We start from the raw sequence: 41434 nt of genomic DNA on the forward strand, positions 1-41434 counted from the left end.
TCGTCAATCCTTCTTGTGCAATAACTTGATAAATTTCTTGCGAAAACGCAATTGAACTCATCACCAAAAAGAATCCAAAAATTATTTTTTTCATGATGTAAAATTAAAAAGCTTCAAGAAATCTTGAAGCTTTTTGTTGATTTATTTTAAACTAAAATTAGTTAAAATTCGGCTTTCTTTTTTCTATAAAAGCTGTTGTTCCTTCTTTGAAATCATCTTCATCAAATAAATTTCCAAAACTCTGAATTTCAATTTCAAAACCATTGTCTTTATCCGATGCATTTATTGCTTTGATCGCGTGACGAATAGCAACAGAAGAATTCTTTACAATTTTACCTGCAATTTCTTTCGCACGATTTATTAATTCTGCTTGTTCCACTACTTCGTTTACCAATCCCATCTCATACGCACGATCTGCCGTAAACATATCTGCCGTCATAATTGCCTGCATAGCACGACCTTTTCCAATTAATTTTGGTAAACGTTGCGTTCCACCATAACCAGGAATTAAACCTAAAGTAACCTCTGGCAATCCTAACTTTGCATTTGTAGATGCGATACGAAAATGTGAAGCCATCGCCAATTCTAATCCTCCACCTAAAGCGAAACCGTTAACAGCCGCAATAACAGGTTTTGTTAAGTTTTCTACTTTATCAAATACATTTTCTTGCCCTTTCGCAGCCAATTGTTCTCCTTGATGACCATCGAAATTTGCAAACTCTTTGATATCTGCACCTGCTACAAAAGATTTTTCTCCAGAACCTGTCAAAATAATCGCTCGAATTTCATCGTTTGAGTTTGCATTAGTCAAAAAATTAGAAAGATCTTCTAATAAATCTTTGTTCAAGGCATTTAATGCTTGTGGACGATTTAAAGTTACCAATGCGATTTTATTTTCTACTTCAACAATAAGATTGTCATAATTATTTTCCATTTTATTTGTGTTTTTATTATTCTCTCAAAAATATCAATTGTTGAAAGAACTAAAAAATTTATCAAAAAATAATTTGTTGGTTTCAAAATCATTTCTAAATTTGCCTCAATGAATACATTATTTACAAATAACTGGTGGTGGTTAATCGAACAACAAAACGTTGGTTCGTAAGACCTCTATGCAATTATATGTAGAAAAGGCTTGTCGTAACCGACAAGCCTTTTTTTGTGCTCTAAACCTTAATATTTAGCAAATGAATTTAAATTTTAACTTACAGAAAGAAACTGTTTTAGCTGATTTAACGACTCCTGTTCAACTCTATTTGAAGTTGCGAGACATTTATCCAAATGCGTTATTATTAGAAAGTTCAGACTACCATTCGAAGACGGATGCAAATTCATTTATTTGCCTAAATCCGATCGCGACTTTCAAGGTAACGAAAGGAATCGTAAATGAAACTTACAAAAATGGTAAGACGAAAGAGTATGAATTAAAAGGTCAGAATTTAACTGAAAAGTTCAAGGAATTTACCGCTCAATTCAATATCCAAAATGGAGAAGATTTACCTGTCAATGGTTTGTTTGGATACATTGCTTGGGATGCTATTCCGCATTTCGAAACGGTAAAATTTTCTGCTCAAGGAAATGAAGCGACAATTCCAGAATTTTCTTATTCATTTTATCAAAATATAGTGGTTTTTAATCATTTTCACAACGAAATTCAATTCATCGAATTTCAAAATGAGGAAACTATTTCAAAATTTGCAGAAATTAAAAGTGTCATCAACAACAAGTCAATCATTGAATATCCATTTAATGTGGAAAGTGAAATTGAATCAAATTTAACGGATGAAGAATTCAAAAAAATGGTTACAAAATGCAAACAGTCTTGTTTTCGTGGTGATGTGTTTCAGATTGTTCCATCAAGACAATTCAAACAAAAATTTTCGGGCGATGAATTTAATGTTTACCGCATTTTACGCTCTGTAAACCCTTCGCCATATTTATTTTATTTCGATTATGGCAACTTTAAAATATTTGGTTCTTCACCAGAAGCACAAATAATCATCGATAATAATCACGCCGAGATTCATCCAATCGCAGGAACAGTTCGTAGAACTGGAAACCCAAATTTGGATAAAGAATTAACCGAAAAATTAATTGCAGACCCGAAAGAAAACGAAGAACACGTAATGTTAGTTGATTTAGCTCGAAATGATTTGAGTAGAAATTCTACAAATGTTGAAGTGGCTGAATACAAAGAAATTCAATATTTTTCTCATGTGATTCACATGGTTTCAAAAGTAACTGCTCAATTGGATACAAGTGTCAATACCATGAAAATATTCGCAGATTCTTTTCCTGCTGGAACACTTTCTGGAGCACCAAAATTCAAGGCAATGGAATTGTTAGATACCTATGAAAATCAAAATCGTGGTGTTTATGGAGGAGCTATTGGTTATTTAGGATTCAATGGTGATATCAACATGGCAATTGCCATACGCACGTTTGTTAGCAAACAAAATACCTTATATTTTCAGGCTGGTGCTGGAGTTGTTTCCAAATCGGTTGAAGAAAATGAATTACAAGAAGTCAATCATAAATTAGGCGCACTTCGTCGCTCTATCGAAATCGCTCAAAATCTATAAACTATGAAAATTTTAGTCATCGATAATTACGATTCGTTCACTTATAATTTAGTGCATTCATTGAAAAAATATGCAACCGATATCACAGTTGTTCGCAACGATGGAATATCTTTAGAAGAAGTGAATTTGTATGATAAAATATTACTTTCTCCAGGTCCAGGAATTCCTGACGAAGCTAATTTACTGAAACCTATTATTAAAAAATATGCATCAACCAAATCTATTTTCGGAGTTTGCCTTGGTCAACAAGCAATTGGAGAAGTTTTTGGAGGGAAATTATTAAACACGCAAGAAGTATTTCATGGTGTTAAATCAACCATAAAAGTCATTAAAGATGATATCATATTCAAGAATTTACCAGAGAGTTTAGAAGTTGGACGCTACCATTCTTGGGTTGTTTCGAATGAAAATTTTCCAGACGATTTAGAAATTACCGCAATCGGGCCAAACGAAGAAATAATGGCCTTACGTCACAAAACGTATGATGTGCGAGGAGTTCAGTTTCATCCAGAATCTATTTTAACGCCAGAAGGAGATCAAATGATTAAAAATTGGTTAGAAAATTAAACATGAGAAAGTTATTAAATTTATTATTCGAAAATTATACACTTTCAGAAAAAGAAGCCTATCAAATTATGGTTGATATTTCTGAAGAAAAATATTCGCAAGTAGAATTAGCATCGTTCTTAACTATTTTCAACATGCGAAATATAACATTGGACGAACTGAAAGGTTATCGACGAGCTTTACTGGATTTGTGTGTAAAAATTGATTTACCAAAACAAGCCATTGATGTTGTAGGAACAGGTGGAGACGGAAAAGATACGTTCAATATTTCGACATTGAGTTGTTTTGTTTTAGCAGGAGCTGGCGAAAAAATTATCAAACAAGGAAATTATGGAGCGTCTTCTGTGAGTGGTTCTTCGAATATGTTGGATAGTTTTGGATACGAATTTTCGACCAATCAAGATAAGTTAAAACACGAATTTGAAGAAGTTGGAATTACATTTTTGCATGCACCTCTTTTTCATCCAGCTTTAGCGAAAGTAGCCCCAATCAGAAAAGGATTAGCTGTAAAAACATTCTTCAATTTGATGGGACCTTTGGTAAACCCTATCCAACCAGATTTTCAAAATTTAGGAACATATGACATCAGAACAGCTCGACTTTATCATTATGTGATGCAAAATTCGGGTGTTCATTATTCCATTTCAACAGCTTTAGCTGGTTATGATGAAATTTCATTGACTTCGCCAACAAAAGTGTATAACAACGCAGGAGAATTTATTTTAGAAAGTAAAGATTTTGGACTAAATTCTCTTCAGCCAAATGATATAAAAGGTGGAAAATCAATCGAAGAAAATTCGAAAATATTTTTAAGTGTTTTAGAAGGTAATTCAACTCAAGCACAAAAAGAAGTGGTTTTAGCAAATGCTGCTTTAGCGCTTAAAACAATTTATCCAACCAAAGATTTAATCGAATGTGTAGCAATTGCGAACGAAAGTTTAGACAGTAAAAAAGCATTGAATGTATTCCAAAAATTAATAAGACCATGAAAACGATATTAGATGAAATTGTCGCGCAAAAACGCAAAGAAATTTTAGAAAAAAAGAAAACTCAATCAATCAATAGTTTTAAAAATTCAGAACATTTTAATTCTCCTATTTTATCTGCAAAAGCTTCGATTTTGGATCAATCAACATCAGGAATTATTGCCGAATTTAAACGTAAATCACCTTCAAAAGGGTTTATTAACAAAGATGTATTGGTAAAGGATGTCGTCGTTGGTTACGAAAAGTTTGGCGCTTCAGTAGTTTCTGTTTTGACGGATGAACAATTTTTTGGTGGAAGTTTTGAAGATTTACAACAAGCTAAAGAAATCTTGAATATACCAATTTTAAGAAAGGATTTTATTGTTGATGAGTTTCAAGTGTACGAAACAAAAGCAATTGGCGCCGATTTGATGTTGTTGATTGCAGAATGTTTAACAAAAGATGAAGTCTACAATTTAGCGAAAACAGCAAAGGAAATTGGATTGGAGGTATTATTGGAATTACATTCTGAAGATCAAATGGAAAAAATAAATGAGTTTATTGATTTGATTGGAATCAACAATCGTAATCTAAAAAACTTTGAAGTAGATATCCAAAAATCGAAACAGATTTTAAAACAATTACCACAAAATTTAATTAAAGTTGCGGAAAGTGGAATTTCGGATCCTGAAACGGTAAAAGAATTGCGACAAGCAGGTTTTCAAGCTTTTTTGATTGGAGAAAATTTTATGAAGGCAGATAATCCTTCTCAAGCATTTGAACAATTTGTAAAAGCATCAAAATGAAACGATTTCAAGTAAAAGTTTGTGGAAATAATAATCTTGAGAATTTTAAAGAAATTGCTGCAATCGAACCAGATTATGTTGGTTTTATTTTCTATCCCAAATCAAAACGATTTGTAAAAGATAAAGCGATTTTTGACATTTTTCCGAATGCCGAAAAAGTTGGCGTTTTTGTGAATGATTCGATTGAAAATATACTCGAAAAAGTTGAACAATATCAATTAGATGTTGTGCAATTACATGGCGATGAAACAGCTTATTTTTGTGAAAAATTAATTAATCAAAAACACCAACGATTGATAACAGATGAAAACTTTTTAGATTTTAAAATTTGGAAAGCTGTAGGAATTCAATCAAAAGATGATTTTCAACAATTAACCACTTATCAACAAGTTGTTGATAGCTTTGTATTCGACACAAAATCTTCTGATTACGGTGGAACAGGACGTAAATTCAATTGGCAACTGTTAACAAACTATCAGTTATCAACACCCTTTTTATTAAGTGGTGGAATAGAACTTGAAGATGCATTACTTTTGAAAAATTTTCAACATCCAAGATGTATTGGATTTGATATTAACAGTGGTTTCGAGTCAGCACCAGGAATTAAAAAAGCTAACGAAGTAAAACAGTTCATCGATACAATTGATGGACGAATTGAACAAAATTAAAAAAAATAAAATGAAATACGAAGTTGACGAAAGAGGGTTTTATGGTAAATTTGGAGGAGCTTTTATTCCAGAATTATTGCATCATAATTGTGAAGAATTATCACAAGCTTTAGAAGATTATGCAGATACAAAAGAATTTAAAGATGAGTTTAATTTGTTATTAAAAGATTACGTTGGACGTCCAAGTCCATTGTATTACGCGCCAAATCTTTCGAAAAAATACAAGGCAAACATCTTACTGAAACGTGAGGATTTAAATCACACAGGAGCACATAAAATCAACAATGCGATTGGTCAAGCGCTTTTAGCAAAACGAATGGGTAAAACCAAAATTATTGCCGAAACAGGAGCGGGACAGCATGGTGTTGCAACGGCAACGGTTTGTGCGTTGATGGGATTAGAATGTATCGTTTTTATGGGTGAAGTAGACATTGCTCGTCAAGCACCTAATGTTGCACGTATGAAAATGTTGGGTGCACAAGTAATTCCCGCAACTTCTGGAAGTAAAACTTTGAAAGATGCGACAAACGAAGCGATTCGTTATTGGATTAATCATCCTGAAACATTTTATATCATTGGTTCTGTTGTTGGACCTCATCCTTATCCGGCTATGGTTACAAAATTTCAATCGATCATTTCGGAAGAAATCAAAGCGCAAATGAAAGAAAAATATGGAAAAGAAAACCCTGATTATGTGATTGCTTGTGTAGGAGGAGGAAGTAATGCTGCTGGAGCTTTTTATCATTTTTTAGATAACGAAGAGGTAAAATTAATTGCTGTTGAAGCTGCTGGATTAGGTGTAGAATCCGGAGAAACTGCTGCGACAACAATCAAAGGAACAGAAGGTATTATACACGGTAGCCGTACGTTATTGATGCAAGATGAGGACGGTCAAATTGTAGAGCCCTATTCTATTTCTGCTGGATTAGATTATCCTGGAGTTGGACCATTACATGCACATTTGTTCAAAACTGGTCGTGCAAAATTCTTAAATGCAACTGATGATGAAGCCTTAAAAGCAGCTTTTATGCTGACAAAAGAGGAAGGAATCATCCCTGCTTTAGAATCTTCGCATGCTTTAGCGGCTTTAGAGAAAATTAATTTTAAACCGCAAGACATTGTGGTTCTGAACCTTTCGGGTCGAGGGGACAAGGATTTAGAAACCTATATGAAAGTTTCCGAAAAATATTCTTAAAAATATTTGGTTAATTTTCAAAAATCACCTTACATTTGCACCCACGATAATGAAATCTATCGGGGTGTAGCGTAGCCCGGTCATCGCGCCTGCTTTGGGAGCAGGAGGTCGCAGGTTCGAATCCTGCCACCCCGACAAAAACCTTTGTAGAACTACAAAGGTTTTTTTTATTTTAATACGCTTCCTCAATTGCTTTTACCATATTGTACACCAACTCATTATAAGGTGTTGAAATTCCATATTGTTTTCCTAACGCAATTATTTCACCAGAAAATTCATCAACTTCAGAATATCGTTTTGCTTCACGATCTTGCAACATTGATGTTTTCCCTTGCTCATCGACTATTTTTAGAGTCGCTTTCATTCGATCTACTTCCTTATCCCCAATCTGTACACCATGTGCTTTTCCTACTGCAATAACTTCTTCCGACAGTAAATCCATTAATTTATCAAGATGTTGATTTGTTTTGAATGCCCCGTACGGGAACTCTAATAAGAACGTCAATTGATTCGCAACAACATTAACCAAATACTTCGCCCATTGCGCATCTTGAATTTCATCCGTTATCGTATTTGGAATATTTGCACCATTCATATACTCACTCAACGAATGTAAACGTTCTTGAAACTTATTCTCAATATGTCCAAAAATAATCTTACCAATACTTCCGTATGTTACTCGATTTTCAACTTTCACAGCATCCATATACGCTACAGCATTAATCACTTTATCCCAACCAAAGGTATCAGCTAAAATTCGTTCAGAAGAAATTCCATTCAACAAACTAATAATCAATGTGTTTTCTCCAACAAAAGGTATTAAATCAACAATCGCCTCTTTTAGTTGATTACTTTTTACAGCAACAAAAATAAAATCAGGATAAATTTCATTTTCTATCCCTGTGATATAATCAAAATCATATCTTTTTTCATTCACAAACACCCCTTCAGCTTCATATTTTTCTTTACGATCTTGATTAACGATTATTTTTACATTCTCTGAATTATAATCATAAAAACTTGCTGCATATTTTGAACCTAACGCACCAAGTCCTAAAAAATAAATTGATATCATCTTTTTGTTATTTGAGGATAAATGTAAAATATATTTAACTAACCTGATTCAACGATTATTTGAATATTAATCTAAACAAGACAATTCTTTAAAATGTTCTTTTTAAAAATACTTTTTACATATATTTAACAAATTAATACATCACACGTGAGTCAAATAAAAAATACCGAAGAAAAAGAATTGCAAAGAGGTCTTACAAACCGACATATTCAATTAATCGCTTTAGGAGGCGCAATTGGAACTGGTTTGTTTTTAGGGATTGGACCAGCTGCAGTTCTTGCTGGACCATCTGTTATTTTAGGATATGCAATCGCTGGAATTATAGCCTTTTTTATCATGCGACAATTAGGAGAAATGGTAGTTAACGAGCCTGTTTCTGGAAGTTTTAGCCATTTTGCTTATAAATATTGGGGTTCATTTGCTGGATTTGCTTCTGGTTGGAATTATTGGATTCTTTACGTTTTAGTAAGTATGTCGGAATTGACAGCAATCGGAATTTATGTGCAATTCTGGTGGCCCGAAATTCCTTTATGGGCTTCAAGTTTATTCTTTTTTATCGTTATCAATGCGTTGAATTTAGGCTCAGTAAAAATGTTTGGTGAAGCCGAATTTTGGTTTTCAATCATTAAAGTTGTTGCCATTATCGCAATGATTATTTTCGGAGCATACTTATTAATTAGTGGAACTGGAGGCGAACAAGCGACTGTTCAAAATCTTTGGAACAACGGAGGTTTCTTTCCAAAAGGATGGCTCTCTGGGAATAGCGAAGGTGGTTTCAGCGGATTATTAGCCGCTATGGCTCTAATTATGTTCTCTTTTGGAGGCTTGGAATTAATTGGAATCACAGCTGCAGAAGCTAAAAATCCAGAAAAAACAATTCCAAAAGCAACGAATCAAGTGATTTATCGAATCTTAATTTTCTATGTAGGGGCATTAATTATCTTATTTTCTTTGGCTCCTTGGGAAACAATTACAGATAAAAGTAGTCCATTTGTAATGGTTTTTCAAAACTTAAATCACTTAAAACTCGATCTTTTTGGTCATACAATTGATTTTTCAAGATTAATCGCTAATGCGCTAAATGTTATCGTTCTAACTGCTGCTTTATCAGTTTATAACAGCTCTGTTTATAGTAATAGTAGAATGTTATACGGTTTGGCTGAACAGGGAAATGCGCCAAAATTTTTGAAGAAATTAAATAAAAATCACGTTCCAGTGATGGCCATTGCAGTATCTTCTATTTTTGCAGCAATTTGTATTGTCATCAACAAAGTAATTCCAGAAGATGCTTTTCATATTCTAATGTCATTAGTTGTTTCAACATTAGTTATCAACTGGATTATGATTTCGATAACACACCTTAAATATCGAAAACAGAAAGATAAAGAAAACGTAAAAACATTATTCCCTTCGCTTCTGTACCCGATAAGCAATTACCTTTGTTTAATTTTCTTATTTGGTATTTTAATCATCATGTGGTTTACTGGACTTAAAATTTCGGTAGAATTAATTCCAATATGGTTAATCTTTCTATACATTTCTTATCGAATTGTAAAATCAAATAAAAAGAAATAAAATTTATAAACACAAAAAAAATCCGCTCAATGAGCGGATTTTTTAATCAACTTTGGCTGCAAAGCAAACCTATTTTAAATATACTTTTTAATCACCTCAACCAATTGTTCTTTTGGTCGCGCACCACTTTCTTTCCAAAGCAATTCGCTATTCTTGAAAATAGCAAAAGTCGGAACACCTTGCACTTGATAACGTGCCGCTAAATCTTGATATTTATCAACATCTACTTTTAGAATTTTGACATCATCTCCCAATTCCTCTTTTACTTGCTGCAACACAGGTCCCATCATTTGACAAGGTCCACACCAAGTCGCAAAAAAGTCTAAAAGAACGGGTTTATCTGAATTAATAATTTCTTCGAAAGTCATCGTTTTTGATTCTTGTTCGTTATTTGATTTCTCTTTATTTCGATTGAATAAATTTCTAAACATTGTGATATTTTTTTCTATAAATATTCTAAAAAAAGCACTCCCGAAAGAGTGCCTCATAATTAGCTTTACTAATTATTAACCTAACCTATGAAAAATTTATTCTACTGTTAGTACTACTAACGCTTTAGTATAATCAAATCAAATACCAATTTTAATATATTGATAATCTGTTTATTACATTTAACAAAATTTAAGAAATAAGCTTACGTAAATAGCTCTTTTTGAAAATTAATTGTTACAATTCGCAAACAAATTTTGGATTAACTGACTTTATTTCAGTTAGCACTGACATTATTTCTTCTTTTGTTGAATTCGCTTCTAACTTTTTCAATTGATCAGAATTTAAACCAACCATTTGTAAAAAAGTCACTTTACCGTGAGGTGTGTTTATCTCATTTAAATCATCATCTTTTATAAAAGCTAAACCAACAATATCCGTGTCCGTATCTGTTCGAATAGGACCTCCTAATGGTAAATATTGATATTCATCAAACCAAACTTTAGTTTCATTGACAAATCGACCCAAGTTATTCATCAGCTGAACTACCCAGAAAGGATCTTCTCCGTTGTCATCTTTTACAGGTTTTACACGAAACGAAAATTCAAATCCCCATTTACTAAATTCTGCTCCTACACTTTCTTCCGAATAATATAAATGCGACATTCCATAGCTCACCAAATGATAATAACCGTTCACATCAAATACAGCCACTCCATCAATTGGATCATCTCCACCTTGAAACGACATTACTTGTGGCGAATAAAATCTTGGCTCTAAAGTTCCATAGACTTCTTTTAAACGATTTTCGATTGCAATCGCACCAACAGCTTGATCTGATTTATATTGTTTTTTATATTCTTCTACATTCATCATACAAAAATAGTTTATCCAAATTAATTCGAGAAGTTAAGACATAAAAAAAGAGAGTTTCTTGTTAGAAACTCTCTTTGTAGTAGCGAGGACCGGACTCGAACCGATGACCTTCGGGTTATGAGCCCGACGAGCTACCTACTGCTCCACCTCGCGATTTAGTAGCGAGAACAGGACTCGAACCTGTGACCTTCGGGTTATGAGCCCGACGAGCTACCTACTGCTCCATCTCGCGTTATTGGACTGCAAATATACGTTCATTATTTAAAATACCAAATATTATTCCAATTTATTTTATTTTATTCAGAAAAATCTAAAGAAAACAAGATTTAAATATTTATCTAACAACACTTTAATTACTTAAAAATAATTAAAAATATTTTAATTATTTTTTTTATCTACTTTGATTGGTGGATGCTTTTCAATAAAATCAATCGCTAAATCAGACGAATCTGTCAAAAATAATAAGTCTTTATAAGGTCTTCCTGTTGATAATTGATGCAATACAGAATAAATCGAAGTATCTTCTACATACCTTTTTTTGCTCAAAAATATCATTGGACTGTAATACCCTGATGTTCCGTAATGGTTTTGCGCTGCTTCCTGAAAAATTTCTTGAGTAGTTCCTGCACTTCCTGGCGCATAAACCAATCCAAACAAACTAATGGTTAACAACATATCTTCTCGAATACTATTCGAAAAATACTTTGCAATATTGGTTGCAAACAAATTACTTGGCTCGTGTCCGTAAAACCAAGTTGGAATAGCTAAACTTTCAGCACCATTTGGGTAAAGATCCAAAACTTTCTTAGCATTTGTCATATAATTCTTGGCTAAATACTCTGTTTTATTTTCATCTACAAAATCTAAATCTGCTAAAATATGAATTGCATTCATTAGATCTTCGTCTGAATAATTTGCCATATAAGCTCCTAAATTTGCAGCTTCCATAATCCCTGGACCTCCCCCAGAAACTACAAAATATCCTTTCGATGTTGCTAATTTTGCGGCTTTCGCTGTCTCATTATAGAACTCTGAATTGCGCGCTGTAGAATGTCCGCCCATAAACCCAACGACTTTTCGTTTTGTCATTCCCTCATCATCATACTCTAAAATTCTTCGCAAACCATCATCAATTGATAAGTCATGTAAACGTTGAGCTAAAGCTTCAGAAACAGAAGGATTATATTTATGTTTTTTGAAATGTTTATAGATTTTTAGATCAATACTTTGGTCATTATTTGGATCGTAACCTTCCATCAACTCTTGCCATGTGTATAATTTTCCTCGATAAGGATTATAAGGAACAGCTTCAAACTTTGGATATATAAAAGCTCCGCGCTCTATTAAATGAATTGCATGATGTTGTCTAAACTTACATCCCAAGAAAGAAGTATTACACAAATTATATTCTTCCCAATTGATATCGTGACGAATAAAATTAATATCCTGAATAACTTTATTTGTTAAATCTTTGGTTTGAGCAACTAATTCTTCCCACTCATTAATATTATGAACTAAGTCTTTTATTGGTTTAATTTTCATTGGTTTCTTTTAAAATGATTAAAAAAATTGAGAAAATGAATTTACACGAATTATTCCAAACCAACGAATTCGATCCAATAAATATAAAAATTTCATTTTTCTCATCTATCTTTGCACCTTGTTTCATTTCAAAATATAGGGAAATCGTGTGTAACTCACGAGCTGTCGCGCAACTGTAAATCAACAAATTTGATAAGCCAGAATGCCAATTTTGAAATTTTAATTTATAATAAACTTTCGCGAAAAAAGTTCAAAAATTATGTTCTATGAAATTATTAAAACACCACAAAAACATTGTCACAAAATTAATTTTAAGAAAAAGTAACGTGTAATATTATGATAATGGAAGTGGAAAAAACCCCAAGAGAAGAGTTGATCGAACAACGTATCATCAATTCTGAAACTCGTATTTTCAAAGCTGTTTTTCCAGGAGATACAAACCATCACAACACCATGTTTGGCGGATCAGTCATGTATCTGATGGATGAAATTGCTTTTATGACAGCAACTCGTTTTTGTCGTAAACCTATTGTTACAGTAAGTAGTGATAAAATTGATTTTAAACATTCTATTCCTGCCGGAACTATTGTCGAAATGGTTGGTAAAGTTGTTCGTGTTGGTCGTACAAGTTTGGATGTACAAATTGATATATTCATCGAAAGTATGTACAGAGATGGCCGCGAAAAAGCGATTACTGGAACATTTACGTTAGTTGCTATTAACGAAAACAAAAGACCAGTTCCTGTTATTGACTAACAACGAACTATAAAAAGCTAAAATCCTTTATCTAAGAGATAAAGGATTTTTTTTCGTTTTTAATTATATAATTGATAATATTCTTAAGGTTTCTTAGTTTTACACTAAACACAAAAAAATGAAATTACCTTTTGCCGAACCATTTCGTATAAAAATGGTCGAAGAAATTTATCAATCTACTCCAGAAGAGCGCGAAAAGTGGATCGAAGAAAAAGACTACAACCTATTTAATCTTGAAAGCCATAAAGTATTTATCGATCTATTAACCGATTCAGGAACTGGAGCTATGTCGGATAAACAGTGGTCTGAGATGATGACTGGAGACGAAAGTTACGCAGGTTCTCAATCATTCTTGAAACTAAAAGAAACAATCAATACAATTACAGGTTTCAAATTTCTTTTACCTACTCATCAAGGTCGTGCAGCGGAAAATGTATTATTTTCGGCACTTGTTAAAGAAGGTCATGTGGTTCCTGGAAATTCACATTTTGACACAACAAAAGGACACATTGAATTTAGAAAAGCACATGCCATTGATTGTACAATTGACGAAGCATTTGATAGCGAATTGATTCATCCATTCAAAGGAAATATCGATTTACAAAAGCTTGAAAATGTCTACAAAGAATATGGCAAAGAAAAAATTCCATTTACTTTAATCACGGTAACGTGTAATTCTTCTGGTGGTCAACCTGTATCTATGGAGAACATTCGTCAAGTACGTGAACTATCTAATCAGTATGAAATTCCTGTCTTTTTTGACGGTGCTCGTTTTGCTGAAAATGCATACTTCATCAAAGAAAGAGAAGAAGAATTTAAGCAGAAAACAATTAAAGAAATTGTTTTGGAAATGTTTTCTTTTGGGGATGGAATGACGATGTCTGCAAAAAAAGATGGTTTGGTAAATATCGGTGGATTTATTGCACTGAATAACGAAGAGCTATATAAAATTTGTGGAAATTTTGGAATTATATACGAAGGATATTTAAGTTATGGAGGATTAGCTGGACGCGATTTAGCTGCCTTAGCACAAGGTTTACAAGAATCAACAGAATATTCGTACTTACAATCTCGTATCAAACAGATCGAATATTTAGGAAATAAATTAATCGAATATGGAATTCCGATTCAACAACCAATTGGAGGACATGCTATTTTTGTAGATGCTGTAAAATTCTTGCCAAACGTCCCGCGCGAAGAATTCCCTGCACAAACTTTAGGAATTGAATTGTATAAGGAAGCTGGAATTCGAGGTGTAGAAATTGGAACTATTTTGGCTGATCGTGATCCTGAAACAAGAGAAAATCGTTATCCAAAGTTAGAATTGTTGCGTTTAGCCATTCCAAGACGTACTTATTTCCAAAGTCACATGGATTATATCGCAGTAGCATTGAAGAATATTTTCGATCGCCGAAATGAGATTAATTCAGGTTATGAAATTTCGTGGGAATCAGAAATCTTACGACATTTTACCGTTAAATTAAAAAAGAAATAAACAAAAAATCCTTCAGAAATTCTGAAGGATTTTTTTGATATTACCATCTCCAATCGCCTGAAATACGAAGTGGAGTTTTTAAATTTCCTTTGATTAAAGCTTCTTTTATTTCAAGTTCAGACCAATGATTAGAAGGTATTTGATCAAGATTACTTAATTGGTATAACAAATAGGTTTCTAAAATGACATTATTTTTTAAGCCAACTTCTTCTACATAATCAAACGTATCACAATTGGCGTGGTAACAATCTAAAGCACCTTTTGTAAATTGACTATCTGACAAACCTATAATTGGCACACCTTGTAACATAAAAGGCTGATGATCCGAATGTAAACCGATACTTACATATGTACTCGATTTAAAATCTGGAATTACTTTTTGGACATCTTTCGCATATGCTGATAAAATTGGCAAACTGCTTTCCATTGTCGAATAATAGGATTTTGGATTAGTTGTCATGTCCATATTTGACATCACTTTTATTTGATGAATTGAACCATCTTTCATTGCTTGATTCACATAATGTTTAGAACCAATCAATCCAACTTCTTCTCCCATAAATAGAACAAACTCTATTGTTCGCTCATTTTTCAATTGAAGTTTTTTGAACGTTCTTGCTACATCAATCACAGAAAAACTTCCCACTCCATTATCTATAGCTCCCGTAGCTAAATCCCAACTATCTAAATGACCTCCTAAAACAATTTTTTCGTCTGGATATTTAGTTCCAATTTTCGTGGCAATAATGTTGCGACCTTTCATTTGTCCAACATCATTTTTCATTTCTATTTTTGCAACTTCCTTTCCTTTCTTTAAATTTTCTTTGATTTTCAATCCGGCTTCTAAACTGATATTAAGTGCAGGAATCTTGATAATTTCTCCCGTAACCGAAGCAGTACCTGTTAATAAAATTTCTCCTGGAGCACGATTAAACAAAATAATTCCTTTTGCTCCATATTTTTCTGCTAAAGCAGTTTTTTCGGAGCGATGCAGATTCTCAACTTCTTTTGGTGTCCCTTCTAATAAACCAAGTGCAGCGAAAACAATTTTACCTTTTACTTGATCACCAATTTGTTTGTAATCGTCTTGTAAACCATTTCCCAAATCAATCAATTCACCAGAAAGTTTGACTTTTGCAGGCGAATGTGCTAACGCAACCGCTTCGATTGATTGATGATTAACTTTAAGATCTAAACTCTTACGATTCCACCCATTAAAAGTAAATGCCTGAAAAACAATATCATAACCATAAGAACGCAATAAATTTGCAGCATATTCTTCTGCTTTCTTTCCATTTTCTGTTCCTGTTGCACGATGCCCAATCGTTTCGGTTGCTTTTTTTAATTGTTGATAAGCCTCCGAATTTTGTTTTACTTCGTTATTTATCAACGTTAAAATTTGTTCATTCGTTTGAGCTGATAAACTCATGGTTGCAGTAATTAAGCCAAGTGAGAATAATAATTTCGATTTCATGTGTGAGTATTTCCATAAACTTAAAAATGTTTTGGAAAATAATTGATAAAAATTAACTAAAATTTTTATTTTATTTTGAAAGATAGATCATTACTTCCACAATAATTTCAATTCAACTTTATACTGTCCAGCATAAGGTTTTGCATTTGTAGGCTTTTCTGAAATAGAAAATTGATAAACACCACGTGCAGGTAACTCGAAAATCGTTTCTTTTCCGAAAGGTCCTCCTTTTATAGAATCTGCAGGTCCTTTGATATGATTAATACGAATATTAGCCATTGAATCTTGTGCTGATACTTTAATCCAAACTTTTTTGGCTGAATCCGAATTAAACGTAAATGTATTCGTTTGTCCCGCTACTTTAGTAGGTTCTGCATTTGCTTTTGCATAACTAATAACCAAATCTTCGGTTGTATTATTGAGACTTAACGGAACAATTTTATCCGTATTTGAAATAGTTTTTCGGCTCGGTTTTTCAACTATTTTATTAGAGGTTTTTAGAGTTTTTTCTTCCTCTTTCATCACATCCTCTACAATTGGTTTATCTTGTTTAGCTAAATCCTTGTATGCCGAATCAATCCCTATTTTGCTTGGATAAATTGTCGGCGTAGATTTGTCATCACAACTATAAAAACACAATAAAGCAATAAAAGCAATAAAATTCCATTTCATAACAGCAAAATTCTGTTGTAAAAGTAACTATTTTAACTGCAATTTCAAGGTATAATTTCCTTCAAAAGGATCTCCTTGCATTAAACTTTCTCCAATTCTAATTTGGTACAAACCTTTTTCTGTCAAATCATAATTGATTTCTTTTCCAAAAGGTCCATCACTTTCGTTATTAGGTGAAATAATTTGGTTGATTCGAATATTTGCTTGATTATTTTGTGGAATAATTTGAATAAATACTGATTGAGAAGAATCATTACGAAAACTAAATATTTGATTTTCATTTGCATGTTTTTCTATCTCAAAATCGCCTTTTCCATTCATAAGTTTTAATTCTGAATGATCTGAAATTTCTGGAATTCTTAATGCAATTTCTTTTACAAAAGAACTATTTTTCCCTTCTTTCTGGACAGGTTGTCCCACTTTAATAGGTTCATTTTTAGTCATGCAATAAAAAACAATAGCAGCAATAGCTAATGATAGGAGGATAATAGGAGTATATTTTTTCATTATTGTAAATTTGTATTTTAACGAATTACAAATTCTGAACCAAACTTATGTTGTTTTACGAAAATAATGGAGACGGAAAAGCAATTGTCTTTTTACATGGTTTTTTAGAAAATCATAAAATATGGAATCGATTAAAAAATGATTTGATAGAACATTTCCAAATCATTACAATTGATTTACCCGGTCATGGAAATTCTGAAAACATTGGTGAAGTGAACACTATGGAAGAAATGGCAGAAGAAGTGATTGCTGTTTTAGATGAGCTAAAAATTGAACAAGCAACTTTTGTTGGGCATTCGATGGGTGGTTATGTAACTTGTGCTTTGGCTGAACTTTTTCCTGAACGAACAGAGAATATCGTTTTGATTAATTCTTCTACATTAGCGGATGATGAAGCTAAGAAAAATCAACGATTGAAAGCATGTAATACAGCGAAAAGAAATTTTAACACATTGGTTAATTTTAGTATGCCCTCTTTATTTGCCGCTCATCATCGAGATAAATTTAGAGAGGATTTAAAATTTGTAAAAGAAATAGCTTTAACAACCTCTATCGAAGGTGTTTGTGCGGCTTTGAAAGGAATGCGAGAGCGACCAGATCGTTCTTCAATTTTATACGATTTTAAAGGTGAAATTTATATTATGGTCGGTTTAAATGATGAAACAGTTAATCCTGAACTATTTCTAACACGAATACCTGATTTACCAACTATTCATCTTTCTAAATTAGATGGTGGACACATGGCTTTTATCGAAAATTATGAAGAAGTTTTATCACTCTTAAAATCAATTTAGCGTTTTCGCATAAAAAACTCTTTCATCAATTGGCTACATTCATCTTCCATAACTCCAGCTACGATTTCAGTTTTTGGATGTAGCTCTCCAATCTTTGCTTTAAAACCTCTTTTATCATCAGAAGCACCATACACAACTTTCGAGATTTGACTCCAATACAAAGCGCCACCACACATCACACAAGGTTCTAAAGTAACGTATAAAGTACAATCTTGTAAATATTTTCCACCCAAATAATTCGCTGCAGAAGTTATCGCTTGCATTTCGGCATGAGCCGTAACATCGGTTAACGTTTCGGTTAAATTATGTGCTTTTGCTATAATTTTATTGTTGCAAACAATGACAGCTCCAACTGGAATTTCGTCTCTTTCGAAAGCTGTTACAGCTTCGTTAAAGGCTATTCGCATAAAATATTCGTCGGTAAAAAGATTTTCCATTTGATTAAATTTAAACGCAAAATTAATCATTTCCAACTTGGATATTCGATACATTTGCACAAATTGAAGACTCCAATTATGAATCAATCAAAATATATCATCGCAGCCATTATAACTTACTTTATTTGGGGCTTTTTTAGTTTTGGTTTAAAACCTATTGCGGATTATCCTCCTTTGGATATTCTATTTTTTAGATTATACGTTTCGGTTTTCTTTTTAGTGCTAATAAACGTTGGTTTTAGACGAAGTAAAATGAAAGCTGACTGGAATTTGTTCAAATCTTTTGACAAAAAGAAACAAAAAAAATTAGGAAGCTTAATTGTTGGTGGTTCTGTAATTTTAATGACTAATTGGTTGATGTTTATCATCGTGATGAATCATATTAGCGTACAAGCAGCCTCGCTTTCTTACTTGGTTTGTCCAATTATAACCACCGTATTAGCTTTTATCATTCTGAAAGAACATTTGACCAAAATAAAATGGATTGCTGTTGGAATTAGTCTTTTAGCGTGCTTAATCCTTTCTATAGGTCATTTATTAGACTTAGTTTATAGCTTAATTGTAGCTTGTACTTTTGCATTATATATTATTATTCAACGAAGTTTGAATGTTTTCGATAGTTTCAATCTCTTAATGACCCAATTATTAATCGTTGCAATTTTGATGTTGCCGTTGGTTTTCATTTTTTCAGGACCTATTCCGACCGAAACAATTTTTTACCAATGCATTCTGATGATTGTTGTGTTATTCACAATTATTCCTATGTTCTTGAATAATTTTGCTTTGAAAGGAATCGATTCCTCTACGGTCGGCATTTTAATTTACTTGAATCCAATTATGAATTTCGCTTTGGCAATTTTTTATTATAATGAAGTTGTAGCTCCAATGCAAATGATTGGTTATAGTCTAATTCTTTTAGCAATTATCGTTTTCAATTCGAAAACAATTTTTAAATTAAAAAACATAAAAAAATCCGAAGCTTAGCTTTCGGATTTTTTATTACTATAAAGAAGTAACTATTTGATGTAAACAGAATTTGGTCCAACACCTGTTGTAATCGCTGGATGCTTAAGACCTCCTTGCGCATTCTGAATTAACAAACGACCACTTGATTTGAAATCTTTTGCATCTAAAATATAGAACGTATCGCCTTCTACATTAAATCCATACACATTATCTGCACCTGTAATATAGTCTGCTTTCGTTGGTAAATTTGTTGCATTTAAAGCCATTGAATAAACAGAATTATTCAAAATATAATACAATTTATTATTTTTCGCGACCAAGAAATCTGGATGTTCTCCTTCAGGGAAATTCATTTCTAATTTGTCTTCACTTGCAAGATTGTATCGAACTAATTTCCCTTTTGATGGTGTCCCCCAAGAAACACCTTGCGAAAGCACATATAAATTTCCGTTCTGAATCGTTAAATCAGTCGGAACTTCTCCAACATTAACTGTTTTTCTATCTGATGTTTTAAGGTCAATAATTGAAACTGTTTTACCAATTCCCCAACCTCCTTTTTGTGCAACGTACAATTTTCCATTTTCAAGAATCATCTTTTCTGGACCTTCATCCACCGAATATTTTTCAACAAAAGATAAATCACTCATCTTATATTTTGCAATAAAATCATCAGTAGAAACAGCTGGATCTCCCCAATTAGAAATATACAAGAAATCATTATCAGCAACCACGTAACGAGGATTGTTCATTGTTGAAGAAGAAGGAATCGTATTTACCTTTTTAAACGTTGTATGATCAACAATTTCTACTTTATTCGATGCATTAACAACGATATATGCTTTATTTCCTTTAAAAAAAATACTTTGTCCAACTGATCCTAATTGAGCCCCTGCATTTGCAGTTTTGAAAATATCTTGAATTGGATTTGTTGTACTTACATCTTTAGTTGGATCAAAATAAGTAATATCCGAATTAGACGAGTTCATATTTCCTTCGTTCAAAACAAAAACTCCCTTCGAATAGTTCCCATTTTCAGGGTCGTTGCTTGGTCCATCATCATCATTTGAACACGATTGTAAAAAAACTCCAGCTAAAGCGATAAACGCAATAGATTTAAATTTTATCATAGTTTTAAAATTTTATTTGTATTTGTAAAGTATAATTTATGCCTGGTTGCCAACGGTTTTCTTGTGTTTGGTAATGTTGATTAAACACATTATTCACTCTAATAAAAACGCTATAAAGTGGTGAAATCGTATAACTTAACCCTAAATTAGTTACCCAAAAATTATCAATTATTTTTTCTTCTTCCGAATCAGAAAAGACTTTACTTGTGTAACTGTTTTGAACAAAAGCAGATAACTGTTTGTACGTATATTGTGCACTTGACGTCCATTTGTGACGAGGCGAATACATTAGTTCTTTGTTTTTCGATTTGTCTTTTGTTCTTGTGAATCCGTAAGTTGTATTAAATGTAAAAGCATTCCATTTGTAATCTCCTATCAATTCAAAACCATAGGTTTCGGCTCGGTTAACATTTCGAGGAATCCAATACGAAGAGTTCGATTGACTCGGAATCCATTGAATCATATCACTCAATTTATTGTAAAAAATATTGGTTTGAATGTTTAAATTTTTACTGATAAAATCATTCCCAATTTCGAATTGATAAGCCGATTCTGATTTCAAATCTGGATTTCCTCCCGTTTTCCAAAACAAATCATTGTAGGTTGGATTTCTGAAATTTTTCGAAATATTTCCTCTTAATTGATAGGAATTGATAGGACGATAATTGAAGCCTAAAGAATAAATAAAAGGATTTTGATATTGGTTAGAAAAATCTTGGCGAACACTCGCTTCATACGCAAAATGATCCGATAATTTATGTTTTGCAATCAACGCAAAATTGAGTGAATTTTGATCACTTTTGCTCAAATTATTTCCACTTCCTTGATTATAATTTGCTTCGGATGAAATCGCTACTTCAAAATTAGATGTCAATTGATGATTCAAATAATATTTCAATACATAATTATCAACCTCTAAATCGTCAGAATATGTATGGTGAATGTTGTTGAAAAAACTACTTTCTTCTCTTACATAAGCCAACTTTAATTGCGATTGCCACGTTTCAGTTGGATTAAAATTCCATTCCGTCATCACACGATAATCGTTATTGTCGTAACCCGAAGGCGTAGAACCTATATCAACCAATGGAAATTCTCGGCTACCAAAATTAAACATCGAATATAGTTTTAATTCATTTTTCGAATCGATTTTATACCCAAAATTGGCATTTATCGTATTGAAATAATATTTTCCGTTCAAGTTCTTCTTCATAAAATTTGGAATCGAATAATCGTTATCCGATTGACTTCTTACATAAGCTAAAGAAGAACTTAATTTTTCTGTACTATAGTTGAGTTTATATTTTCCAGACCATGTATCAAAACTTCCATAACCCAAACTTATTTTTTGATTAAGACCTTTATTGTATTCAGTCTTATTCAGCAAGTGAATTGTTCCACCTATTGCCCCTGTTCCATATGCGATACTTCCGCCACCAGGTTTTACAATCATTCCGTCAAAAGAATTGCTCGTAAATAAATTAAAATCAGTTTGTCCAGTTGTTTGCGAATTAACATTAATTCCATTCCAAACAACAGCGGTGTGCGAAGCCAAAGTTCCACGAAAAGAGGGAGAAGAAACCATTCCTCTACCATTTTCTTTAAAATACAGCGGTGTTTGCGCTTGCAAAACTTGGGTAAGTTGATTCGGATTTTGCTCTAAAATACTATCATTGAGTTTGATTACACTTTGCGATTTATAATGATTTTTGAGAAAAACATCATTCATAATCAAAGGCTTCAAACTGATGGTATCTGTCTGTGCGAAAGCAATTCCTGCAATCAAATTAAAACAAAGAAAAAAATTTTTCATATTAAAAAGCTGTTTTTCCTCCGAAAACATTTTCTATTCATTCGTTATCAATGGCAGGTTTCCTGACTTGTTCTCACTTTTTATATCCTTCCCGATTTCTCAGTGGATTTGTAGTAAAAAGATAGGGAGAATTTACAGTTGCGGGGACAGTTTTGGAATTGAACCAAATTCCCTTTTAACTCACTCGTTGAGCACCATTTTGTGCAAATGTAAAGAAAAGTGCTTGAAATATGAATACGTGATTGTTAAATCATTAAAATCAAATCAATAATTGAATACTTTTTCAATTATTTTCTGTCCCAAATTGTCACTCGATTTATTGGGATTTTTTATTGAATAAATTCGTTTTAAATAATTCACAAGTTTTTTATTACATTTGCTTTAGGAAAAAATATAATAAAAGAACGAAATCGCATAAAATGGCTATAAAAACATTTAGAGAAGTAATCGCAGAGGCAATGAGTGAAGAAATGCGTCGCGATGAATCTGTATTTTTAATTGGAGAAGAAGTAGCAGAGTATAACGGCGCCTACAAAGCTTCGAAAGGAATGTTAGACGAATTTGGTCCAGAACGTGTAATAGATGCACCAATCGCAGAAGCTGGTTTTTCTGGTATTGCAATTGGTTCTACAATGACAGGATGCCGTCCAATCGTAGAATACATGACGTTCAACTTTTCATTAGTATGTATTGACCAAATTATCAATAACGCCGCTAAAATTTATCAAATGTCAGGAGGGCAATTTAACTGTCCAATTGTTTTTAGAGGACCTACTGCTTCTGCAGGACAATTAGGTGCAACGCATTCACAAGCTTTTGAAAATTGGTATGCCAATGTACCAGGTCTTAAAGTGGTTGTCCCTTCTAATCCTTATGATGCAAAAGGTTTATTAAAATCTGCAATTCGTGACAACGATCCAGTTATTTTTATGGAATCTGAACAGATGTATGGAGATAAAATGGAAATGCCAGATGAAGAGTACACAATCGAAATTGGTAAAGCAGAAATCAAACGAGAAGGAACAGACGTAACCTTGGTTTCTTTCGGTAAAATTATTAAGCAAGCTTATCTTGCTGCTGATGAATTAGCAAAAGAAGGAATTAGTGTAGAAGTTATTGACTTGCGTACAGTTCGTCCATTAGATTATGATACGATTTTTAAATCGGTGAAGAAAACAAATCGTTTGGTTGTTTTAGAAGAAGCATGGCCTTTCGCTTCAGTTGCTTCAGAAATTACCTATATGGTTCAACAAAAAGCATTCGACTATTTAGATGCGCCGATCAAACGTATTACAACTAAAGATACCTCAGCACCTTACGCTCCAAACTTGTACGAATCTTGGATTCCAAATGCAAAAGATGTTATTGAAGCTGTAAAATCAGTTATGTATAAATAATATTAAGATTATCAACTATATTTGTAAAGTCTAGCATACATTTTGCTAGGCTTTATTTTTTTTAACCAAATCTCATAAATGAAAAGTTATATAACAGCTTTTTTTATAGTTGTTCTAGCCTCTCTACAGGCACAAGTAAAAATTCAAGGTAAAGTAATAGATGCTGAAACCTTGAAGCCAATTCCTTATGCAGATATTCGATTACCTGAACTAAAAGTTAGTGCAACATCAAATTCTGATGGTACATTTTATATCGAATCTACTTCTAATGCAGAAAAAATAGTCATTTCGAAAAGTGGTTATGAAATTTCGGATTATATCATCGAAAATAAAATCGATTATAATTTCATTGCGCAATTATTTTTAGCGGAAGAAGAAGGACAAGAAATTGATAATAATCAATCAGTTGATTTACAAGAAGCTGTTGTTTCGGCAAAGAAAAAGCGTCTTAAAAAGAAAGAAAACCCTGCCTACGCTATTTTAAGAGAGGTTTGGAAACGTAAAAAGAAAAACGGTTTAAAGCTAACGCCACATTATCAATATGATGAATATGAGAAGTTGCAATTTGATATCAGCAATATCGACTCAACTTTTATGAAGCGTAAGATTTTCAAAGGAATGGAATTTGTATTTGAAAAAATTGATACATCTTCTATTAATGGAAAAACATATTTACCCGCTTTTCTGAATGAATCAATTTATAAAATAGCTGGTATCAATCAACCTTCTACAAAAGAGCGTCGCGAATTAATTGCCAATAAAACATCTGGATTCGAGAACAATGAAATTGTAGCATCAACAGTAAAAAATCTTTTCCGTGATGTAGATATTTACGATAATCGAGTTAATATTTTAGATATCAAATTTGTGAGTCCCATTGCCACTGATGGTTTTGCTGTGTACGATTATGAACTGAAAGATACTGTAGACGTTGACGGTGTAGAATCTTATCGAATCAAATATTATCCACGTCGAGAAGGTGAACTAACGTTCAAAGGTGAATTATTTATTTCGAAAGATGCTTACGCAGTAAAAGAAGTTGTGATGGAAACGACGAAAGAAATCAATGTAAATTTTGTACGCAATATTTTCATGAATCTGCAATACGACATTCCAAACGACTCTATTTTCTATCCAAAGAAAGAATATGCGATGTTAGACATGTCTTTGTTGAGTAAAAAGGAAAGTGCAAAAGGAATTTTTGCGCATAAAACGGTTAATTATTACAACTACGATTTCAATACAACGCATCCCGAAGCATATTATTACGAAAGATTAGATCCTGCAAAAGCTTCTTTAAACGAAAAAGATAATCAATTTTGGGCAGAAAGTCGTCCTGAGACTTTAACAAAAGATCAAGAAGGAATTTACGAAACATTAGAACAATTAAATAAAGTTCCAAAATTTAATAATATTGTAAAAGCTATTGAAGTTCTTGGTTCTGGTTATTACAACGTTGGAAACGCTATTGATATCGGAAATTTATATTCGTCTTTTGGATATAACCAAATCGAAGGTTTCCGTCTAAGAGCTGGAGCACGTACTTATTTTTCGCAAAATGATATGTGGCGCGCACAAGGATTTATGGCCTATGGTTTTGGTGATAATAAATTCAAATACGGAGCCGATTTCCGTTATATGTTTAACAAATACAATCGTTTTCAAGTCGGAATTGGAACAAAGCGAGATGTAGAACAATTGGCTGCTTCTTTAACCTCATCTGATGGAATTATGACGCGTAGTTTTGCTTCTTCATCTATTATTAATCAAGGAGACAATACTTTTTTGAGTAATAATAATTTGACAAACATCTATACTTCGATAGAGCCATGGAAAAACGTTACATTTCGTGTTGATGGAAATTATCAACTGATAAAGCCTGCGGATGCGCAACAATTTTCGATAGCTTACGAAAAGAATGGTCAACTAAAAGAAACCTTGACAAACTCAAGTGTGAGTGTTTCGATTATTGCTCGTCCAGGTGCTAAATATTCGCAATATGGAATTGATCGTTACGAAATGACTACACTTGCACCAACGTTGATGTTACGTTACACAAAAGGTTTAAAAGGTGTCATCAATTCAGATTTTGAATACGATAAATTACAATTCTTATATACACAACCTATTTTGATTGGATCATTTGGTAAATCGTTGGTAACAGTAGAAGCAGGAAAAACATTTCAAGGTGTTCCACTCTCATTAATGAGTGCAATACCCGGTAATGAAAGTTATGGACAAGTGTATGGAACGTTTTCTCAGTTAGATTATTATGAATTTGTAACTGATCAATATGCGACAATGAACTGGGAGCACCACTTTAATGGTTGGATTTTGAACAAAGTTCCCTTAATCAAAAAATTAAAATTAAGAGAAGTTGGCTTCTTACGTGCAGCATACGGAGATATTTCCGAAAAAAGTAAAGCAATCAATCATTCCACAATAGAATACTTTGCACCTAATCAACAAATCTACTATGAATACGGGTTTGGAATCGAAAACATTGGTTTTGGAAACATTAGACCTATTCGAGTTGATTTTAATTGGCGTGGAAATTATAATAATTTGCCAGATGTTCGTAAATTTGGCGTCACAATCGGTTTAGATTGGAGTTTTTAGAGAATAAATAATAAAAAAAGAATATTACAATGACTTTTGATGCAATTATAGAAATCCCAAGAGGATCTCGTAATAAATACGAAATGGATCACGAAACAGGAAGAATTCGTTTTGATCGCGTTTTGTATTCACCAATGTTTTACCCAGCAGACTACGGATTTGTTGAAAATACTTTAGCATTGGATGGTGACCCAATTGATGTATTAGTTTTCTTAACTGAGCCAACTGTACCAGGTTGTGTTATCGAAGTTAAAACAATTGGTGTTTTAAACATGTCTGACGATAAAGGTCGTGACGAAAAATTAATTTGTGTACCAGTTGCTGATCCAACTTGGAACCAATTAGAAAGTTTAGATGATATGAACCCTCATACATTAAAAGCGGTTGAGCATTTCTTCAAAACTTACAAAGATTTAGAAAATAAAACTTGTATCGTAGAAGGATATGGTGATAAAGCGCAAGCTGAACAATTATTACAAGAAGCAAAAGATCGTTTCGTTCCTGCTCACTAAGAAATAGATTATTATTTTCATATCAATAGTCCTCATTTTTTGAGGACTATTTTATTTTGAACTATTTTATTGATAAATAATTTCAAAAATCGCTTTTTCTTTCTAATTTCATTCCTAATTAATACTTAGTGAAATTATGAAGAAATCTTTTACACTTTCCTTAGCGCTGCTTGGGCAGATGATTTTTGCTCAATATGCTACACCAAACGATGGAAAAACATACCGTATTGCTGATCTTGATGCTTTAACAGATGTCATCACTTTCGATCAAACAACAAATCGTTATGAATTAACAGATGATTTAACGATTTCTGTAAATGACACATTTTTATCTGATACAGATTATACCTTAGTTATTGCTGATGGGAAACTTATAACCATTGCCGGAACAATAGATGTTAATGCGCCAAAAGAAGTGTTGTTTACATCCGACAATCCAGGAACTACTTATTTTAAAGGAATTCGAATAGAAGAAGGTGCAACTGCCAGTTTCAATCATTTCAAAATGGTTTATGGTGGAGGAATTCGTTCTCTAAACGAATCTTTTATCATGAACAACTCTGAAATTTCTTATCAATATGGTGGAATTTCTACCGGAGGAGCAATTAATTTTTCTCGTGGAAATCCTATCATTAAGAACTCAACGTTCAAATTCAATAAAACTCCCGTTGTCGGTTCAGGAGCCAATCAATCTGTTGCTTTAACGTTTGAAAATAATCATTTAGAAGGCAACAATCAAGACAATTCTAATCGTCCTCAAATTAATATGGGACCAAGTGGCAACAATCCTACGATTATTCGTGGAAATACAATTATTGGAGATCGAGAAAAAACTCGAGTTGGAGGAATTTCCGTTTCAAGTTTATTAGGTGTAACGAACGAAGCAATTATCGAAAATAATACAATTCGCAACAACCGATATGGAATTACCATTTCTGGAGGAAACTCGAAAGGAAAAATCATCGGAAATATTCTCGAAGATAATAATACAGAAACAAATCCTACGAATGGTGGAAGCGGAATTTCAATTTATCTTGCTTCAAATCCTACAACAAATGTCATTGATATTTTCGACAATCAAATTCGTGGAAGTTTATGGGGAATTACGAATATCGAGAAAGGTGCTTTTATCAACTTAGGTACTGCTGAACGCCCTGGTAATAATATTTTCTCGAACAATGGAAATGGCGGAATTAATTATGCTTTATACAATAATTCTGTCAACGATGTGTCTGCAGTTGGAAATTGCTGGATAGAAAATCAAAAATCATCGGAACAACAAGTAGAAAATGTTATTGTTCACCAAAAAGATGATCCGACTTTAGGATTGGTAGATTATTCTCATTTCTTGTGTAGTAATTTAGCAACTTCCGAAGTGAATTCTAAGAAATTTTCTCTTTATCCAAATCCAACCAACGGCAACTTTACTGTTGATACAAAAGAAAAATCACCTTATCAAATTTTTGATGTAAATGGTAAATTAATTCATCAAGGTGAATTAAAAATAGGACAAAATTCTATTCAGACCAATTTACCAAAAGGAGTTTATATTTTTAAAACGAATCAAACTTCTTCTAAAATTATTGTGAAGTAATTTGATTTAAATGTTAAAAAGGATATTGTTGCAAAATAATATCCTTTTTACTTATAATAGATGATATAATTTAATGAATAATTTTTTAAAACATCTTGTTTTATCATTTCTGAATTAATTTCAAAATACAAATCAACTGCTTGTTTCGTTTTTATCAAATCAAAATAACCATTTCCTTCGGGACAAAAAGGATTTTCGTAAGAAGTTTCTACACCAATAAAATAGTTTTTTGCTTCTGAAATATTGAGTTTTAAATGAACTGGAAAAATATATTTTCCTTGATAATCTTTATCAACTTCGAACCATTTTTCACCAATCAAACTTTGTTTATGACCAATCGATTGTAGAATTATTGGTTTAAAATAATAAAATTCGTTGCAATAATTCTTCTTTTTGACTTTTGATTCGAACAAAATCTCAATTGCGACAATCTCAATTTCCTTTTCTTTTGGTAGCAATAAATTTGAAAATATTTTAAGACCAAAACTTGTGTTATCAGTCAATCGTTCCACTTTTTTAAACTTTGGTCGAAACTGTTTGTAATTGGAATAATTGATCACCTCAACTTGATTGAGATTAATCGTATCCAATTGTTGAGCAAAACTCAACGTAGAAAGTAAAAAGAAAATGATGAATTTCATTATATAAAAATAAAAAAGTCTGAAACTAAATTCAGACTTTTAATTATATTATTACTCGATTATATCAAGTTCAAAACTTGTTCTAAATCTTCTAATAAATCATCTATATCTTCGATACCAACAGACAAACGAATTAAATCATCTGTGATACCAATTTCCGCACGTTTTTCTGCTGGAATAGATGCATGTGTCATTGTTGCAGGGTGATTTGCCAACGATTCTACTCCTCCTAATGATTCTGCTAAAGTGAAAACTTTCAAATTTTCTAAAATTTTGAACGCATCTTCTTTTTTTCCAGAAGTTAATGTAAATGTGACCATTCCACCGAAATCTTTCATTTGTTTTTTGGCAATTTCGTGCTGTGGATGATTTTCTAATCCTGGATAATACGTATGCGCAACTTTTGGATGAGCTTCTAAAAATCGAGCCACTTTCATTCCATTAGAACAATGACGATCCATACGAACAGCCAATGTTTTGATTCCGCGAAGAACTAAATAAGAGTCTTGTGGGCCTAAAATTCCACCCGTTGCAAATAAATTGAAGTGAACATCTGTTGCTAATTGCTCCGAATTAACGATGATTGCTCCAGCCACTAAATCAGAATGACCTCCTAAATATTTTGTTGCTGAATGCATCACAATATCAGCACCTAACTCGATAGGACGTTGCAAATATGGCGACGCAAATGTGTTATCAACCGCAACTAAAACATCTGCTTTTTTTGCTTTTGACGCATCATTTACCGCTTTGATATCAACTACCTTCATCAATGGATTTGTTGGTGTTTCAATCCAAACCATTTTTGTGTTATAATTGATCAACGCGACAACAGCCTCAACATTTGTCATATCTACGAAATGGAATTTCAATCCAAATTTCTCGTAAACACGCGTAAATAAACGGTAAGAACCACCATATAAATCGTCCATTGCGATAATTTCATCACCTGGTTTGAATAATTTCAAAACGCCATCAATTGCTGCTAAACCAGAACCAAAGGCAAAACCTGCAACTCCACCTTCGATAGAAGCTAATGCATTTTCTAAAGCAGTACGAGTAGGGTTTGCACCACGAGAATATTCGTAACCTTTATAATCTCCAGGTGAACGTTGTGCAAAAGTTGATGTCTGATAAATTGGAGTCATTACGGCTCCTGTAGATGGATCGTGTTGTTGACCACCGTGTATAGCTTTTGTATTGAATTTCATTGTGAATGTTTTAACTATAGCAAATATATGGAGTTTTCTTTATTCTCTGTTTTAAAGATTTGTTAGAAATTATTTCCGGAGATTTAACTAAACAATTCATGTAAAACTTGTAATGATTTTGGTTTCTTAAAATTATTGGTATGAATTTGATAATATTTCACCAAAATTTCGAGCAATAAAGAACGTTGTGATTGGTTAAATATATTTTTTGAATCTGCTGTAAAATTAAGTTCTAATAGTTTTTTGAACAAAACGGTTTCATCTGCTTTCAACATGTTGATGGATGAATTGGAATTTGTAAAAAAACCATTTTCTAAATCGAATAGATTTCCGTCTAATTCTAAATTGGGATAAAACCCTAAAAAATGTGTCAATTGAATCAAAAAAATCAAATGAAAATCTGCAAAATCTTCTTTTTTTTGATCAAATTCTTTTAGTGAATGTTCGATATATAGGTATAAATCTGGGTTATCGGTTTCTTCTTTCAACACTAAATTTAGAATTTCAGCCAAGAAAAAAACAATCGCCGATTTGATTGGATGAAAATGCAAGGTTTCGTAATAATAGGAAGTTTGAGCCGATTTTAAGAAAACCAATTGTTGTTCACTTGATTTGGGTTGAAAACTAAGATCTATTTCTGCAAGTGGAAAATACAAAGATGTATTTCGCTTTTTTTTAGAGAAAACGCCTTTTGCTATAAATGATTTTAAGCCAAAATCTTGGGTATAACAACGAATTATTAAACTCGTGTCACCATATTTTATGCTTGAAAGGACTACTGCTTTGGTCTCTAAAATTTTCATTATCTAACAACTGCAAGTTTCAATGTTTTAGTTTCGGTACCATCTGCATTTGTCATCAAAACTAAGTAAATTCCAGAAGCTACTGGTTTTCCTTTCGAATTGTTTGTATTCCATTCTATCACTCCTCCATCTGCTTTTTTCTCAAAAAGTAAATTTCCAACAATATCTGTAATTTTAACTAAAGCTCTATTTGGAAGATTTTTAATTGTAATATTCCCTGTATATTCTGGACGATACGGATTTGGATATGCAATTGCATCATTAAAGTTATTGGTTTCCGTCGAAACATCACCATTATAAGAAACCACTCCTTTTTCTGTTGCAAAAAATACCTTTCCTGTGGTTTCATCAATCGAAACATCGTACACTATATCAGAAGGTAAAGGCGAATTTTTAGAGGTGAAATGTAGTTTTGTTTCTTCTCCACTCTCCGAAACATAATATACACCTGCTCCATTTGTTGCAATCCATTTTCTGTTTGCATTATCAACTTTTATGGAATAAATACCCACATCTGTTAATAAGGCTTCTGGAATTCCATCTTGAATAATAACAATTGGTTCTACATTAACTGTATTATTTTTTACAGAATCGTCAGCACTATAAAGCACTACCAATCCTTGTCCTGTTCCTATCCAAAGATTATTTGTCTTATCATTTGCTATAGCTAAAACATTGTTTATTGGCAATTTGCTATTGGAAGTATTGATTGATTGAACTTTACCCAAATTTTTATCAAAAACAATTATTCCTCCATTTCTTGCAACGGGATAATAAACATATGAATCAGTAACACTAGGAGATAAAGCAACAGATTCATTCCCACTTTCTGGTCCGTACGTTATCCAAGAGTTATTTGTTCTTTTAGCATAAAATGTAACTTTCCAATCCTGCGAAAAATTACTAGGAAAAGATGCTCCAATATATAAATCGCCTAACGCATCAAATTTTACACCTGAAATTCTAGAACCTGGTATTTCTGTATTTAAAATCAACTTATACTCATCTCTACAATTAGATAAATTTGTTGAAAAATCTGTGTTGAATTCAAACAATCTTGTATTATTATCTACTTTATTAAAAGAACCTATAACAAAGTTTTTATCGTTGGTAGGATTAACAGATACAGTAGTAATGTCTCTTGCTGTTCCTAAACATTCGCTTGAAAAATGATTCCATTTTTTTCCATTGTACATAGAAAATCCATCTTCATTTTGAATCGGAGCTGTATATCCTTCTGTTCCTCCTGGTGCAATCCATACTTTGCCATTTTTTGTTGTAACCGACCAAGCTTTATTGTTAAATGGTCCATCGGGATAAAATTCTTCAAGATTAGATAAATTAATAATTCCATGATTTACTGAACCTCCATAAACAATATTATCAATTGAAATTGCAGTATTAAAATTAATTTCAGATTTAGAATAATCACCACTTCCTAAAACAGATATCTGATTATTTTGAGTAATGATTAATTTTTCATTTGATAATTTTAAATCTTCAATAAAATTAAAAGCTTCAGAAACAGGAGTTCCAGAAATTGTTTTTAATTCATTTTCTACTGAATAATAAATCTCTTTTTCAAACAATTCTATATTTGAAACATTTTGATTCAAATTTTGAACAGTCCACAAATTAATATTTGGATTATTTAATTTCTTTGAAGTTAATTCACTTGAAAAAATCCCTTTTGATGTAGCAATATAAAGTTTGTTATTTAAAATTGTTGCATCATTTACAACAGCTGTATTTGTACGTGTTGTTTCTTTAAATTCTTCATCTTTCAGATCGTAGGAAACAATCCCAAAAGCACCAGAAATAAACGCAATTCCATCATTTATAAAAATATGATTGATTTTTTTAACTCCGTTAAATCCATTCCATTTAATATCCAGCACCATCGTCGATTCACCAGATTTCAATAAATCTAATCCTCCATTTTCATAACCTACTAAAAACGAATCTGACTCTTTATCATAAGCCATTGCAGAAACTCCCACATTATTCAAAAAATTGGTTTTATTCAACTTAATCCAATCATTTGTTGGATTTTTAGGATTAAATAAGAATATCCCGTTTTCGGTACCACAATAAATTACACCATTTACTTCTTCCAACAATTTTACATTGCTGTAAGAAAAAAGATCGTTCCAACGCGCTTTATCATTTTGAGCGTTTAAACTTGTGAAAATCATGGTGATGAAAATGAACAATTTTGTCTTCATAATGCACAAAAATACTGTAATTTATAACAAAATAATTGGTTAAAAATTGTATTTATTATTACAATAAATCATAAAACTTCCCTGGAAGTGTAGAAATAATTTGTTTCAACTCCAAATCTAACAACAAAGGCATTAACTCATACGATTTCATATTCAATTCAAAAGACATTTTATCGATGTGTTGCTTTCCGTTTTTTTTCAAGTAATTTACAATCACTTTTTCATCATCAGAAATTTCAATAAATAGATCTATTTGTTTTGATTTTTTCTGTGAATTGAAATTAAAATAATCAATAATATCTTTCGAGTTTTCCACTAAATAAGCTTGATGAGATTTAATCAAATAATTACATCCAACACTTAATGCATCTGTTGTTTTTCCAGGTAAAGCAAACACTTCTCGATTGTATTCATTTGCGAATTTAGCGGTTACCAAACTTCCTCCTTTAAAAGCTGATTCTACTACTATTGTAATATCGGACAATCCTGCAATGATACGATTTCGTTGAAGAAATGATTCAGGAGCGCCAGCTTTAAAACTTGGTTGTTCAGTAATCCAACCTCCTTTTTGTAACATTTCTACTGCAATAATCTTGTGAGCTGCAGGATAAATTCGTTCGAAATTAGTTCCCATCACTGACCAAGTTACCAACTTATTTTTAAGTGCATTTGTATGCGCTTCTATATCGCAACCATACGCCAATCCACTAACAATAGTTACATCAAAATCTGCTAAACCTTCAATTAATTCAGCAATAAAACCTCGTCCATAATTGGTCATTTTTCGAGTTCCAACGATTGAAATCTTTTTATTATTAAAATGATTGAACTCTAAATTTCCTTTACAAAAAAGTACCAAAGGCGCATCAATACACTCTTTTAACAGCTGTGGATAGGTATCGTCGTAAAAAGTTAAAATACGAATATGATTATTTTCACAATATTCGATTTCGTTAAAAGCCAATTCTAACCATTTTTTTTGACCAAAATCTTTGCTTATTTGCTGACCAATTCCCGAAATTTGCATCAAATCTTTTGGTTTACAATTCCAAGCAGCTTCTGCCGAACCAAAAAATTGAATAATTTTTCGGGCTGTGATATCGCCAATTCTTTTCTGAAAAGAAAGTGCTAAAATATAAGGTAAATCGGTTTTCATTTTGTTAAATTATTAATATTAAACCAACTAAGTAGTATTTTAAGTATTTATTTTTTTGCAGAATTTAAAAAAAATGTTAATTTCGTAGTATGAGGTTAGAAGAGCATATAAGTCAATTATTATTTCAGCACGATTGTGTAATCGTTCCGAACTTTGGTGCGTTTATTTCAAATGCAGCGTCTGTAGCATTCGACGAGAAAACGAATACTTTTATTCCACCAAGAAAAGAACTTTCTTTCAATTCGACTTTAACAAAAAGTGATGGAGTTTTGGTGAATAAAATTGTACAAGATGAACCCATGTCTTTTGAAAATGCGCAAACTTTTTTGAATGAACAGGTTTATTTTTGGCAAGAACATTTGAAAAATGGGAAAATTCTAACCTTACAAAATATTGGCTCATTAAAATTTAATGAAGCAGGAAAAATTGACTTCAAACCAGAAAATGCTCAAAATTATTTCGTTGCTGCTTATGGGCTTTCAAATTTACAAGCCAATTACATTTTAGATTCATCTAAAGCTAAAACATCAAACAAACACATGTCTAAATTTTTAGCAGCAGCCTCTATAATTCCTATTATAGTTGGTGGCTTTCTATATTTTAATACGCCGCAACCTGTACAAAAATTTGTAAATAAACAATGGAGCGGTTTAGTTTTGCCAATGATTGGCCAAAATGAAACAAAACAAACTGAAAAAGTTTCTGTGCAATATGACGTTTATAATATGCCACAAACGATTACTGAACCTTCTTTAGTCGAATATCAAATTGCTGAAACAGTAACAAAAACAGATACAATTGAAACACCAAAAAAAGTTGAAATTACAGTTGTAAAAGAAACTAAACTGAATGAAACGGATAAGGAAATAACTGCAATTGTAAAAGAAAAACCTTCATCAAAAGAAATCGTTAAAACTGAAACAAAAAAAATAACGAAGATTGAATCACCAGAAAAAGAAGATGTAAAAAATGTTGATAAAAAAGATAGTACAACAAAATCAACTGTAAAAACTTCAAATAAAAAATACCAAGTTATCGCTGCTTCTTTGAAAAGACAAGAAGATGCAGATAGATTGTTGGGCGAATTGAAAAAACAAGGTTACAAAAATGCTGAAATCAACTATGTAAAAGGTCGCTATTACTATGTTACATACAATAGCTTTAATAATATAGATGATGCACAAAAATATATGAATGATGTAAATAAAAAGTCGCCCGGAACATGGGTTAGAACTGAAAATTAATTTACCTTTTAAAATACCATCAATAAAATAAGCTATCCTGTGGATAGCTTATTTTATTGATGGTATAAAGAAACTCGTTTATTTTATTGAAATTTGCAAACAACAAACAAAAGTTTATGGCGAAAGCAAAAACAGCAAAAGAATCATTAGCTGTAATGACAAATTTGGTTTTACCAAATGAAACCAACAATTTAGGAAATATGTTCGGAGGTGAATTGTTAGCTTCTATGGACCGAATTTCATCAATCTCTGCAAAAATGCATGGTGGAAGTTTCTTAGTTGTAACTGCAAGTGTGAACCATGTTGCATTCAATATTCCTATACCTATGGGAAGTACAATAAAATTAGAATCTAAAGTTACACGAGCATTCAATTCTTCGATGGAAGTGTATGTCGATGTTTATGTATACGATTACGAAAACTGTATTTACAACCAAACAAATAGTGGAATTTACACTTTTGTCGCAGTTGATAACGACAATAAACCTGTAAAAGTACCTGAATTAATTCCTGAAACTGAACAAGAAATTGAACGTTACGAAGCAGCTTTGCGTCGTAAACAATTAAGTTTAATTTTAGCAGGACGTATGCAACCTGCGGATGCGCTTGAATTGAAATCACTATTTATAACAGAATAATTACATAAAAAAAGCCTCAAATCATCTAAACTTGAGGCTTTTTTTATTGAGGTTTGAACTCTTCTAAATTATTTTTTTGAGTGTTTTGACGTTCTTTTTCTTCTTTGGATAATTTATCCTCAAGATTATTTTTAACCTCATCCAACATCTTTTTCATTTTTTCTGGTTGCATCATATAATACTTGTAACTTTCTTGGAAAGTATTTATTGAAACATCATAAGCATTCAAAATGTCTACTGCGTCTTTCGCTAAAACAAGGCTTTGATCTTCATTTTGAATTGGATACATTTGCAAACCTTGTTGGCTAATGTATAAATCTGTCAAAATATCTATCATATCAGACTTTCCGATAAGATCTTTTGGTTTTTCATAATTTTTTGGAGCACAACTAAATACTCCTAAAAATAAAATAATTGCTACATACAAATACTTCATAATTGTCCAAATATATGTCTTATTCGCAACGAAATTACGCCAAAAACAGCTTCCCCAATAATATCAGAACTAATTTTTGACTCTCCCAACGTTCTGTCCGTAAATATAATAGGGACTTCTTTTAGTTTAAATTTCTTGATCCATGTTTTGTATTTCATTTCAATCTGAAATCCATAACCTTTAAATTTAATTTTATCTAAATCTAATGTTTTTAAAACATTTGCACGATAACCTACGAATCCTGCTGTTGCATCATGAACAGGTAAACGCGTAATAACACGAACATATTTTGAAGCAAAATAAGATAACAAAACTCTGTTCATAGGCCAATTAACAACATTAACGCCATTAGAATAGCGAGAACCAATTGCTAAATCAGCACCATCAGCCAAAGCTTGATACAAACGTGGCAAATCATTTGGATTATGAGAAAAATCGGCATCCATTTCGAAAATAAATTCGTAATTATTGGCTAAAGCCCATTTAAAACCATGTACATAAGCACGCCCCAAACCATCTTTTGTTGTTCGAATTTCTAAATGCAAACGCCCATTAAACTCAGGAATTAAACGTTTTACAATTTCGTTTGTTCCATCAGGAGAACTATCATCAACAATTAATACATCAAATGCTCCGTCAGCCGCTAAAGCAGCGCGGATTATAGCTTCTATGTTTTCTTTTTCGTTATAGGTCGGGATAATAACTAATTTGTCCGACATAAATATAATTTTGTGGGCATAAAGATAGTTATAAGATTGTTAGGGTTTTGTATTTTTGAAAAAATTATGAAAACAAACGATTTAATCTCAATAGGAAAAAACACAGTTGGCAATGACACTATTCTTATTACTTTGATAATGTGTTTATTATTGGTTTGTGCGACAAAATATTTGTTTGCGAAAAATTTTAAGACGCTAACAAATAAAAACGAATACATGAATTTTACGGACGATAATACGACTCTGTTTAGTTTTATTGTAAATGCTGTAACAGTTTTATTGATCAGTCTACTATTGGTTTCTTATTTTGACATTAATTACAACCACCTCCCGAATTTCAACTTTTATTATTTATCTCGTCTAGGAATAACCTTTGGAATTATTAGTATCATCATGCTTTTCAGACTATTGATAGAGGTCGTTTTTTATAAAGTATTTTATGAATCTAGTTCTATTCTCTATTTTATGAAAAGTTCGAGTTATGTAAACGCTAAAAATGTTTTGCTTTTATTAGTTATTTGCTTTTTATTTTTTTATACCCAAATTAACAAAGATTATTTAATCATCATCGGTTTTATTTTGTTGTTTTTGAATAGAATATTTGAGATTTATAGCATTTACGCCAAACAAATTCATAAGAATAAATCAATTTGGTATTATAATATTTTGTACCTTTGCACCCTAGAAATTTTACCTATTATGGTTTTAGCAAAGCTGTTAATTGTTGGTAAAGTAATCTAAAATTACTATGAAAGTTAAATCAATATTAGTATCACAACCAACGCCTCAGGCGGAGAACTCGCCATACTACGAGATTGAAAAAAGTAATAAAATCAAAATTGATTTTAGACCATTTATCCAAGTTGTCGGAATAGACGCAAAAGAAGTTAGACAACAAAAGATTGATTTTAGCAAAGTTACTGCAGTTATTTTTACGAGTAGAAATGCAATTGATCACTTCTTCCGCCTTGCAGAAGAAATGCGTTTTACCGTTCCTGATTCTATGAAATATTTTTGTGAATCTGAAGCGATTGCCTTCTATTTACAAAAATACATAGTCTATAGAAAACGTAAAATTTATATTGGAGAAAAAGTATTTGCTGACATGGTGCCTTTGTTTAAAAAGCACAAAGAAGAAAACTTTTTATTACCCGCATCTGATGTTTTGAAACCAAACGTTCCTACTTTATTAGATAGCTTAGGTTTAACATGGCAAAAAGCAACTTTGTTCAGAACTGTATCAAGTGATTTATCAGATTTGTCTGATGTAAAATATGACATTCTTGTTTTCTTTACACCTTCTGGTATTAAATCTTTATTTGAAAATTTTCCAGAATTTGTACAAGACGATACGAGAATAGCAGTTTTTGGGAAATCGACAGCAGATCAAGCAAAAGAGATGGGATTACGTGTAGATATTGAGGTGCCAACACCACAGACACCGTCAATGACAATGGCATTAGACAAATACGTTAAAGAAGCAAATAAATCTAAATAAGATTGCTTTTACCCTTCTCTCTAATAAAAAATACGTACATTAAAGAGATGGAAAAAACATGGGAAATAAAAGAACAAGCCACAACTGAGGTAATTAAGGATTTAAGAGAATCACTTAACATTTCAGAGGTTCTTGCTATTTTATTAGCTCAACGTGGAATAACGAATTTTAGCCAAGCTAAATCGTATTTCAACCCCTCTTTAAAGGAATTGCATGATCCTTTTTTGATGAAAGGAATGTCTGATGCAGTTTCGCGTATCAAAAACGCTATAGATGACGAAGAAAATATCTTAATATTTGGAGACTACGATGTAGATGGAACGACAGCTGTAACATTATTTTACGAATTTCTGACTTCTATCTACTCGAAAGTCTTTTTTTATATTCCAGATCGAAACAACGAAGGTTATGGCATCTCTCAACAAAGCATACAATTTGCTGTAGATCATAACATTTCACTGGTTATTGTGTTAGATTGTGGCATAAAAGCTCATGAAGAAATTAACTATGCACAATCAAAAAAAATAGATTATATTATTTGCGATCACCATTTACCAGATCGTTCTGTGCCAAAAGCCTATGCTGTTTTGGATCCAAAACAAAAAGGTTGCCGTTACCCGTACAAAGAGTTGAGCGGCTGTGGAGTTGGATTTAAATTAGCACAAGCATATACCGAAAAGTTTAACCTTCCGAAAGAGAATCTTTTACCACTTTTAGATTTAGTTGCTGTAAGTATTGCGGCTGATATTGTACCCATTACGGGTGAAAATCGCATCTTAGCTTATGCAGGTTTACAACGATTAAACTCTGAACCTCGTTTAGCATTTCAACAATTAATTCCGACCAATATTAAAAATAATGTCAACATTTCGAATGTTGTTTTTTCAATTGCGCCAAAAATTAATGCCGCTGGACGAATAAAACACGGTTCTGAAGCTGTTCGTTTTATGTTGAGTACAGACGAAGAAGATTGTCGTAAATACCTGAATGACATAAATTCTTTGAATAACGAACGCAAAACGTTGGACCTTGACATGACACATGATGCGCTATTACAACTAAATCAAATCAATACAGATGAAAAATATTCGACAATTGTTTACGATTCTTCTTGGAATAAGGGAGTCATAGGAATTGTTGCTTCGCGTTTAGTTGACTTGTACTACAAACCGACGATTGTATTTACGAAAAACAATGAAGGAGAAATAGTAGGTTCGGCACGTTCTATTCAAGAATTTGATATTCATTCTGCTATTGCAACCAACAAAGATTTGCTAACTCAATTTGGTGGACATATGGCGGCGGCCGGTTTAGCAATGAAAGAAGAAAACTTCGAGAAGTTTAAAATAAAATTTGATGAAACGGTAAAAGAAATGTCGAACGGCAAACACTTTACACCTTCTATTTTGATTGATAAAGAGATATCGTTCAACGATATGACACGTACTTTTTTAGAATCTGTGATGCGTATGGCTCCTTTTGGTCCAGAAAATATGAACCCTGTTTTTCTGTCAAAAGATCTATTGGCAACAGATTTTAGATTAGTTGGTAAAGAACATGCACGTTTGTATGTACATCAACGAGATACGCGTATTACATTTCCTGCAATAGGTTTCAAATTAGGTAAATTTGGTCCAAAATTAGAGAAAGGTCAATCGTTTGATATGGTTTATACTATCGGGATGAATTATTGGCAAGGAAAAGGAACTTGGCAATTAAACATCAAAGACATTCGTTTCAACGATTAGTGATTTCCTTCAACAACCAAAACCATTTCACCTTTTAAATTTCTTTTTTCGGCAATTTCAGCCAATTCTGTTAAAGTTCCACGTAATGTTTCTTCAAACTTTTTAGAAATTTCTCGTGATAAACTCGCTTTACGTTCAGCGCCAAAATTTTCAGCTAAATCTTTTAAAGTTCGTCCTATTTTATGGGGAGATTCGTAGAAAATCATTGTTTTCTTTTCATCTACTAATGAGTCTAATTTAGATTTTCGTCCTTTTTTTACAGGTAAAAATCCAACAAAAGTAAATTCGTTATTTGGTAATCCCGAAACAACCAAAGCAGGAACAAAAGCAGTTGCGCCAGGCAAACATTCGATAACAATATCATTTGCAACACACTCTTTCGCTAACAAATAACCTGGATCAGAAATACCTGGAGTTCCAGCATCTGTAATAATAGAGATAATTTGACCATCTTTTAACTGACGAACAATATCTTCTGTTGCTTGATGTTCGTTGTGCATATGATAACTACGCATTGGAGTAGAAATTTCGAAATGTTTTAGTAAAATACCACTATTTCGCGTGTCTTCAGCAAGAATCACATCCGATTCTTTTAATACATCAACAGCTCGAAATGTCATATCTCCTAAATTTCCGATTGGTGTTGGAACCAAATATAATTTTCCACTCATG

Annotated in this window: 39 protein-coding genes, 3 tRNA genes and 2 riboswitches; of the genes, 21 read left to right on the forward strand and 21 right to left on the reverse strand. The window is 32.2% G+C overall.

Annotated features, from left to right (window positions below):
• Positions 1-157: 157 nt before the first annotated feature.
• Positions 158-934 (reverse strand): enoyl-CoA hydratase-related protein, encoded by a 777-nt coding sequence (locus Q0616_RS10915; RefSeq protein WP_171623880.1) that lies wholly within the window; start codon positions 932-934, stop codon positions 158-160.
• A gap of 253 nt (positions 935-1187) precedes the next feature.
• Here Q0616_RS10915 and Q0616_RS10920 point away from each other — a divergent pair, with 253 nt between their 5' ends.
• The 7 genes from Q0616_RS10920 (at position 1188) to Q0616_RS10950 (ending at position 6918) form a co-directional block, all read left to right on the forward strand.
• A complete protein-coding gene (locus tag Q0616_RS10920; protein WP_298776949.1) occupies positions 1188-2582 on the forward strand; it encodes an anthranilate synthase component I family protein in 1395 nt (464 codons plus the stop codon).
• 3 nt (positions 2583-2585) lie between these two features.
• The gene (locus Q0616_RS10925; protein WP_284583108.1) at positions 2586-3149 is read left to right on the forward strand and encodes an aminodeoxychorismate/anthranilate synthase component II; all 564 of its coding nucleotides are present in this window, start codon (positions 2586-2588) and stop codon (positions 3147-3149) included.
• A gap of 2 nt (positions 3150-3151) precedes the next feature.
• Positions 3152-4138, forward strand: a complete 987-nt coding sequence (gene trpD, locus Q0616_RS10930; protein ID WP_225539153.1) for an anthranilate phosphoribosyltransferase — start codon at positions 3152-3154, stop codon at positions 4136-4138.
• Positions 4135-4920, forward strand: coding sequence for an indole-3-glycerol phosphate synthase TrpC (gene trpC / locus Q0616_RS10935; protein ID WP_171623884.1), 786 nt, complete (start codon positions 4135-4137; stop codon positions 4918-4920). Before trpD ends, trpC begins: the two co-directional genes overlap by 4 nt.
• Positions 4917-5588, forward strand: coding sequence for a phosphoribosylanthranilate isomerase (locus Q0616_RS10940; RefSeq protein ID WP_298776954.1), 672 nt, complete (start codon positions 4917-4919; stop codon positions 5586-5588). The genes trpC and Q0616_RS10940 overlap by 4 nt, the downstream gene beginning before the upstream one ends.
• 10 nt (positions 5589-5598) lie before the next feature.
• Complete coding sequence (gene trpB / locus Q0616_RS10945; protein ID WP_298776955.1) at positions 5599-6783, forward strand: tryptophan synthase subunit beta; 1185 nt, start codon at positions 5599-5601, stop codon at positions 6781-6783.
• A gap of 60 nt (positions 6784-6843) precedes the next feature.
• Positions 6844-6918 (forward strand) — tRNA-Pro (locus Q0616_RS10950).
• A 37-nt stretch (positions 6919-6955) separates the two neighbouring features.
• Here the strand turns inward: Q0616_RS10950 and Q0616_RS10955 are convergent.
• Complete coding sequence (locus Q0616_RS10955) at positions 6956-7858, reverse strand: ketopantoate reductase family protein (RefSeq protein WP_298776957.1); 903 nt, start codon at positions 7856-7858, stop codon at positions 6956-6958.
• 156 nt (positions 7859-8014) lie between these two features.
• Between Q0616_RS10955 and Q0616_RS10960 the strand changes: the two genes are divergently transcribed.
• Positions 8015-9433, forward strand: a complete 1419-nt coding sequence (locus Q0616_RS10960; protein WP_286482966.1) for an amino acid permease — start codon at positions 8015-8017, stop codon at positions 9431-9433.
• Between the two features lie 74 nt (positions 9434-9507).
• Here the strand turns inward: Q0616_RS10960 and trxA are convergent, their stop codons facing one another.
• The 5 genes from trxA to Q0616_RS10985 form a co-directional block, all read right to left on the reverse strand.
• Complete coding sequence (gene trxA / locus Q0616_RS10965) at positions 9508-9921, reverse strand: thioredoxin (protein ID WP_171623888.1); 414 nt, start codon at positions 9919-9921, stop codon at positions 9508-9510.
• Positions 9922-10099: 178 nt separating this feature from the next.
• On the reverse strand, positions 10100-10738 hold the full coding sequence (locus Q0616_RS10970) for a suppressor of fused domain protein (RefSeq protein WP_225541429.1): 639 nt from the start codon (positions 10736-10738) through the stop codon (positions 10100-10102).
• Positions 10739-10818: 80 nt separating this feature from the next.
• Positions 10819-10891 (reverse strand) — tRNA-Met (locus tag Q0616_RS10975).
• Between the two features lie 6 nt (positions 10892-10897).
• Positions 10898-10970 (reverse strand) — tRNA-Met (locus tag Q0616_RS10980).
• Positions 10971-11116: 146 nt separating this feature from the next.
• Positions 11117-12280 carry a hypothetical protein gene (locus tag Q0616_RS10985; RefSeq protein WP_298776959.1) on the reverse strand — a complete coding sequence of 388 codons (1164 nt, stop codon included), beginning with the start codon at positions 12278-12280 and terminating at the stop codon, positions 11117-11119.
• Between the two features lie 112 nt (positions 12281-12392).
• Positions 12393-12539, forward strand: a riboswitch (adenosylcobalamin (AdoCbl) riboswitch).
• A gap of 83 nt (positions 12540-12622) precedes the next feature.
• Between Q0616_RS10985 and Q0616_RS10990 the strand changes: the two genes are divergently transcribed.
• Together Q0616_RS10990 and Q0616_RS10995 are read left to right on the forward strand one after the other, a co-directional pair.
• On the forward strand, positions 12623-13036 hold the full coding sequence (locus Q0616_RS10990; RefSeq protein ID WP_171623049.1) for an acyl-CoA thioesterase: 414 nt from the start codon (positions 12623-12625) through the stop codon (positions 13034-13036).
• Positions 13037-13154: 118 nt separating this feature from the next.
• Positions 13155-14531, forward strand: coding sequence for a tryptophanase (locus tag Q0616_RS10995; RefSeq protein ID WP_171623048.1), 1377 nt, complete (start codon positions 13155-13157; stop codon positions 14529-14531).
• A 40-nt stretch (positions 14532-14571) separates the two neighbouring features.
• Here the strand turns inward: Q0616_RS10995 and Q0616_RS11000 are convergent, their stop codons facing one another.
• From Q0616_RS11000 to Q0616_RS11010, 3 genes are all read right to left on the reverse strand, one after another.
• Positions 14572-16005, reverse strand: coding sequence for a M28 family peptidase (locus tag Q0616_RS11000; protein ID WP_298776961.1), 1434 nt, complete (start codon positions 16003-16005; stop codon positions 14572-14574).
• Positions 16006-16095: 90 nt separating this feature from the next.
• Positions 16096-16677, reverse strand: a complete 582-nt coding sequence (locus Q0616_RS11005; protein WP_298776963.1) for a hypothetical protein — start codon at positions 16675-16677, stop codon at positions 16096-16098.
• Positions 16678-16704: 27 nt separating this feature from the next.
• Positions 16705-17184: a hypothetical protein gene (locus Q0616_RS11010; RefSeq protein WP_260541783.1), complete on the reverse strand. Its 480-nt coding sequence runs from the start codon at positions 17182-17184 to the stop codon at positions 16705-16707.
• A 47-nt stretch (positions 17185-17231) separates the two neighbouring features.
• Here Q0616_RS11010 and Q0616_RS11015 point away from each other — a divergent pair, with 47 nt between their 5' ends.
• Positions 17232-17978, forward strand: a complete 747-nt coding sequence (locus tag Q0616_RS11015) for an alpha/beta hydrolase (RefSeq protein ID WP_260541781.1) — start codon at positions 17232-17234, stop codon at positions 17976-17978.
• On the opposite strand, the gene Q0616_RS11020 is transcribed toward Q0616_RS11015, so the two are convergent.
• Complete coding sequence (locus Q0616_RS11020) at positions 17975-18415, reverse strand: nucleoside deaminase (protein ID WP_171623044.1); 441 nt, start codon at positions 18413-18415, stop codon at positions 17975-17977. The two genes, Q0616_RS11015 and Q0616_RS11020, sit on opposite strands and share 4 nt — an antisense overlap.
• Before the next feature lie 78 nt (positions 18416-18493).
• Between Q0616_RS11020 and Q0616_RS11025 the strand changes: the two genes are divergently transcribed.
• Positions 18494-19399: an EamA family transporter gene (locus Q0616_RS11025; protein ID WP_286482952.1), complete on the forward strand. Its 906-nt coding sequence runs from the start codon at positions 18494-18496 to the stop codon at positions 19397-19399.
• 32 nt (positions 19400-19431) lie between these two features.
• Here Q0616_RS11025 and Q0616_RS11030 read toward each other — a convergent pair whose 3' ends face one another.
• Together Q0616_RS11030 and Q0616_RS11035 are read right to left on the reverse strand one after the other, a co-directional pair.
• Complete coding sequence (locus tag Q0616_RS11030) at positions 19432-20508, reverse strand: DUF5074 domain-containing protein (RefSeq protein WP_188319330.1); 1077 nt, start codon at positions 20506-20508, stop codon at positions 19432-19434.
• 4 nt (positions 20509-20512) lie between these two features.
• Positions 20513-22321, reverse strand: coding sequence for a TonB-dependent receptor (locus tag Q0616_RS11035; protein WP_286496635.1), 1809 nt, complete (start codon positions 22319-22321; stop codon positions 20513-20515).
• Positions 22322-22355: 34 nt separating this feature from the next.
• Positions 22356-22535, reverse strand: a riboswitch (cobalamin riboswitch).
• Between the two features lie 160 nt (positions 22536-22695).
• Between Q0616_RS11035 and Q0616_RS11040 the strand changes: the two genes are divergently transcribed.
• The 4 genes from Q0616_RS11040 (at position 22696) to Q0616_RS11055 (ending at position 28443) form a co-directional block, all read left to right on the forward strand.
• On the forward strand, positions 22696-23718 hold the full coding sequence (locus Q0616_RS11040; protein ID WP_286482965.1) for a pyruvate dehydrogenase complex E1 component subunit beta: 1023 nt from the start codon (positions 22696-22698) through the stop codon (positions 23716-23718).
• 78 nt (positions 23719-23796) lie between these two features.
• Positions 23797-26337: a DUF5686 family protein gene (locus tag Q0616_RS11045; protein ID WP_298776964.1), complete on the forward strand. Its 2541-nt coding sequence runs from the start codon at positions 23797-23799 to the stop codon at positions 26335-26337.
• A 29-nt stretch (positions 26338-26366) separates the two neighbouring features.
• Entirely contained in the window at positions 26367-26849 is a 483-nt protein-coding gene (locus tag Q0616_RS11050; RefSeq protein WP_171623038.1) for an inorganic diphosphatase, read from the forward strand.
• A gap of 136 nt (positions 26850-26985) precedes the next feature.
• Positions 26986-28443 carry a T9SS type A sorting domain-containing protein gene (locus tag Q0616_RS11055; RefSeq protein WP_298776965.1) on the forward strand — a complete coding sequence of 486 codons (1458 nt, stop codon included), beginning with the start codon at positions 26986-26988 and terminating at the stop codon, positions 28441-28443.
• 47 nt (positions 28444-28490) lie between these two features.
• Here Q0616_RS11055 and Q0616_RS11060 read toward each other — a convergent pair whose 3' ends face one another.
• From Q0616_RS11060 to dprA, 5 genes are all read right to left on the reverse strand, one after another.
• Positions 28491-29084, reverse strand: a complete 594-nt coding sequence (locus Q0616_RS11060; RefSeq protein WP_298776967.1) for a hypothetical protein — start codon at positions 29082-29084, stop codon at positions 28491-28493.
• A gap of 59 nt (positions 29085-29143) precedes the next feature.
• Positions 29144-30295: a cystathionine gamma-synthase gene (locus Q0616_RS11065; RefSeq protein WP_298776969.1), complete on the reverse strand. Its 1152-nt coding sequence runs from the start codon at positions 30293-30295 to the stop codon at positions 29144-29146.
• 83 nt (positions 30296-30378) lie between these two features.
• Complete coding sequence (gene recO / locus Q0616_RS11070; protein WP_298776971.1) at positions 30379-31098, reverse strand: DNA repair protein RecO; 720 nt, start codon at positions 31096-31098, stop codon at positions 30379-30381.
• Entirely contained in the window at positions 31098-33323 is a 2226-nt protein-coding gene (locus tag Q0616_RS11075) for a two-component regulator propeller domain-containing protein (protein ID WP_298776973.1), read from the reverse strand. The genes recO and Q0616_RS11075 overlap by 1 nt, the downstream gene beginning before the upstream one ends.
• A gap of 58 nt (positions 33324-33381) precedes the next feature.
• Entirely contained in the window at positions 33382-34479 is a 1098-nt protein-coding gene (dprA, locus tag Q0616_RS11080) for a DNA-processing protein DprA (RefSeq protein WP_260541766.1), read from the reverse strand.
• Positions 34480-34568: 89 nt separating this feature from the next.
• On the opposite strand from dprA, the gene Q0616_RS11085 reads away from it, so the two are divergent.
• Together Q0616_RS11085 and Q0616_RS11090 are read left to right on the forward strand one after the other, a co-directional pair.
• Positions 34569-35723 carry an SPOR domain-containing protein gene (locus Q0616_RS11085; RefSeq protein WP_171623031.1) on the forward strand — a complete coding sequence of 385 codons (1155 nt, stop codon included), beginning with the start codon at positions 34569-34571 and terminating at the stop codon, positions 35721-35723.
• 116 nt (positions 35724-35839) lie between these two features.
• Positions 35840-36361, forward strand: coding sequence for an acyl-CoA thioesterase (locus Q0616_RS11090; protein ID WP_171623030.1), 522 nt, complete (start codon positions 35840-35842; stop codon positions 36359-36361).
• A gap of 43 nt (positions 36362-36404) precedes the next feature.
• On the opposite strand, the gene Q0616_RS11095 is transcribed toward Q0616_RS11090, so the two are convergent.
• Together Q0616_RS11095 and Q0616_RS11100 are read right to left on the reverse strand one after the other, a co-directional pair.
• Positions 36405-36797 carry a DUF4296 domain-containing protein gene (locus Q0616_RS11095; protein WP_171623029.1) on the reverse strand — a complete coding sequence of 131 codons (393 nt, stop codon included), beginning with the start codon at positions 36795-36797 and terminating at the stop codon, positions 36405-36407.
• The gene (locus Q0616_RS11100; protein WP_171623028.1) at positions 36794-37516 is read right to left on the reverse strand and encodes a polyprenol monophosphomannose synthase; all 723 of its coding nucleotides are present in this window, start codon (positions 37514-37516) and stop codon (positions 36794-36796) included. Before Q0616_RS11100 ends, Q0616_RS11095 begins: the two co-directional genes overlap by 4 nt.
• A gap of 66 nt (positions 37517-37582) precedes the next feature.
• Here Q0616_RS11100 and Q0616_RS11910 point away from each other — a divergent pair, with 66 nt between their 5' ends.
• Genes Q0616_RS11910 through recJ form a run of 3 tightly spaced genes read left to right on the forward strand, consistent with a single transcriptional unit; the run spans position 37583 to position 40762 of the window.
• Positions 37583-38257 carry a DUF4271 domain-containing protein gene (locus Q0616_RS11910; protein WP_260541764.1) on the forward strand — a complete coding sequence of 225 codons (675 nt, stop codon included), beginning with the start codon at positions 37583-37585 and terminating at the stop codon, positions 38255-38257.
• A gap of 7 nt (positions 38258-38264) precedes the next feature.
• On the forward strand, positions 38265-39014 hold the full coding sequence (locus Q0616_RS11105) for a uroporphyrinogen-III synthase (protein WP_171623026.1): 750 nt from the start codon (positions 38265-38267) through the stop codon (positions 39012-39014).
• A gap of 47 nt (positions 39015-39061) precedes the next feature.
• The gene (gene recJ, locus Q0616_RS11110) at positions 39062-40762 is read left to right on the forward strand and encodes a single-stranded-DNA-specific exonuclease RecJ (RefSeq protein ID WP_171623025.1); all 1701 of its coding nucleotides are present in this window, start codon (positions 39062-39064) and stop codon (positions 40760-40762) included.
• Here recJ and rsmI read toward each other — a convergent pair.
• The gene (gene rsmI / locus Q0616_RS11115) at positions 40759-41433 is read right to left on the reverse strand and encodes a 16S rRNA (cytidine(1402)-2'-O)-methyltransferase (protein WP_286482940.1); all 675 of its coding nucleotides are present in this window, start codon (positions 41431-41433) and stop codon (positions 40759-40761) included. The genes recJ and rsmI overlap by 4 nt on opposite strands.
• Between the last annotated feature and the right edge of the window lies 1 nt (position 41434).

Source organism: uncultured Empedobacter sp., from assembly GCF_937930195.1.
GTDB lineage: Bacteria > Bacteroidota > Bacteroidia > Flavobacteriales > Weeksellaceae > Empedobacter > Empedobacter stercoris.

Bases quoted from the DNA above. Each gene is read 5' to 3' on its own strand.
- Q0616_RS10915 (WP_171623880.1), bottom strand. From the start codon at position 934: ATGGAAAATAATTATGACAATCTTATTGTTGAAGTAGAAAATAAAATC.
- Q0616_RS10920 (WP_298776949.1), top strand. From the start codon at position 1,188: ATGAATTTAAATTTTAACTTACAGAAAGAAACTGTTTTAGCTGATTTA.
- Q0616_RS10925 (WP_284583108.1), top strand. From the start codon at position 2,586: ATGAAAATTTTAGTCATCGATAATTACGATTCGTTCACTTATAATTTA.
- trpD (WP_225539153.1), top strand. From the start codon at position 3,152: ATGAGAAAGTTATTAAATTTATTATTCGAAAATTATACACTTTCAGAA.
- trpC (WP_171623884.1), top strand. From the start codon at position 4,135: ATGAAAACGATATTAGATGAAATTGTCGCGCAAAAACGCAAAGAAATT.
- Q0616_RS10940 (WP_298776954.1), top strand. From the start codon at position 4,917: ATGAAACGATTTCAAGTAAAAGTTTGTGGAAATAATAATCTTGAGAAT.
- trpB (WP_298776955.1), top strand. From the start codon at position 5,599: ATGAAATACGAAGTTGACGAAAGAGGGTTTTATGGTAAATTTGGAGGA.
- Q0616_RS10955 (WP_298776957.1), bottom strand. From the start codon at position 7,858: ATGATATCAATTTATTTTTTAGGACTTGGTGCGTTAGGTTCAAAATAT.
- trxA (WP_171623888.1), bottom strand. From the start codon at position 9,921: ATGAGGCACTCTTTCGGGAGTGCTTTTTTTAGAATATTTATAGAAAAA.
- Q0616_RS10970 (WP_225541429.1), bottom strand. From the start codon at position 10,738: ATGATGAATGTAGAAGAATATAAAAAACAATATAAATCAGATCAAGCT.
- Q0616_RS10985 (WP_298776959.1), bottom strand. From the start codon at position 12,280: ATGAAAATTAAACCAATAAAAGACTTAGTTCATAATATTAATGAGTGG.
- Q0616_RS10990 (WP_171623049.1), top strand. From the start codon at position 12,623: ATGGAAGTGGAAAAAACCCCAAGAGAAGAGTTGATCGAACAACGTATC.
- Q0616_RS10995 (WP_171623048.1), top strand. From the start codon at position 13,155: ATGAAATTACCTTTTGCCGAACCATTTCGTATAAAAATGGTCGAAGAA.
- Q0616_RS11000 (WP_298776961.1), bottom strand. From the start codon at position 16,005: ATGAAATCGAAATTATTATTCTCACTTGGCTTAATTACTGCAACCATG.
- Q0616_RS11005 (WP_298776963.1), bottom strand. From the start codon at position 16,677: ATGAAATGGAATTTTATTGCTTTTATTGCTTTATTGTGTTTTTATAGT.
- Q0616_RS11010 (WP_260541783.1), bottom strand. From the start codon at position 17,184: ATGAAAAAATATACTCCTATTATCCTCCTATCATTAGCTATTGCTGCT.
- Q0616_RS11015 (WP_260541781.1), top strand. From the start codon at position 17,232: ATGTTGTTTTACGAAAATAATGGAGACGGAAAAGCAATTGTCTTTTTA.
- Q0616_RS11020 (WP_171623044.1), bottom strand. From the start codon at position 18,415: ATGGAAAATCTTTTTACCGACGAATATTTTATGCGAATAGCCTTTAAC.
- Q0616_RS11025 (WP_286482952.1), top strand. From the start codon at position 18,494: ATGAATCAATCAAAATATATCATCGCAGCCATTATAACTTACTTTATT.
- Q0616_RS11030 (WP_188319330.1), bottom strand. From the start codon at position 20,508: ATGATAAAATTTAAATCTATTGCGTTTATCGCTTTAGCTGGAGTTTTT.
- Q0616_RS11035 (WP_286496635.1), bottom strand. From the start codon at position 22,321: ATGAAAAATTTTTTTCTTTGTTTTAATTTGATTGCAGGAATTGCTTTC.
- Q0616_RS11045 (WP_298776964.1), top strand. From the start codon at position 23,797: ATGAAAAGTTATATAACAGCTTTTTTTATAGTTGTTCTAGCCTCTCTA.
- Q0616_RS11050 (WP_171623038.1), top strand. From the start codon at position 26,367: ATGACTTTTGATGCAATTATAGAAATCCCAAGAGGATCTCGTAATAAA.
- Q0616_RS11055 (WP_298776965.1), top strand. From the start codon at position 26,986: ATGAAGAAATCTTTTACACTTTCCTTAGCGCTGCTTGGGCAGATGATT.
- Q0616_RS11060 (WP_298776967.1), bottom strand. From the start codon at position 29,084: ATGAAATTCATCATTTTCTTTTTACTTTCTACGTTGAGTTTTGCTCAA.
- Q0616_RS11065 (WP_298776969.1), bottom strand. From the start codon at position 30,295: ATGAAATTCAATACAAAAGCTATACACGGTGGTCAACAACACGATCCA.
- recO (WP_298776971.1), bottom strand. From the start codon at position 31,098: ATGAAAATTTTAGAGACCAAAGCAGTAGTCCTTTCAAGCATAAAATAT.
- Q0616_RS11075 (WP_298776973.1), bottom strand. From the start codon at position 33,323: ATGAAGACAAAATTGTTCATTTTCATCACCATGATTTTCACAAGTTTA.
- dprA (WP_260541766.1), bottom strand. From the start codon at position 34,479: ATGAAAACCGATTTACCTTATATTTTAGCACTTTCTTTTCAGAAAAGA.
- Q0616_RS11085 (WP_171623031.1), top strand. From the start codon at position 34,569: ATGAGGTTAGAAGAGCATATAAGTCAATTATTATTTCAGCACGATTGT.
- Q0616_RS11090 (WP_171623030.1), top strand. From the start codon at position 35,840: ATGGCGAAAGCAAAAACAGCAAAAGAATCATTAGCTGTAATGACAAAT.
- Q0616_RS11095 (WP_171623029.1), bottom strand. From the start codon at position 36,797: ATGAAGTATTTGTATGTAGCAATTATTTTATTTTTAGGAGTATTTAGT.
- Q0616_RS11100 (WP_171623028.1), bottom strand. From the start codon at position 37,516: ATGTCGGACAAATTAGTTATTATCCCGACCTATAACGAAAAAGAAAAC.
- Q0616_RS11910 (WP_260541764.1), top strand. From the start codon at position 37,583: ATGAAAACAAACGATTTAATCTCAATAGGAAAAAACACAGTTGGCAAT.
- Q0616_RS11105 (WP_171623026.1), top strand. From the start codon at position 38,265: ATGAAAGTTAAATCAATATTAGTATCACAACCAACGCCTCAGGCGGAG.
- recJ (WP_171623025.1), top strand. From the start codon at position 39,062: ATGGAAAAAACATGGGAAATAAAAGAACAAGCCACAACTGAGGTAATT.
- rsmI (WP_286482940.1), bottom strand. From the start codon at position 41,433: ATGAGTGGAAAATTATATTTGGTTCCAACACCAATCGGAAATTTAGGA.